45 protein-coding genes, 5 pseudogenes, 1 CRISPR repeat array and 1 riboswitch are annotated in these 57671 nt (G+C 70.7%); of the genes and pseudogenes, 28 read left to right on the forward strand and 22 right to left on the reverse strand.

What is annotated here, in order from left to right:
* The coding region (locus tag ABD879_RS32945) for a transposase (RefSeq protein ID WP_425549628.1) at nucleotides 1–279 on the reverse strand (279 nt) is incomplete at its 3' end.
* 1972 nt (nucleotides 280–2251) lie between these two features.
* Between ABD879_RS32945 and ABD879_RS10895 the strand changes: the two genes are divergently transcribed.
* The 7 genes from ABD879_RS10895 to ABD879_RS10925 all read left to right on the forward strand — a co-directional run bounded on the left by ABD879_RS10895 (nucleotide 2252) and on the right by ABD879_RS10925 (nucleotide 11672).
* Nucleotides 2252–3718 (forward strand): GMC family oxidoreductase, encoded by a 1467-nt coding sequence (locus ABD879_RS10895; RefSeq protein WP_345020097.1) that lies wholly within the window; start codon nucleotides 2252–2254, stop codon nucleotides 3716–3718.
* 24 nt (nucleotides 3719–3742) lie between these two features.
* The gene (locus ABD879_RS10900) at nucleotides 3743–5005 is read left to right on the forward strand and encodes a GNAT family N-acetyltransferase (protein ID WP_345020099.1); all 1263 of its coding nucleotides are present in this window, start codon (nucleotides 3743–3745) and stop codon (nucleotides 5003–5005) included.
* Between the two features lie 54 nt (nucleotides 5006–5059).
* The gene (locus ABD879_RS10905; RefSeq protein WP_345020101.1) at nucleotides 5060–6292 is read left to right on the forward strand and encodes a DegT/DnrJ/EryC1/StrS family aminotransferase; all 1233 of its coding nucleotides are present in this window, start codon (nucleotides 5060–5062) and stop codon (nucleotides 6290–6292) included.
* Nucleotides 6293–6359: 67 nt separating this feature from the next.
* The gene (locus ABD879_RS10910) at nucleotides 6360–7649 is read left to right on the forward strand and encodes an aspartate aminotransferase family protein (RefSeq protein ID WP_345020102.1); all 1290 of its coding nucleotides are present in this window, start codon (nucleotides 6360–6362) and stop codon (nucleotides 7647–7649) included.
* Complete coding sequence (locus tag ABD879_RS10915; RefSeq protein ID WP_345020103.1) at nucleotides 7646–8596, forward strand: inositol monophosphatase family protein; 951 nt, start codon at nucleotides 7646–7648, stop codon at nucleotides 8594–8596. The genes ABD879_RS10910 and ABD879_RS10915 overlap by 4 nt, the downstream gene beginning before the upstream one ends.
* A complete protein-coding gene (locus tag ABD879_RS10920) occupies nucleotides 8596–9624 on the forward strand; it encodes a zinc-dependent alcohol dehydrogenase (protein ID WP_345020104.1) in 1029 nt (342 codons plus the stop codon). Before ABD879_RS10915 ends, ABD879_RS10920 begins: the two co-directional genes overlap by 1 nt.
* A complete protein-coding gene (locus ABD879_RS10925; RefSeq protein WP_345020106.1) occupies nucleotides 9621–11672 on the forward strand; it encodes a beta-galactosidase in 2052 nt (683 codons plus the stop codon). Before ABD879_RS10920 ends, ABD879_RS10925 begins: the two co-directional genes overlap by 4 nt.
* 76 nt (nucleotides 11673–11748) lie before the next feature.
* Here ABD879_RS10925 and ABD879_RS10930 read toward each other — a convergent pair whose 3' ends face one another.
* The 3 genes from ABD879_RS10930 to ABD879_RS10940 all read right to left on the reverse strand — a co-directional run bounded on the left by ABD879_RS10930 (nucleotide 11749) and on the right by ABD879_RS10940 (nucleotide 14349).
* On the reverse strand, nucleotides 11749–12504 hold the full coding sequence (locus ABD879_RS10930) for a GntR family transcriptional regulator (RefSeq protein WP_345020108.1): 756 nt from the start codon (nucleotides 12502–12504) through the stop codon (nucleotides 11749–11751).
* A complete protein-coding gene (locus tag ABD879_RS10935) occupies nucleotides 12488–13645 on the reverse strand; it encodes an MFS transporter (RefSeq protein WP_345020110.1) in 1158 nt (385 codons plus the stop codon). Before ABD879_RS10935 ends, ABD879_RS10930 begins: the two co-directional genes overlap by 17 nt.
* Nucleotides 13646–13713: 68 nt before the next feature.
* Nucleotides 13714–14349 (reverse strand): HAD family hydrolase, encoded by a 636-nt coding sequence (locus tag ABD879_RS10940; protein WP_345020112.1) that lies wholly within the window; start codon nucleotides 14347–14349, stop codon nucleotides 13714–13716.
* A gap of 60 nt (nucleotides 14350–14409) precedes the next feature.
* Here ABD879_RS10940 and ABD879_RS10945 point away from each other — a divergent pair, with 60 nt between their 5' ends.
* From ABD879_RS10945 to ABD879_RS10990, 10 genes are all read left to right on the forward strand, one after another.
* Entirely contained in the window at nucleotides 14410–15177 is a 768-nt protein-coding gene (locus ABD879_RS10945) for a DeoR/GlpR family DNA-binding transcription regulator (RefSeq protein ID WP_345020114.1), read from the forward strand.
* Between the two features lie 50 nt (nucleotides 15178–15227).
* Entirely contained in the window at nucleotides 15228–15845 is a 618-nt protein-coding gene (locus tag ABD879_RS10950) for an HAD family hydrolase (protein WP_345020116.1), read from the forward strand.
* Nucleotides 15846–16646: 801 nt separating this feature from the next.
* A riboswitch (cobalamin riboswitch) is annotated at nucleotides 16647–16847 on the forward strand.
* 176 nt (nucleotides 16848–17023) lie between these two features.
* The gene (locus ABD879_RS10955; protein WP_345020118.1) at nucleotides 17024–18217 is read left to right on the forward strand and encodes an ABC transporter substrate-binding protein; all 1194 of its coding nucleotides are present in this window, start codon (nucleotides 17024–17026) and stop codon (nucleotides 18215–18217) included.
* A complete protein-coding gene (locus tag ABD879_RS10960) occupies nucleotides 18214–19296 on the forward strand; it encodes a FecCD family ABC transporter permease (RefSeq protein WP_345020120.1) in 1083 nt (360 codons plus the stop codon). The genes ABD879_RS10955 and ABD879_RS10960 overlap by 4 nt, the downstream gene beginning before the upstream one ends.
* A 15-nt stretch (nucleotides 19297–19311) precedes the next feature.
* Nucleotides 19312–21063: an ATP-binding cassette domain-containing protein gene (locus tag ABD879_RS10965; RefSeq protein ID WP_345020122.1), complete on the forward strand. Its 1752-nt coding sequence runs from the start codon at nucleotides 19312–19314 to the stop codon at nucleotides 21061–21063.
* Nucleotides 21060–21617, forward strand: coding sequence for a DUF7676 family protein (locus ABD879_RS10970; protein ID WP_345020124.1), 558 nt, complete (start codon nucleotides 21060–21062; stop codon nucleotides 21615–21617). Before ABD879_RS10965 ends, ABD879_RS10970 begins: the two co-directional genes overlap by 4 nt.
* A gap of 215 nt (nucleotides 21618–21832) precedes the next feature.
* Nucleotides 21833–23356, forward strand: a complete 1524-nt coding sequence (locus ABD879_RS10975; protein WP_345020126.1) for an ABC transporter substrate-binding protein — start codon at nucleotides 21833–21835, stop codon at nucleotides 23354–23356.
* Nucleotides 23357–24340 carry an ABC transporter permease gene (locus ABD879_RS10980; RefSeq protein ID WP_345020128.1) on the forward strand — a complete coding sequence of 328 codons (984 nt, stop codon included), beginning with the start codon at nucleotides 23357–23359 and terminating at the stop codon, nucleotides 24338–24340.
* A 28-nt stretch (nucleotides 24341–24368) separates the two neighbouring features.
* Nucleotides 24369–25256 carry an ABC transporter permease gene (locus tag ABD879_RS10985; protein ID WP_345020130.1) on the forward strand — a complete coding sequence of 296 codons (888 nt, stop codon included), beginning with the start codon at nucleotides 24369–24371 and terminating at the stop codon, nucleotides 25254–25256.
* Nucleotides 25250–26716, forward strand: a complete 1467-nt coding sequence (locus ABD879_RS10990; RefSeq protein ID WP_345020132.1) for an ABC transporter ATP-binding protein — start codon at nucleotides 25250–25252, stop codon at nucleotides 26714–26716. Before ABD879_RS10985 ends, ABD879_RS10990 begins: the two co-directional genes overlap by 7 nt.
* A 7-nt stretch (nucleotides 26717–26723) precedes the next feature.
* On the opposite strand, the gene ABD879_RS10995 is transcribed toward ABD879_RS10990, so the two are convergent.
* Nucleotides 26724–27311 carry a GNAT family N-acetyltransferase gene (locus ABD879_RS10995; RefSeq protein ID WP_345020134.1) on the reverse strand — a complete coding sequence of 196 codons (588 nt, stop codon included), beginning with the start codon at nucleotides 27309–27311 and terminating at the stop codon, nucleotides 26724–26726.
* Between the two features lie 220 nt (nucleotides 27312–27531).
* A pseudogene (locus ABD879_RS11000) lies at nucleotides 27532–28058 on the reverse strand (superoxide dismutase); the annotation flags it as partial.
* A 44-nt stretch (nucleotides 28059–28102) separates the two neighbouring features.
* On the opposite strand from ABD879_RS11000, the gene ABD879_RS11005 reads away from it, so the two are divergent.
* The gene (locus ABD879_RS11005) at nucleotides 28103–28516 is read left to right on the forward strand and encodes a transcriptional repressor (RefSeq protein WP_345020136.1); all 414 of its coding nucleotides are present in this window, start codon (nucleotides 28103–28105) and stop codon (nucleotides 28514–28516) included.
* A complete protein-coding gene (locus ABD879_RS11010) occupies nucleotides 28504–29001 on the forward strand; it encodes a TroA family protein (protein WP_345020138.1) in 498 nt (165 codons plus the stop codon). Before ABD879_RS11005 ends, ABD879_RS11010 begins: the two co-directional genes overlap by 13 nt.
* A 611-nt stretch (nucleotides 29002–29612) precedes the next feature.
* Here ABD879_RS11010 and ABD879_RS11015 read toward each other — a convergent pair.
* Together ABD879_RS11015 and ABD879_RS11020 are read right to left on the reverse strand one after the other, a co-directional pair.
* Nucleotides 29613–29868 (reverse strand): annotated as a pseudogene (locus tag ABD879_RS11015) (IS256 family transposase); the annotation flags it as partial.
* Between the two features lie 290 nt (nucleotides 29869–30158).
* Nucleotides 30159–31305, reverse strand: a pseudogene (locus tag ABD879_RS11020) (IS110 family RNA-guided transposase).
* 1055 nt (nucleotides 31306–32360) lie between these two features.
* Here ABD879_RS11020 and ABD879_RS11025 point away from each other — a divergent pair.
* Nucleotides 32361–32774, forward strand: a complete 414-nt coding sequence (locus ABD879_RS11025; protein ID WP_345020140.1) for a hypothetical protein — start codon at nucleotides 32361–32363, stop codon at nucleotides 32772–32774.
* An 849-nt stretch (nucleotides 32775–33623) separates the two neighbouring features.
* Here the strand turns inward: ABD879_RS11025 and ABD879_RS33135 are convergent.
* From ABD879_RS33135 to ABD879_RS11065, 9 genes and pseudogenes are all read right to left on the reverse strand, one after another.
* Nucleotides 33624–33887: pseudogene (locus ABD879_RS33135) on the reverse strand (thiopeptide-type bacteriocin biosynthesis protein); the annotation flags it as partial.
* A 12-nt stretch (nucleotides 33888–33899) separates the two neighbouring features.
* The gene (locus tag ABD879_RS11030; RefSeq protein ID WP_345020142.1) at nucleotides 33900–34115 is read right to left on the reverse strand and encodes a hypothetical protein; all 216 of its coding nucleotides are present in this window, start codon (nucleotides 34113–34115) and stop codon (nucleotides 33900–33902) included.
* Nucleotides 34097–34381 carry a hypothetical protein gene (locus ABD879_RS11035; RefSeq protein ID WP_345020144.1) on the reverse strand — a complete coding sequence of 95 codons (285 nt, stop codon included), beginning with the start codon at nucleotides 34379–34381 and terminating at the stop codon, nucleotides 34097–34099. Before ABD879_RS11035 ends, ABD879_RS11030 begins: the two co-directional genes overlap by 19 nt.
* A gap of 190 nt (nucleotides 34382–34571) precedes the next feature.
* Nucleotides 34572–35975: an aspartate ammonia-lyase gene (gene aspA, locus ABD879_RS11040; protein WP_345020146.1), complete on the reverse strand. Its 1404-nt coding sequence runs from the start codon at nucleotides 35973–35975 to the stop codon at nucleotides 34572–34574.
* 305 nt (nucleotides 35976–36280) lie between these two features.
* Nucleotides 36281–37279 (reverse strand): asparaginase, encoded by a 999-nt coding sequence (locus ABD879_RS11045; protein ID WP_345020148.1) that lies wholly within the window; start codon nucleotides 37277–37279, stop codon nucleotides 36281–36283.
* A complete protein-coding gene (locus ABD879_RS11050; RefSeq protein ID WP_345020150.1) occupies nucleotides 37279–38757 on the reverse strand; it encodes an amino acid permease in 1479 nt (492 codons plus the stop codon). The genes ABD879_RS11045 and ABD879_RS11050 overlap by 1 nt, the downstream gene beginning before the upstream one ends.
* Nucleotides 38754–39488, reverse strand: coding sequence for a FadR/GntR family transcriptional regulator (locus ABD879_RS11055; RefSeq protein ID WP_345020152.1), 735 nt, complete (start codon nucleotides 39486–39488; stop codon nucleotides 38754–38756). The genes ABD879_RS11050 and ABD879_RS11055 overlap by 4 nt, the downstream gene beginning before the upstream one ends.
* Before the next feature lie 902 nt (nucleotides 39489–40390).
* Nucleotides 40391–41236: an alpha/beta hydrolase gene (locus ABD879_RS11060; RefSeq protein ID WP_345020154.1), complete on the reverse strand. Its 846-nt coding sequence runs from the start codon at nucleotides 41234–41236 to the stop codon at nucleotides 40391–40393.
* Between the two features lie 76 nt (nucleotides 41237–41312).
* The gene (locus ABD879_RS11065) at nucleotides 41313–42773 is read right to left on the reverse strand and encodes an MFS transporter (RefSeq protein WP_345020156.1); all 1461 of its coding nucleotides are present in this window, start codon (nucleotides 42771–42773) and stop codon (nucleotides 41313–41315) included.
* Between the two features lie 152 nt (nucleotides 42774–42925).
* Between ABD879_RS11065 and ABD879_RS11070 the strand changes: the two genes are divergently transcribed.
* Complete coding sequence (locus ABD879_RS11070; protein ID WP_345020158.1) at nucleotides 42926–43606, forward strand: TetR/AcrR family transcriptional regulator; 681 nt, start codon at nucleotides 42926–42928, stop codon at nucleotides 43604–43606.
* Nucleotides 43607–44080: 474 nt separating this feature from the next.
* On the opposite strand, the gene ABD879_RS11075 is transcribed toward ABD879_RS11070, so the two are convergent.
* Nucleotides 44081–44302, reverse strand: coding sequence for a hypothetical protein (locus ABD879_RS11075; protein WP_345020160.1), 222 nt, complete (start codon nucleotides 44300–44302; stop codon nucleotides 44081–44083).
* Nucleotides 44303–44766: 464 nt separating this feature from the next.
* Between ABD879_RS11075 and ABD879_RS11080 the strand changes: the two genes are divergently transcribed.
* Complete coding sequence (locus tag ABD879_RS11080) at nucleotides 44767–45537, forward strand: SDR family NAD(P)-dependent oxidoreductase (RefSeq protein WP_345020162.1); 771 nt, start codon at nucleotides 44767–44769, stop codon at nucleotides 45535–45537.
* A gap of 481 nt (nucleotides 45538–46018) precedes the next feature.
* On the opposite strand, the pseudogene ABD879_RS11085 reads toward ABD879_RS11080, so the two are convergent.
* A pseudogene (locus ABD879_RS11085) lies at nucleotides 46019–46216 on the reverse strand (hypothetical protein); the annotation flags it as partial.
* Between the two features lie 200 nt (nucleotides 46217–46416).
* On the opposite strand from ABD879_RS11085, the gene ABD879_RS11090 reads away from it, so the two are divergent.
* From ABD879_RS11090 to ABD879_RS11100, 3 genes are read left to right on the forward strand one after another with little or no spacing between them, the layout of a single operon-like run.
* Nucleotides 46417–49197 (forward strand): family 78 glycoside hydrolase catalytic domain, encoded by a 2781-nt coding sequence (locus ABD879_RS11090; protein WP_345020164.1) that lies wholly within the window; start codon nucleotides 46417–46419, stop codon nucleotides 49195–49197.
* 31 nt (nucleotides 49198–49228) lie between these two features.
* Nucleotides 49229–51451, forward strand: a complete 2223-nt coding sequence (locus ABD879_RS11095) for a glycoside hydrolase family 3 C-terminal domain-containing protein (RefSeq protein ID WP_345020166.1) — start codon at nucleotides 49229–49231, stop codon at nucleotides 51449–51451.
* Nucleotides 51448–51666, forward strand: a complete 219-nt coding sequence (locus ABD879_RS11100) for a hypothetical protein (protein WP_345020168.1) — start codon at nucleotides 51448–51450, stop codon at nucleotides 51664–51666. The genes ABD879_RS11095 and ABD879_RS11100 overlap by 4 nt, the downstream gene beginning before the upstream one ends.
* 483 nt (nucleotides 51667–52149) lie before the next feature.
* Here ABD879_RS11100 and ABD879_RS11105 read toward each other — a convergent pair whose 3' ends face one another.
* The 3 genes from ABD879_RS11105 to ABD879_RS11115 all read right to left on the reverse strand — a co-directional run bounded on the left by ABD879_RS11105 (nucleotide 52150) and on the right by ABD879_RS11115 (nucleotide 53718).
* Nucleotides 52150–52602 (reverse strand): hypothetical protein, encoded by a 453-nt coding sequence (locus tag ABD879_RS11105; RefSeq protein ID WP_345020170.1) that lies wholly within the window; start codon nucleotides 52600–52602, stop codon nucleotides 52150–52152.
* A 187-nt stretch (nucleotides 52603–52789) separates the two neighbouring features.
* Nucleotides 52790–53536: a restriction endonuclease gene (locus ABD879_RS11110; RefSeq protein WP_345020172.1), complete on the reverse strand. Its 747-nt coding sequence runs from the start codon at nucleotides 53534–53536 to the stop codon at nucleotides 52790–52792.
* Nucleotides 53533–53718: a hypothetical protein gene (locus ABD879_RS11115; RefSeq protein ID WP_345020174.1), complete on the reverse strand. Its 186-nt coding sequence runs from the start codon at nucleotides 53716–53718 to the stop codon at nucleotides 53533–53535. Before ABD879_RS11115 ends, ABD879_RS11110 begins: the two co-directional genes overlap by 4 nt.
* 532 nt (nucleotides 53719–54250) lie before the next feature.
* On the opposite strand from ABD879_RS11115, the gene ABD879_RS11120 reads away from it, so the two are divergent.
* The 3 genes from ABD879_RS11120 (at nucleotide 54251) to ABD879_RS11130 (ending at nucleotide 56495) form a co-directional block, all read left to right on the forward strand.
* A complete protein-coding gene (locus ABD879_RS11120; RefSeq protein WP_345020176.1) occupies nucleotides 54251–54739 on the forward strand; it encodes a hypothetical protein in 489 nt (162 codons plus the stop codon).
* 541 nt (nucleotides 54740–55280) lie between these two features.
* On the forward strand, nucleotides 55281–55673 hold the full coding sequence (locus tag ABD879_RS11125; RefSeq protein WP_345020178.1) for a hypothetical protein: 393 nt from the start codon (nucleotides 55281–55283) through the stop codon (nucleotides 55671–55673).
* A 12-nt stretch (nucleotides 55674–55685) separates the two neighbouring features.
* A complete protein-coding gene (locus tag ABD879_RS11130; protein ID WP_345020180.1) occupies nucleotides 55686–56495 on the forward strand; it encodes a relaxase/mobilization nuclease domain-containing protein in 810 nt (269 codons plus the stop codon).
* Between the two features lie 780 nt (nucleotides 56496–57275).
* Nucleotides 57276–57547: a CRISPR direct-repeat array (repeat unit 28 nt; unit sequence GGACCATCCCCGCGTGTGCGGGGCCGAC).
* Nucleotides 57548–57671 lie beyond the last annotated feature (124 nt).

Genomic DNA, 57671 nt, shown 5'->3' on the forward strand with positions numbered 1-57671 from the left:
CCGCATCCGCCCGCGCCTGGGCGGCCTGCAGCATCCGGGTGAAGGTGCCGTCGGCTGCCCACCGGCGGAAGCGGATGTGCAGCGACCGCCAGGACCCGTAGCGTTCGGAGACCCGTAGCGTTCGGGCACGTCCCGCCAGGCCACCCCGGAACGGAACCTGAACACGATCCCGTTCAGCACCCGCCGGTCATCGGCCCGCGGACGGCCCATCCGCTGCTTGGGCAGCAGCGGCTCCAGCATGGCCCACTCGGCATCGGTCAGCTCATGACGACGAACCACGCGTCACATGATCGTCATGCACGACCCGTTACGCAGCCACTTTGACGACACTGCCTAGTGCTCGACCCCGCGCGAGGGTTGCGATACCTCCAGGGTGATGATGCGGCCGAGACCCCGGTCGACGTGACGCTGCGGCACCTGTACCACGGTTGCGATACCTCCAGGGTGATGAGGCGGCCCGAGAGTAAAGGCGCAGGTAAGCACGGTCAGCGCGTGACCGTACGTAGCAGATTCTGCAGCAGTCCGGCGGTTGTGCAAGTGCGCAGGTCAGAGCGGTGCCGGTTTGCGAGGCCATCGAGGGGCCGCCGGGCGGTGGTCTCGCTGGCTGCGGCGAGGATGTCGGCGGCGTGGCGCCGTTGTCAAGCATGGCTTGATCCGGTCGGCTCCGGGGCCGAGCAGGCGATCTCGGTCAGGTCGATGACGTCGGTCACCTCGTACTCGGGCGGGGGCGAGTGTGGTGAGGGCGGCCGGGGAAATGCCGGTGGCTGCCACTGGGACGGATTCGTCGACGAGATCGTCCGTTATCGGCCCGACGCTACGGCAGGTTCTGAGGACCGGAAGTTCGAGGTGTGACGGTCGCCGTGGATGACACCACCGCGACCCGGCCGACGAGCCGATCCGCACATCCCCGGAGGATCTGCTGCTGTTCAGTCGTCGCTTGCTGGGGTGCGTCTTGCGAGGTGAGGGTTTGGGCAGGTGGCGACCTGCCGCCCTGAAGCGCTGGATGCGTCACGCCTCCCAAGGGACCCGGTGACACCTGACGGCCGAGGCCATCCTGTCGATGCTGGTCCACGAGACCGGCTTCACCCTGCACGGCACCCAGTTCGCGGAGGCGACCCACGGTCGCCTCCTGCACGCCCGGCCGCAGAATCCATGTCTGGCGGGTCAGCCGGATCCTGAATCGAGTGCGCGGTCTTCATAGCAACGGATGAATTCCGGAAACGGGGAAAGGGGCGATCGCATCATCGTCGACATCTGGAGGTGAGAGGAGAGATATCGTCCAGAACTACCTGCAGGCCACAAGCGCCTAACGCCTATCGGGCGGGCCGAGTCATGTAAGCCTTGCTCGAATATTTTCGCTCGCCGCCGTTGAAATAGCGTGCAATCAAGCGTTCCTGTTGATAGTCCAAGCGGGCATGCAGGTGTTTTTCGTGTCGTCTCGGTGCACCACATTCACCGGCTATCAGTCCGGAACGGCTGTTGCCGGCATGGACGAAAGACCCGGCTGACCGGACGCTCCTCGCTTGGCCCGCCCGTGCCATCTGGTCGACCAGCGGTGATCTCGTCGAACGGGCCGGGCCCGAAACCGCCGACGCCTGAACGCCCCTCCCTCGTAGGACCGGCTCGAAGCGGTGCCCGCATGGTCGACTCGTCCCCGAGCCGGTGCACCGTGATCACGGGCGATGACCTGTCCAGACGATTCCTCTTCGGCGCCTGTGCGGACCGACCAGGGCGCCGACACCGCAGAGCTTCCCTCGCCGACGGCTCCGCTGCCGTCGAAGGAAACTTGATCGCAGCAAAGGTGATCACGAGTCGGATGCATGGCCGCCTGTTCCCTTCTCGTGTGAGCGCTTCTCCTTGGGCGTCGTTGACTTTGCTGCACGGAACGTGCGTGCCGGAGCCAGGAATCAGCCGGCGTTGCGGAAGCAGTGATCGCGCGGACCGCCGTCACCGTATGTCACCCGGTTTCAACGATTCGCTTCAATGGATCATGGTTACACCCCACCATCGTGTGGGTGAACGGCTGCGGACATGCCGGCGGCATGCGACGACGACAGCGCTGTCGGGGCGCGCCCGGAAGGCCGTTGACGCGCACTTCAAGGGCGTCCGGCGGTCGTGGGACATGCCCGACCGGCCAGGTACCGACTGGTCTGCCGGACAGCCGATGACTGGTCGCCTGTCAGATTCCGCCTCCTGAACCGCGGGGGAAACTCGACCGCGATGACTCCCGGAACCTGAGGAGGCGACCGGAGTGGACAGCGCGGTACGAGCTTTCGATTACGTCGTCGTGGGCGGGGGAGCGGCGGGCGCGGTACTGGCCAACCGGCTGAGTGTTCAGTCCGAAGCGCGAGTGCTCCTGATGGAGGCGGGACCGCCGTGCGACACCGACGCGCGGGTCGCCGACCCTGAGCGGTGGGCGACCCTCCAGGGCACCCCGCTCGACTGGGGTTTGCGGACCGCGCCGCAGCCGGGGCTGCGCAACCGGGAGCTCACCGTCCCCCAAGGGCGCATGCTCGGCGGCAGCACCGCGATGAACGCGATGCTGTGGCTGCGCGGTGACCGCGGCGACTTCGACGGTTGGAACGTCCCCGGCCGGTCGGCCGACGACCTGTGGCCGCTGTTCGCCCGGATCGAGACGCCCGACTCGACCGGCAGCGGTCTGACGCTGACCAGGCTTACCGGAGGGCACCCGTGGAGCCGGGCCTTGGTGCAGGCCGCGCGGGACGCGGGACACCCGGTCACATCCGACTTCAACCTGGATGGACTGCGCGGCGCGGGCTACTACACCGTCAGCCGGCGCGACGGCCGCCGCTGCAGCGCGTGGCACGGCTTCCTTGCCCCCGCCGCCGACCGCCCGAACCTGACGGTGCTGACCGGGGCCGAGGCGCAACGGCTGGTCTTGCGCGGCGACCGGGTGACCGGGGTGGAGTACAGCCGCGACGGCGCCGTCCACCGTGTCGAAGTCGAGCAGGAGGTCCTGCTGGCCGCCGGAGCCGTCGGCAGTCCGCACCTGCTGCATTCCTCCGGCGTCGGCCCGGCCGGACGGTTGCGTGAACTCGGCCTGACGCCCCGGATCGACCTGCCCGGCGTCGGGGAGAACCTGCACGACCATATCGCCGTGTCGATCACCTTCACCGCCGCGCACAAGGACCCGTCCGACTCCCGGGCCGGCCTGGGAGAGGCCGGGCTGTTCGTCGGCGACGACACCGGCGCCCGGTTCCACCTGTGGCTCGGCCCGAGCACCTCGCCCGACGGCCGCACCTTCACACTCGCCGCGGGCCTCACCCGCCCGGCGAGCCGGGGGCGGCTGCACCGCAGGCCCGACGGCGTCCCGCAGCCGGATCCCGGTTACCTGACCGCCGCCTCGGACCTCGACGACCTGGTGGAGGCCGTGTCGGTCATCGCCGACCTGGCCGACGAGCCCGCGTTGCGCGCGCTGTGGGACGGGCCGCCGCCCGAAGTGTTCAAGGCCGACGCCGCCGCCGTCGCCGAGTACGTGCGCGCCACCGCCGGCAGCCAGGCCCACCTGGTCGGCACCTGCCGCATGGGCACCGACGAGGACGCCGTGGTCACCCCGGACCTGCGGGTGCGCGGTCTGGCCAACGTCAGGGTCGCCGACGCCTCGGTGATGCCCGCCATCACCACCGGCGGCCCGCAGGCCACGGTCTACGCGATCGCCGAACACGCCGCCGGCCTCGTGCTGGGCGAGCACCGCTGAGCCGAGCGTCCGAGGAGAGTGACGATGACCCTGCTCGAAGGCCGCTCCGTGTCCGACCGGTACGAGCTGACCACCCCGGAGCCCGACGACTTCGACGAACTCGCCACCGCCATCCACCGCGCCTACGGCGGCTTTCCCGACCCCGCCGAGGTCCAGGCGATGAACAAGGAGATCTTCGAGTTCGATCGCGCGGTGGTCGTGCGCAGCGGCGGCCGGGTCTGCGGCACCGCCACGATCTACTCACTGGAGATGACCGTGCCCGGCGGCCCCCGGCCGGTTGCGGGCGTCGGCTACGTCAGCGTCATGCCCGACCACCGCCGGCGCGGGCTCATGCGCCGCATGCTGCGCCACCAGCTCGAAACCCTGCACGAGCAGGGCGCGGAGCCGGTCGCCGCGCTCCACTCCACCGAGGGGGGCATCTACGGCCGGTTCGGGTACGGCATGGCCAACCAGGTCGCCCGGCTGACGATCCCGCGCGGAGCGAACGCGTTGCAGCAGAACCGTCCCGCCGATCCCGCCCTGCGCCTGCGGGCGACCGGGCCGGGCGACATCGCCGACCTGGTGGCCCCCTGCTACGACGCCAACGTGGCGACCCGGCCGGGGATGCTGCGCCGTGACGCCACCTGGACCCGCCGCGCCCTGATGGATCCGCCGGAACAGCGCGAAGGAGCCGCACCGCTCCAGGCGCTGGTCGCCGAGGACGGCTCCGTGACACGCGGCTACGCGCTCTACACCATCCGGTCCAACTGGGAGAACGACTCACCCCGAAACGTCGTCGTCGTCAAGGAGATCTTCGCGCGCGACGCCGCCGCCTACGCCGAGCTGTGGGCGGCGCTGCTCGACCTCGACCTGACCGCGACGGTCGTCGCCGACACCAGGCCCGTCGACGACCCCGTCCTGGCGATGCTCGCGGACTTCCGCACGGCCGTTCCCACGCTCCGCGACCAGCTGCATGTCCGGCTCGTCGACGTGGGCCGTGCGCTGGCCGCCCGCACCTACACCCGCGAGATCGACCTGGTCCTGGAAGTCGAGGACTCGCTGTGCACCTGGAACCAGGGGCGCTGGCGGCTCAGCGGCGGCCCCGACGGCGCGCAGTGCCACGCCACCGACGCCCCGGCCGACCTGTCGGTGTCCGTGCGCGCGCTGGGGTCGGCCTATCTGGGAGGCGTCTCGCTGCGGCAACTGGCCGCCGCCGGCGCGGTCACCGAATGCCGGTCCGGCGCGCTCGCCGCCGCCACGACCGCGTTCCGGCACGACCCCGCCCCGTTCTGCCCCACCATCTTCTGAGCCTTCTTCCGGACGACCACCATCCGCATACGACAAAACACCGAGGGGGAGACCGTGCCCGGTCCGGGCTATGCATTCATCGACGACAGCGAACGCGACAACGTCCTGGAGGTCCTGTCCTACTGGCGCGAACACCGGCTCGACTTCGACAACCCCGGCAACGCCGGCATGGTGCGGCGGTTCGAGGACGCGGCCGCGGCGCGCTTCGGCGTGCCCCACTGCGTTCCCGTCAACAGCGGAACCTCCGCGCTGCTGGCCGCGCTGGCCGGGCTCGGCATCGGGCCGGGCGATGAGGTCATCGTGCCCGGCTACATGTTCGTGGCCTCCATCGGCGCGGTCGTCTACAGCGGTGCGACCCCCGTCCTGGCCGAGATCGACGAGTCGCTCACCCTCGACCCCGCCGACGTGCGCACCCGGATCACCCCGCGCACCAAGGCGATCATGGCGGTGCACATGCTCGGCGCGCCGTCGGACATGGCCGCCCTGCGGGCACTGGCCGACGAGCACAGCCTGGCGCTGCTGGAGGACAACGCCCAGGCGACCGGCGGCTCCTACCGGGGCGAGCTCCTCGGCACGATCGGTGCGGCCGGCGCCTTCTCCCTCAACCCGTTCAAGGTCGTCACCGGCATGGACGGCGGTTTCCTGCTGACCCGCGATCCGCGCCTGTTCCAGCGGGCGCATTCCTTCCACGACCAGGGCTGGTTCCCGTACCGGCAGGAGACCGGCGAGGGCGAGCCGGTGTTCGGGCTGAACCTGAGGATGAGCGAGCTGAACGCGGCCGTCGCCCTCGCCCAGCTCGCCAAGCTCGACACCGTTCTCGAGCGGACCCGCGCCGTGAAACGCAGCCTGCTGGAGCAGATCCCCGAACGCGCCGGCATGCGCCGCCGCCGCCTGCACGACGCCGACGGCGAATGCGGAACGCTGACGGTGTTCGTCTTCGACTCGGCCGCGGCCGCGGCCGCGGTGGCCGAGCACATCGGGTGCAAGCCGCTGATCGACTCGCCCAAGCACTACTACGGCGGGCTGCCCGCCCTGGCCGCGCTCGGCCGCGGCGAGCGCGGCCCCTTCCCCTTCCGGGTCCCGGGCGATCTCGACACCGCCCGCGACTACGGCAAGGGCGCACTGCCGCAGACCGACGACATGCTGGCCCGATCGGTCGCGCTGTCCACCGGAGTGTCCGACAGTTACCTGGGCGCGGGCAACGGGCTCGGACCGTCGGCCACTCCGCAGGACGTCGAGCGCGTCGCCGACGAGTTCAACACCGCGGTCAGCAAGGTGCTCGGTTGATCCGACGCACCGAACGCTCCCATCGCACAGCCAATCCGGTACATCCGCTCCAGGGGGGAATCGTCGCATGACCTCGCTCGTGACCGAACCCGACGTCCGGCAGGCGATCAAGAATCACATCTACCATTCCGTCTCCGACACGATGATGCTCCGCGGCGAAGGCGTGTACCTCTACGACGCCGACGGCCGCTCCTACATCGACTGCGCCGCCGCCACCTTCAACCTCAGCCTCGGCTACGGCCACCCGGCGGTGATCAAGGCCATCAAGGACCAGGCCGAGCGGCTCATCCACATCACCTCCAGCTTCCAGTCCGAGCCGATCAACGAGCTGGTGGCCAAGCTGGTCGAACTGTCGCCCAAGAACCTCACCAAGGTGCACCTGAAGGTGTCGGGCGGGTCGGAGGCCAACGAGGGCGCCATCAAGATGGCCCAGGTCGCCACCGGCAAGCGGGACGTCATCACGATGTTCCGCAGCCACCTCGGCCAGTCGATGATGATGGCGTCGCTGTCGGGCAACGCCTTCCGCAAGGAACCCTTCCCGCTCATCTACCCGGGCGGCGTGCACGTCCCCGACCCCTACTGCCACCGCTGCTTCTACAAGCAGCAGCGCGACACCTGCGGTCTGCTGTGCGTCGAGCGCATCGAGGACTTCGTGGAGTACGCCAGCTCCGGGCAGGTCGCGGCGGTCGTGGTGGAGCCCATCTCCGGCAACGGCGGCAACATCGTGCCGCCCGACGGCTACTTCCAGGCGCTGCGCCAGTTCTGCGACGACCACGACATCGTTCTGATCTTCGACGAGATCCAGACCGGCATCGGCCGCACCGGACGGCTGTTCGCCGCCGAGCACTTCGGCGTCGAACCCGATGCGATCACCGTGGCGAAGGGGCTGGGCGGCGCGGGAGCGCAGGTCGCCGGGATCCTCACCAACGACCGGCTGGCCGGGCTGGCGGGCCACCACCACTCGTTCACCTACGGGTCGAACCTGCTGGCCGCGGCCGCCGCCAACGCCACCCTCGACATCGTCAGCCGGCCGGAGTTCCTCGCCAACGTGCGCGCGACCGGCGACCACATCCTGGCGCGGCTGCGCGACCTGCGCCGTCGCTTCCCGCAGATCGGCGACATCCGCGGCGTCGGCCTGATGATCGGGTTCGAGCTGGAGACCGCCGACGGCGAGCCGGACGTCGCACTGACCAACCACCTCGCCAAGGCCGCCATGAAGCACGGGTTGATCATGCGCACCTCCCGCTACGGCTTCGGGAACGTGCTGAAGATCAGGCCGGCGCTCACCCTGACCATGGCCGAGGCCGACCTGATCTGCGACCGGCTCGAGGAGACGTTCCAGGAGGAACTCGCATGAAGGACCTGATGCTGGGGATGGCCCGCGCCGTCCGCGCCGCACTGGACGCCGGGCGCCGCGTCAACCAGGCGCGGCGCGTGCTGGGCGACTCGCCCGGCGGCGACGCCCAGTTCGACATCGACGAGGTGGCCGAGCGCGTCGTATGGGACTACCTGGAGGCCGAGGCCCCCGAGCCCGTCGCCGTCTACACCGAGGACCGCGGGCTGCGCTCCACCGGCCCCGCCGCGCGGTACGTGTTCGTCGTCGACCCCATCGACGGCACCCGCCCGGCATCGGCGGACCTGGAGATGGCCACCGTCTCCATCGCCGCCGCCCCGCTGAGCGACGACCCGGTCCTCGGCAACGTGGACCACGCCCTGCTGCTGGAGCTCAAGAGCGGGCACTGGATGTACACCGGCCCCGGGGAGAGCGGCGTCGTCGGCGAAGGGTACCCGCGCGGCCTGCCGAACCTCAGCCGCAACGAGGAACTGGCGACCATGTTCTGGTCGATCGAGTTCAACGGGCATCCGATGAGCCTGATGAACGCCGCCTACTCCCACCTGGTCGACGCCTCGGCCAACACCGGGGGAGTGTTCGTCTTCAACAGCGCCTCGTTCTCGATCTCCCGGATCATCACCGGGCAACTGGACGCCTACGTCGACATCGGCAACCGGATCCTGCACGACCACCCCGAGACCGAGACCGCCTTCCGCAAGGCGGGGCGCGGCGGCATCCTGCACCTGTTCCCCTACGACATCGCCGCCGCCGTCCTGCTGGCGGAACGCGCCGGCGTGACCGTCACCGACGCCTACGGCCGGTCGCTGGCCGACACCCGCCTGTTCGACCTGTCGCCGCAGAACCAGCGGTCGTGCATCGCCGCCGCCAACCCCGTCCTGCACAAGCGAATCCTGGAAGCCATCTCCTGGGACCTGAAGGCCACCGGACAAGACGAGGAAGGTGCTCTGTGATGCGCGCCCTGGTACTCACCGCCGACCGCCGCCTGGAACTGGCCGAACGAGACCGCCCCCAGCCCAAGGCCCCCCGCGACGTGCTCGTCCGGGTGGTGCAGACCGGCATCTGCGGAACCGACCGCAGCGTGCTGGTCGGCAAGTTCGCCGCCGAGCCCGGCGTGATCATGGGGCACGAGGCGGTCGGCGAGGTCGCCGAGATCGGCCCCGACGTCACCGACCTGGCGATCGGCGACCGCGTCATCGTCAACCCCACGCTGTACTGCGGGCGCTGCATCCGGTGCCTGCGCGGACAGACCAACTTCTGCCACCGCAAGACCGGCAACGAGATCGGCATCGACCGCGACGGCTCCTACGCCGAGTACATCCTGCTGGAGGACCGCTTCCTGCACCGCATCCCCGACGGGGTCTCCTACGACCGGGCGGTGCTGACCGAGCCGCTGGCGTGCGTGCTGAACAACCTGGACAGCGCCGGCCTCACCCCCGGCGAGCCGGTCACCGTCATCGGAGCCGGCCCCATCGGCCTGGTCTGCGCCGTGGCCGCGCGGCATCTCGGCAGCCCGGTGACGCTCATCGAACGCGACGACTTCCGCCGCGACCAGGCGCGGGAGCTGATGAAGGAGTTCTTCCCCTCCGACGTGACCGTGGTCGGCGCCGACCCGGCCGACCGCCCCGACCGCGCCCCGACCGTCGTCGACACGGTCGGCAACCAGCTCGACACGGCGCTCGACCTGGCCGACGACGTCGGGACCGTGGTGGCCATGGGCTACGACAGCCGGGCGGAGGCCACCGTGCGGCCGCTGGAGATCCTCCAGCGCCAGCTCCGCATCGTGGGCGCGGGCGACTACCGCGGCCCGCACTTCCCGCGGGCGGTCGAGATGGCGGCCCGGCTGCCGCTGGAACGGCTGGTCACCCACCGGTTCCCGCTGGAGCGGCACGAGGAGGCCTTCGCCGCGTTGGCGGCGTCCAACGGCTCGGGCTACAGCGCCCTGAAGGTCGTCCTCCAGAGCGCGGAGGACGCGCAGTGACGCCGGCGCCGAAGTCGGGCGGGCGGCTGGCCGACCTGCTGCCGCTCCCCGGCGACCGCCTGCCCATCCTCGCCGAGTACCCCTACTACCGCGCCGCGCCCGAAGCCTGGGCGGACAACCTGCGCGGCCTGCGGGAGCTGGGCGCGGACGTCATCACCGCCTACGTGCCGTGGCGGCTGCACGAACTCGGCCCCGACCCGGCCGGCGGCCTCCGGTACGACTTCCAGGGCGACACCCACCCGCAACGCGACCTGTTCGGGTTCCTCGACCGGGCCGCCGCGGCCGGGCTGCTGGTGATCCTCAAACCGGGGCCGTACGTGCACGGCGAAATCCGGCTCGGCGGCCTGCCCGACCGCGTCACCGCCTTCCCCGCCCGGCGGTCGCTGGACGGCGGGACGGTCACCGAGGAGCGCCTGCCCATGCCCTCGGCGCACGCCCCGGCGTTCGCCCGCGCCGCGGCCGAGTGGCTGACCGCGTTCCGCGAGCGGGTCCTGGAGCGGTGGGCCGCGCCGCACGGCCCGGTCGTCGCCCTCCAGGTCGGCAACGAGGGCATCTTCGGGGAGATCCACCGGCCGATGGACTCCGAGGACTTCTCCGAGGCCGCCCTGCGCGGCCATGCCGACCGGACCGGGGAGAAGCCCGCCGTGCCCGCCGATCCGGACGGCCGCATGCGGTGGGCCGTGCAGAGCGGCGCGGCGATCCGCGAAGCCCTGGCGGCATACCGGGACACGTTGAGCGGCACGCTCCCGCTGGTGCTGAACCTGCCGCTGCCGGGCCTGCCGGGGCCGCGCCGCGAACCGGAGGCATGGCTGGTCCGTGCCGCCGACGCGCTTCCCGAGGGCGTCCTCGCCGGCAACACCAGTTGGAGCGGCAACGCGCGGACGTCGGACGAGGCACTGGCCGCGCTGTGGCTGGGGATGCGGCTGCACCGGACCGACACCCTGGAGGACAACTGGGGGTTCACCTGGTCCGACGAGTCCTATACGGACCCGGCGACTCCGCTGTACAACGTGATGCTGGGACTGGCCTTCGGGTCCAGCGTCGTCAGCGTCTACACCGCCTGCACCACCTACCACTGGGCGCCCGGCATCGGCCCGGACGAGGACGGGCTCCGCGCCGAGGGCCGCAACCCCGATCACTTCGCCCCGCCGTACTGCCCGGGGGCTCCTCTGGACGAGTCCGGCAAGCTCCACCCCAACGCGTCGGCGCTGCGCCTGCTCGACGTGTTCTCCGACTGGGCGGGCGGCTTCCTGCGCCGTACCCGGCCGGAGCCCGGCGCATGGCTGGTGGCGGACCCGGTGGCCGTGGCGGAGTCGGCCTGGCCGACGGCCGCCGAGGAGGCCGGCCCGACCCCGGTCGGCGTGGCCGTCACGGCGGCGCTGCGGTGGATGCTGAACGGCGGCGCCGAGGTGGACGTGCTGCCCCAGGCGCCCGACGCCGACGGCGGGGTGCTGCTGGTCGCCGGCGGCGGGTCGATGCGCAGGCGCACGCAGCAGGCCTTGGCCGAACTCGTGTCCGCCGGGCAGCGGTGCGTCGTCGTCGGCCCGGTCCCGGAACGGGACGAACACGGCGACGTGTGCGATCTGCTCGGGCAGGCGCTTCGGGCCGCGGGGGACACCGGGCGGCACGTGCCGGTGGCCGCCGCCGACCTGGACGCTTCCGTCGCCCGCGTGCTGGAAGCGCTGGGCATGTCCCCGGACGGCGCGGAGGCGGGCGGCGGCGCTGTGCTGGTGCTCCGGCGTTGTGCCGACGACGCCGAAGTCGTCTGGCTGTTCAACCGCTCCGACAGCCCGCGGACGGTCGCCGACGTTCTGGACGGCGGAGTCACCGTGCGCCTGGCACCGCGCGGCGCGGCCGTGCTGGTGGCCGACGGGCGCGAGCTGCGGTACTTCCTCGTCCACACCGGGACGGCGGAGAGCACGGAACCGGCGTCTTTGAACACGGGGCACGGCGAGTCGGAACTGCAGTTCCACGACCATACCGTCGGCCGGCGCACGGCCACCGGCTGGGAACTCCACGCTGCGGAGGACGTCACCACCGGAATCTGAGGACGTCACCACCGGAATCTGAGAGAAACAGGTACCGTCCCCAACACCGCTCCGGTGTTGGGGACGGTACCTGTTCTCAGAGGGGCGTCGTCGGAGCCGTCAGCCTTTCCGGCGGCCGGACGAACCGTACCTGGAACCGGTCCGCGCGGGCCAGGACGGTGACCTCCGTGCCGCGCGTCCACCGGCGCGTCCCCCGCTGCCGCAACAGCAGGGCGGGGCTGCCCGGCCGCATGTCCAGCAGTCGGGCGTCAGGAGCGGAGGGCAGGACCGCGACCACGCTCTGCTCGGCGGGCTCGAACACCATCCCGAACGCCGCCACCAGGATCTGCGTCAACGACAGCCCGTCCCACATGCGGGCCGGCAGTTCCGGAACCAGCGCGACCGGGACGCAGCCTCGCTCGACCGCGACCGGCTCCCCGTCGGCGCGCAGCACCCGGGTCAGCAAATGAACCCGGGTACCGGACCCGGAGTCGGCGGTGCGGTGCTCCAAGCGGACGAAGTCCAGGTGCGGTTCCCGCCGCCGCACGCCGGTGACCAGCGCGAGCGGCCCGAGCGAGGGATGCCGCCGCCCATGGGAGGCGAACGTGCCCTTGCCGGGGCGGCGGAGCAGCCGCCCCTCACCGGCCAGCAGGTCCAGTGTCTGCCGCACGGTCATCCGGGAGACCCCGTACCGGCGACACAGCTCCTGCTCGGACGGGAGGGGGGTTCCCGGCGGGAACCCCCCTCCGTCGAGCAGCCCGATCAGAATCCTGCGCAACTGCGCGTACTTGGGCAGCGGACTGGTCGGGTCGATCGCCGCATCCGGTTCGGCGACATCAGGTATCGGTTCCATGGGAGGTCCTGGCGCTCTTCTCCGCCGGGGGCGCCGAGGCGGCCGACGACTCGGGAGCAGACAGCGCGGGCAGGCTCCTGACCGCCAGCGCCACCAGCAGCGCCCCGAAGCTCATCACCGCGAGGACGGTCGGGATCACATCGGGACCCCAACGCTCGACCGATCCTCCGACGACGCTGGGGAGCACCCCGCCGAGCATGGACAGCGCGATCACATAGGAGGTGATACCGGGGATGCCCGGCAGCTTCTCGGTCAGCCAGACCAGGCCGGTCGGGAACAGCGGACCGACCCCCAGCCCGGCCAGGAAGTATCCGACCGGGGCCGCCGGCCCCCAGTGCGCCAGGACCAGACCGGCCGTCATCACCGCGATGCTCGCCATCAGGATGCTCTGGGCGGTGAAATGGCGCGCGACAGGGCTGATGGCGAACCGCACGGCGGTCATGGCCAGCCAGAACGTGGACGTCGCCATCGCCGCCGATCCGGTCGCCCAGCCGAGGCTCACCAGGTGCGAGGTCTCCCAGCCGCCGATCCCGGACTCCACCCCGACGTGCAGCACGAAGAAGATCATGAAGAGGGCCGTCATCCTGCCCACCGCCGCCCACCGCACATCACCGGTCGGGGCCGTCCGGGGACCGCCGCTCACGCTCCCGACGCTGGCGAGCACCGCCAGCGACAGCACCGCGCAGACCACGAACGCCCACATGTAGTTCCGGCCGGGCAGCGCACCCACCAGCAGCGGCCCGAGGACCGCGCCGACGCCGAAGTTGCCGTGCAGCAGGTTGAGCACGCCCGTGCTGTCGGCCCCGTAGAACTCGATGAACAGCTCGTTGACGCCGACATCGATCCAGCCGAAACCGATCCCCGCCACGAAGGCCGCCGCCAGCGCAAGAGGCCAGACCGGGGCCGCGGCGAACCCCAGGCACCCGACGGCGATCGTGGTGAGCGCCGAGACGAGGAACAGCCGGTTGCCGACACGGCGCAGCCGCGGTGTGCACAGCACGCCCAGCAGAGCACCGACGAAGTGCACCGACAGCGCGAGCCCGACCTCCCCGGAGGACAGGCCGAAACGCTCGCGCATCGCGGGGACCGCCGGCCCGTACATCGCCTGGAGCGCGCCGATCACCACGAACGAAACGCACATGCCCCCCATGGCCACGCGGTTGAAGCTCGTGGCCGCGTGCTCCCTGACGCGCGCGGGGCCCGCCGCCCTCATCGGACCTGCCCGGACGGGCGGGCCGGCATCCCGGAGGGCAGCGCGAACGCCAGGTCCGCCCAGAGGCGGGCCGCGTCGGTGAACAGCAGCGCCGTCATGCCGACGGACGCGGCGGCGTCCACGTTCTCCTGCCGGTCGTCGATGAACAGCACGTCCTCGGGCCGGGTGTCGAGGATCTCGCACGCCCGGCGGTAGATCTGCGCGCCGGGCTTGGCCAGGTGCAGGTCGGAGCTGAACAGCCGGTGCCGGAAGAGCCTCGCCCAGCTCTGCCCGTCGATGAGCCGGGCCATCTCCACGACCGCGTTGGACAGCAGGGCCAGCCGCATGCCCCGCGCGTTGAGGGCCTCGACGATCTCGAGGGTGGCGTCGTTGATCTCGAACCACGCACCGAGGTCCAGGGCGACCAGCCGGTCGACGTCCTCCTCCCGGAACGGCCGCCCCAGCTGCCGGTACACGTCGCGCCAGTATCCGGCGGCGTCCACCGCGCCCAGGTCGTAGGCGGCGCGGTTCTTCCAGTAGGCGGGCCAGAACACGCCGGGTTCGACGCCTGCGGCCTCGGCCAGCCGGACCCCGGCCTGGTCGGGCGGGGCGTGGCTGATCACACCCGCGTAGTCGAAGACGATCCAGTCCACGTCGCCCCTCCACGGTCCCTCGCGAGCAGAACCTTGACTTTCAAACATCTATCACGTGAGATGCAACATGTGGAAGGTTCGAATCGGCACCGAGAGATCATCGAAAGGTTGCGAACGGCCGAGCGGGTCACCGTCGCCGAGCTGGCCGCGCAGACCGGCTGCTCGGAGATGACCATCCGCCGCGACCTCGACCAGCTCGCCGAACAGGGCGTGCTGCGCCGGGTCCGGGGCGGCGCGGTGAGCCTGCTGCTGCGCGGCGAGGCCCCGCCGTTCGCGGTCCGCGAACACGAGGCCGCCGACAGCAAGCGGCGCATCGCCGCCAAGGTCGACGAGCTGATCGCCGACGGGGAGTCGGTGATCCTCGACAGCGGCACCACGGTCCTGCAGGTCGCCCGCGCTCTGGCGCGCCGGCGGATCACCGCGATCCCGCTCGACCTGCACTCGGTGAACGCGCTGAGCGCCGCGCCCGATGTGCGGCTGCTGGTCCCCGGCGGCCAGATGCTGCCGGGCACGCTCTCGCTGGTCGGACACTTCACCGAGACCTCGCTGCGCGCGCTGCGCGTCGACACCGCCGTACTCGCGGTGTGCGGGCTGTCGGCCCGGCACGGGCTGACGGCCCACGACCTGGCAGAGGTCCCGATCAAACAGGCGGCGCTCGCCGCCGCACAGCGCAAGATCGCCGTGTGCGACGGTTCCAAGTTCACCCGGACCGGGCTCGGACATGTCTGCCCGGTCACCGATCTGGACGCGATCGTCACCGACTCCAGCGCGCCGCCCGGCGAACTGGAGAAGATCGAGGCCGCGGGGGTCGCGGTCATCCTGGTGTGATCTCCGGCCTGCGCCCGACGTTTCGAACGCGAGAGGAAGTGACGGCAGCCATGCCCGCGCCCGGCCCCGTGACCTCGGTCATCTTCGACATCGGCGGCGTGATCATCGACTGGGATCCGCTGCACCTGTACCGCAAGCTGATTCCCGACGACGCGGAACGGGAGCGCTTCCTCACCGAGGTCTGCTCCGACTCGTGGAACGCCGAGCAGGACCGCGGCCGTTCGTTCGCCGAGGCCGTCGAGGTGGCCGCCGCCCGCCACCCGGACCAGCGCGAGCTGATCGAGGCGTACTGGCGGCGGTGGCCGGAGATGCTGGGCGGACCCATCCCGGGCGTGCCTGAACTCGTCGCCGAGATCCACGGCGCGGGCACGCCGATGTTCGCCATCACCAACTGGTCGGCCGAGACCTACCCGATCGCCGTGCGCGAGTACCCGGTGCTGGAGCTGTTCCGGGACGTCGTGGTGTCCGGGGAGGTGAAGGTGTGCAAGCCCGACCCGGAGATCTTCCGGCTCGCCCTGCAGCGGTTCGGTGTGGCGCCGCACGAGACACTGTTCGTCGACGACAACCCGGTCAACGTGGCGGCGGCCGAGGCCCTCGGCATGGGAGCCCTCCTCTTCACCGACGCCACATCACTCCGCGACCGACTGAAGCCGCTCGGACTCCTGTAATCGGAAGGCAAACCAAGCCCCGCCGACTGCTCGCGATCCGCACGTCGGCATTCCCCGCCTCCAGAGGTCATTGCCGGGGCGGGATGGACGGCAACCGTCCCAGGGAATCTGTGCGCAATAACTAACGTACCCACACAAACACCTGGATCCGGTCCCCGAAGCGAGGGGCCGGCCAGCCCGTCCCCGCGCAGGCCGCGCATCGAGCAGGTCGCCGCGCACGCCGTTCGTCACCTGGCGTTCCTGCGGTGCACCGACACCGTCGCCCGTCAGGTGATCGATTCGGTCCCCGGGCTGCCCGGTGTTCTGGGCTCATGGTCGCCGGCCCCGGCCGGGCAACTGCCCGATGCCGGCGGGGGCGATCAGGTGGTCTTCGCGTCCCGCTGAGAACGCCCGCCCTCGCCGCCGTCCGGTGGGCGATGGAGTAGGCCGGGTGCGGCCGACGTCGCTGCTTCGGCGTCAAGCGTGGCAGCGGGCGTTGGTCCATCCGGAAGGTGATCTGCCGTCGGGCGCAGTGATCGCGCAGGAGTTCGGACGTGGCGAGCGATGGGGCCGTCCGGCCGAACAGGCCGGGCTCGCCGGGCACCTCGATGCACTTGATCAGCGTGCTGGTGGCACGCCGGGACCGGTGGTCGATCATTGGTGGGACCGGGTCGGCGTTGTCGCCGACATCATGCCGCTCAGCTCATCGCGTGAGCAGACGCCGTCGGCCACCCTGGCGGCACAGACGAGGCGTGGCCCGCCGCTCGTCTGCGTGACGCCTGCTCTTCGTGCAGGACGGTCGAAGCGGGACCTTGGTGCAAGTAGGTGGCAGGTGTCGCATGTGCCATCATTGTGCGCTGTAGGCGACGGCGGAACGAGGAAGCCGGTGCGAATCCGGCGCGGTCCCGCCACTGTGATCGGCGAGCGGATCCCGAACGACGCCACTGCCCGCTCCGGCGGGTGGGAAGGCCGGGACGAGCGTTGACCCGAGAGCCAGGAGACTCACGTCGTCGCTTCCTCGAAGGAACCCGGGGCGGATCTCCCCGGAGAGAGGACGGTGGACCGGGCATGCCCGAATTCCCTGCCCGCGCGCGGCGGTTCCGCGGCCGCGCGGCGGCCCCTCCCTGCGATCCGCCCCTTCCGCGCCGCGGACGCCGTCGCGGAACGGCGGTCGCGGCCCGTCGCAGGGAGAGACAGCGATGCTTCGTGCCTCGCATCGGTTCGGCGGTCTTGTCCTGGCCGCCCTGTTCGCGCTCACGGCATGCGGAGGCGGTGGCGGTTCGCCGTCCACGGCCGCGGATCGCGGCTGTGTCAAGGACTTCGACGCGTCCAAGGACTACTTCCCGGTCAAGCAGACCGTCCGGCACGCCGCCAACTTCACCCTGACCTACGCCAAGAACTACCAGGTCGTCACCGTCGAACAGCCCGCACCCGGGGCCAGGCCGGAGAAGTACGTGCTGGTGCGGTGCGGCACCCCGGCGCCCAAGGCGGAAGGCGATCTGGCCGGGGCGATCACGGTGGAGACACCGATCGACACGCTGTACTCGGCGTCCACCACGCACCTGCCGTTCGTCACCGAACTGGGCGTGCTGGACGTCCTGACCGGGGTGGCGCAGAGCGCGCCGATCAGCTCCCCGCAGGTGCTGGAGCGGGTGCGAAGCGGCGCGGTCGCCGAGTACGCGCGCGCCGGTCAGATCGACGTGGAGAAGGTGATCGGCGCGCGTCCGGACGTGCTGATGACCGGGGGCATCGAGGACAGGGACTACCCCGCCCTGCGCAAGGCCGGGGTGAAGGTGGTGGCCAACGCCGAGTGGCTGGAGTCCACCCCGCTCGGCCGCGCCGAGTGGATCAGGCTCATGGCCGCCCTGACCGGTACCGAGGCCAAGGCGAACGAGGTCTTCGGCAGGGTCGAGCAGGCTTACACGGCTCTGGCGGCCAAGGTCGAGGCCGCGCCCACGGTGACCGTCCTGCCCGGTCAGATGTTGCACGGCGAATGGGCGGTACCCAATGGCGGCAGCTATGTCGCCGGGCTCATCAAGGACGCGGGCGGCACCTACCCCTGGGCCTCCACCAAGGGAACCGGCAGCACGACGCTGGATCTGGAAGCGGTGCTGGCCAAGGGCAGGGACGCCAAGGTGTGGCTGGCCAACGTCACCGAGTGGAAGACCCTGGCCGACGTGCGCGAGGACGACCCCCGTTACGCCGAGTTCACCGCCTTCAAGACCGGGGCGGTGTGGTCGAGCAACAAGGCGCTCGGGCCCGGCGGAGGCAACGACTTCTATGAACGCGGGGTGGCCCGTCCGGACCTGATTCTGGCCGACCTGGTGGCCATCCTGCACCCCGATCTGGCCCCGGGCCACACTTTCACCTTCTACCGGCGGCTGGCCTCATGACGTCCCTGGCCGTGTCCGCGGTCCCGGCGATGGTCGCACGCCACCGCCGAGGACTGGTCCTTGCGGCTTCGGCGGTGGCGGCGGGGACGGCGCTGGTGCTGGCCGTGGCGATCGGCTCCACCACCATCCCCCTCACCCAGGCCGTGCCCGCCCTGCTGAAGACTCCGGGCGCCGACCCGGGCGCCGAGACCGTCATCTGGACGGTGCGGCTGCCGCGGGCGCTGACCGCGACCCTCGCCGGGGCCGCCCTGGCCGTGGCGGGCGTGCAGATGCAGACGCTGTTCCGCAACCCGCTGGCCGAGCCCTACATACTCGGGGTCAGCTCGGGCGCGAGCCTGGGAGTGGCGCTGGTGGTCGCCGGGACCGGCGGTGCGGCCGGCGCGTTCACCGCGGGCGTCGCCGGGCTCGGCCGGATCGGCGTGGTCGCGGCCGCGTCGGCGGGGGCGGCCGCGGTGCTGGTCATGGTGCTGCTGCTGTCGCGGCGGGTCCGGTCGGTGGTCACGCTCTTGGTCATCGGGGTGATGGTCGGCGCGGCCGCGACGTCGCTCATCTCCCTGCTGCTGGCCTGCACCGACCCGCGCCGCGCCCAGCAGTTCATCTCCTGGGGGCTGGGCGGCTTCACCGGGGTGTCCTGGGCGGACCTGGCGCTGTTCGCGCCGGTGTGCGGCGGTGCGCTGGCCGCCGCGCTCGCCGGGATCAAACCCCTCAACGCGCTGCTGCTGGGGGAGAACTACGCCCGCACCATGGGGGTGAAGGTGCGGCGCGTCCGCACGGGCACGCTGCTGTCGGCGTCGGTGCTGGCCGGTGCGGTCACCGCCTACTGCGGTCCCATCGCCTTCCTCGGCCTGGCCGTACCGCACCTCGCCCGGCTGCTGCTGGGCACCTCTGACCACCGGGTGCTCATGCCCGGGGCCTTGCTGCTGGGCGCGGCGGCGGCGCTGCTGTGCTGCGTGGCCACCCAGCTGCCCGGCGGCGGCGCCGTGCTGCCCCTCAACGCGGTGACCACGCTGGTCGGCACCCCCGTGGTGATCGCCGTCCTGCTGCGCAGCCGCGCGGCCCGGCTCGGCCCGGCGGTGTGAGAGGACGGGTGGGAGATGACACTGGAACTGCGTGCCCTGACCGCCGGTTATCCCGGCCGCCGTGGACGGCCGCCCCGCCGGGTCCTCACCGGCCTCGACGTCGCCGCGTCCCCCGGAGAGCTGACCGTGCTGGCCGGGCCGAACGGCACCGGCAAGTCCACCCTGCTGCGCACCCTGGCCGGGCTCCAGCCCGCGCTGGACGGCCGGGTCCTGCTCGATGGCGCCGACCTGACCGCCATCGGGCCGGCCGACCTGGCCCGGCGGCTGGCGGTCGTGCTCACCGAACGCGACCTGCCGCCGCTGCTGACCGCCCGCGAGCTGGCCGGCCTGGGCCGCCACCCGCACACCGGGCTGACCGGCCGGCTGACCGCCGCCGACCGCGCCGTCGTCGACTGGGCGCTGGCGGCGGTGAACGCGTCCCACCTGGCCGACCGGCAGGTGACGGAGCTGTCGGACGGCGAGCGGCAACGCGTGCTGACCGCCCGCGCGCTGGCGCAGGAACCGTCGGCGATCCTGCTGGACGAACCCACCGCGTTCCTGGACGTCCCGTCCCGGGTGGCGCTGATGGGGCTGCTGCGCGAACTGTCACGCAGCCGGTCCCTGATCGTCCTGGTGTCCACCCACGACCTTGAGCTGGCCCTGCGGATCGCCGACCGGATCTGGCTCCTCACCGGCACCGGCGGCCTGCGCTGCGGCACGCCCGAGCAACTGGCCCTGGACGGCTCCATCGCCTCGGTCTTCGACGGCGGCGGCCTGGCCTTCGACGCCGCCGCGGGGGTGTTCGTCCTGCCCGCGGGCACCGCCGGAACCGTTCGCGTCGACGCCGGCCCCGGGCACACCCCCGTCGTGGAACGCGGCCTGACCCGCCAGGGCTGGCGCGTCACCGGTTCGACCGCCGATCTGGCGGTGACCCGCGACGACGGCGGCTACACCGCGGCCTTCGACGGAACCCGCCACCGCTTCCCTGATGCGGCCGCCCTGACCGACTGGGCACGGCGGACCGCCGGTACCGTCCCCACGCTGCGCCCCGCCGAGGACTCCCAGGTCACCGCCGCCCTGACCGACGTCGCCTCCCTCAGCGCCTACTTCGCGATCGAGGTCGCGCCTCCCGACGACGACTGGCGGCCCCTCACCGACCTGTTCACCGATCCCGACATCCTCACCGGCCGGATCACCGACGTCGCGGACCGCCTCGGCACCGCCGAACGGCGGGTCGCCGCATCGATCCTCTTCCAGGGCATGGCCGCCCGCCTGTGGTCACCCGCGCTGGGGGCCGCGAGCGTCCACGGCCTGCTTCCCGACCTCGCCCCCGACCGCCTGCACTGGAGGCCCGCCGACACCGGCCCGCTACCGCTGCGCGACCCGTCCCCGTCCGGCTGGACCACCGACGATCCCGACCGCGCCCGGACCTACCTGTACGAGACCGTGGTGGACGGCCTGCTGCGCCCGTTGGCCGACGCCGTCCGCCGCACCACCACGATCGCCCCCGGTCTGCTCTGGGGGAACGCCGCCTCCGCACTCGCCGGAACCGTCCGCACGATCACCCGCGAACGCCCCGGCCGCACCGCCCCCGCGGTCGCGCTCGGCCGCGCCCTGCTGGACCTCGGCGTCCTGAAGGGCACCGGCGACCTGCGCGGACAGGCTCCGGACAGCCCCTTCTTCGTCCGCCGCAGCTGCTGCCTGTACTACCGCATCCCCGGCGGCGGCAAGTGCGGAGACTGCGCCCTGCTCGACTCCGACGCCCGCCTCACGAACGGAGCCCCATGACCGCATCGCCCTCATACACGGTCGTCGAGGAACCCGGCACCGGAACCCTGCACCTGTGGCCGCTGCCCACGGACGAGCAGACCCTCCTCTCGCTGATCACCGACATCTTCGAGAAGTACTGGGCGCACATCCACTTCGGCGTCCTGGTGCAGGGCGCCGCCTGGGAGGTCGCCGCCCCCAACGCGCCCAAGAAGATCGCCATGTACGACGGGTACGTCACCGTCGACTTCGGCCGCTGGCACTTCCACCTGTGCATCGGTGAACACACCGCCGGCGGTCCCGAACTCGGCCGCATCCGCCGCTGCGCCCGCGCCGAGCTCTACCGGATCGTCCACGACGGCAGCCCCACGTCCTGGGGCGTGCGCATGTTCAACGGGCGCGGCGAGCAGCTCATCACCGTCATGCTGCCCAACCCCTTCCTCACCGACACCCAGCAGATCCTCTCCCCGCCCGACTTCGACCGCCTCGCGGCATGGGACGACCTGCGCGCCACCTACCTCGGCCTGCCCCCGGATCCTTTCGACCGAACCGGCAAAGGCTTCCGCCACACCTGACGAGCACACCACCAGCGGTGCTTCCCATGGCCTCCCAGCAGCCGGGTGGGCCCGGCTGCACCGAACTGCGGACCCGTGAGCTGGACGGGCACCGGCCCGGGTGGCCACCGGGTGGCCCAACCTCCATCCAATTGCAACTGAGTCGCTACTGCGTGGAGTTTGCAATAATGCGGGCCATGGTGAAACGTCCGATTCTGGCCTTGATGGCCCTTGTCATGGCGGCTACGGCCGCCTCGGGGTGCGGGCAGGGTGGCGAGTCCTCCTCGGGTGGGGACGGGTCGCTCACCTACGCGATCGGAGACGAGCCCGAAACCTTCAATCCGGGGCTGCAGGACGAGCACACCGACCCGGTCACCGAGCTGGTGTTCCGCGGCCTGACCCGGCACGACAAGGACAACAAGGTCGTCCCGGCGCTGGCGCGGTCGTGGCAGGTCGCCCCGGACGGCAAGAGCTACACGTTCTCACTGCGTCCCGGTGTCACCTGGCACGACGGGAAGCCGTTCACCGCCGAGGACGTCAAGTTCACCATCGAGACCGTCCGCGACGCGGGCGCGGATTCGCCGCTGTCGCGCAACTTCACGATGGTCGGGCAGATCGAGACACCCGACCCGACGACCGTGCGGCTCCGCCTGAAGGAGCCGTTCGCGCCGATGCTGGACGCGCTGTCGATGGGCATGCTCCCCAAGCACCTGCTCCAGGGGAAGAAGCTCACCGACCCCGAGTTCGGGCAGCGCCCCGTCGGCACGGGCCCGTTCGCGCTCAAGACCTACAAGCACGGCCAATACGCCGAGCTGACCGCCTTCGACGGCTACTACGAGGGCGAACCGGGGCTGAAGAAGATCGTCATCAAGTACGTTCCGGACGACTCGGCGCGGCTGATCCAGTTGCGCAACGGCGAGGTCGACGCCGCCCACCTGGCACCCCAGCAGGCCGGCAAGGCCACGGACCACCGGCTGGAGGTGTACCCGACCGCCGACTACCGGGCGATCATGTTCAACATGACCGACCCGGTGTTCGCCGACCGCAGGGTCCGCCAGGCGATGAACTACGCGGTCGACCGCGACGCCATCACCAAGAGCGTGGTGATGGGCTATGGGACGCCGGCGAAGGGGCCGCTGGACATGAGCCCGTACGCCGCCGCGCCCGGGTTCGCCTTCGATCCGGGGAAGGTCGCGTCCCTGATGACGGAGGCCGGATATGCCAAGAACGGGCAGGGCCTGTGGGCCAAGGACGGCAAGACGGTCGCCTTCGAGCTGACGACGTTCGCCGAGGACTCCCTGCGAGTGGCGATCCTGAACGTGTCGGCCACGCAGCTCAGGCAGCAGGGGTTCGACGTCGATCCGCGTCCGCGCCCGCGCGACTGGGTGCGCAAGCACTGGGGCGACCTGCAGGGGTTCGTGGTCGGCTGGGGCACGCCCTACGACCCCGACTCCGCGGTGTACGGGCCGTTCTCCTCGTCCCAGGCGCTGGACAAGGGCGGCTCCAACTACGGCTCATACAGCAACCCTGCCGCCGACAAGGCTCTTGAAGAGGGCCGCTCCGCACTCGACCCGGCCAAGCGCAAGGCCGCCTACACCGCGTTCCAGCAGGCGCTGCAGGACGACCCGCCGTTTTTGTGGATCGCCTACCTCCAGACCATCAACGCCGTGCCCGAGAACCTGTCCGGCCCTGCCCGGCGCACGCTCGGCCACCACGGCTACGGGTTCTTCTGGAACGCCGAGACCTGGCGCCGCACCTAGATGGCGCTGCGACTGATCACCCGGGCGGCGACGGCGCTGCTGGTCGTCGTCGCCCTGTCGATGGTGTGCTTCGGGCTGCTGGACGCCGCCCCCGGCGACCCGGCCGCGTCGATCCTGGAGGCACGGTCGGGCGGGCGCCCGGCGTCCCCGGCGGCCGTCGCGGAGTTGCGCGCCGAGATGGGGCTGGACGATCCGCTGCCCGTCCGGTACTGGCGGTGGGCGTCGGACGCCGTGCGGGGCGACCTGGGCACCTCGTACATGTCGGGGCGGCCGGTCGGCGAGACACTGCGCGACACGGTGCCGTGGACGTTGCTGCTCACCGCCGCCGCGGTCCTGCTGAGCTTCACCGCGGCGCTGGCGGTCGGGCTCGTCGCGGCGCTCACGCGGCGTGCGTGGCTGCGCCGCGGCATCGACCTGGCACTGTTCGTACTGGGCGGCATGCCCGGTTTCGTGGGGGCGCTGTTGCTGCTGTACGTGTTCGCCGCGGCGACGCACCTGATGCCGTCCGGGGGAGTGAGCCGTCCCGGTGAGCCGGTCACCGCGTACGGGCTGCTCGCCCATCTGGTGCTGCCGGCGTGCGCGCTGGCGTTCGGCCACCACTTCGGCGTCTACGTGCGGCTGGTGGAGGACGGTGTGGGGCGGCTCAGGGACGCGCCGCACGTGCAGAACGCCCGCGTCCGCGGCCTGCCCCGACGCGTCGTGGTCGCGCGGCACCTGATGCGTCCCGGACTCGTCCCGTTCACCGCGCGGCTCGGCGTCGGCGTCGGGACGCTGGTCGCCGGCGTGTACGCCACCGAGGTGATCTTCTCCTGGCCCGGGATGGGGCGTGCGGCCATCACCGCGGCCCGCGCCCAGGACTACCCGCTGCTCGTCGCGATCGTGCTGGTCACCGGCCTGGTCGTGATCGCCGCCAACCTGATCGCCGAGCTCATCGTCGCGGCCCTGGACCCGCGCGTCCGGACGGGACGGGCCGATGCCGCCTGAAGCCATGCCGTCGGAACCTGCGTCGTCTGTGTCGTCTGAATCCATCTCGTCGCAATCCTTCGAGGCCCCCGGCCGCGTCCGCGGCCTGCTGGCCGTCCGGTTGCGGCCCCGGCGCCCGGCTCTGCTCGCCGCCGTCGCCGTGCTCGCGGTGATGGTGCTGGCGGCCGTCCTGGCGCCGCTGCTGACCCCGCTGGATCCGGTCGCCACCGACACGTCGGCGACCTCGCTGCCGCCCGGTTCGCCGGGCCACCCGCTCGGCACCGATCTGCTCGGCCGCGACCTGTGGACCCGGATGCTCTACGGCGCCCGCACCTCGCTGCTGGTCGGGCTGACCGCCGCCGCCATCACCGTCGGACTCGGCATGCTGATCGGCGGGCTGGCCGCCGTCGCGCCCCGCCGGCTGGACGGTGTCATCGCCCGCATCGCCGACATCATGCTCGCCCTGCCGCTGCTGGTCGTCGTGCTCGCCTTCGCCGCCGTCGCCGGGCCGTCCCTCGGGCTGGTGATCGCCGGAATCGCGGTGACGAGCTGGATGCCGGTCGCCCTCATCGTCCGGGCCGAGCTGCGCAGCCGCCGCGAGCGCCTGTACATCCGCGCCGCCTACGCGCTCGGGCTGTCGCGATGGCAGGTGATGTGGCGGCACCTGCTGCCGGGCGCGCTGCCGCCGGTCGCGTCCATCGCCGCGTTCGAGGTCGGGCACGCCATCTTGACCGAGTCCACGCTCAGCTTCCTCGGCCTGGGCGTCCCGCCGAACCGGCCGAGCTGGGGGAACCTGCTCACCGAGGCCCAGTCGCACCTGCTCACCGGCGAGTGGTACACCGTCGCGATTCCGGCCGCCGCCGTGGTCGTCACGATCATCGCGGTCAACGTCGTCGCCGGTGCGCTGTCCGGCCCGTCCGAAGACAGGGCATGGTGACGACCTCTCGACCCGCGGGACTCACCGTCACCGGGCTGACCGTCGACGTCCCCGGACGCCGCGTCGTGCACGGCATCGACCTCGCCGTTCCCCCCGGACGGGTCCTGGCGCTGGTCGGGCCGAGCGGCAGCGGCAAGACCCTCACCGCCCGCGCCATCGCCGGCCTGGGCCCGCACGGAGGCACCGTCCTGGTCAACGGACGCCCGCCCGTGCGCGGACGCGACGTCGGATACGCCTTCCAGGACGCCCTGGCGTCCCTGAACCCGACGACCACCGTCCGGCGCCACCTCACCGAAACCGTCAAGGTCCACCGCAGAGGCGACCCGCATACCGCGTTGGCGCGCTTCGACCTGGACCCCGCTCTCGCCGCCGCACACCCCTTCGAGCTGTCCGGCGGCCAGGCGCAACGTGTGGCGCTCGCCCTGGCGACCGTGCACGAGCCCGCCGTCCTGATCGCCGACGAGGTCACCGCGGCCCTGGATCCGGTCACGCAGGCGACCGTCCTGGACCTGGTCCGCGCCCAGGCCGACGACCGCGCCGTCCTGCTGATCACCCATGACCTGAGGGCCGCCGCCCGCTGGGCCGACGACATCGCCGTCATGCACCAGGGCCGCATCGTCGAACACGGCCCCGCCCGCCGGGTTCTGGGCAACCCGAGGAGCGACCTGGCCCGCGAACTGGTCGCCGCCGCCCTCGCACCCGAGCCGGCCACGCCACCCGCCGGGGAGGGAGGGGAGAAGGTGAGCGTCCGGAACCTGCGCCGCGTCCTGCGTTCCCGCCGCCGCACCACCCTCGCGTTGGACGGCGTCGACCTCGACATCGGCGCCGGGGAGGCGGTGGCGATCGTCGGACGCAGCGGATCGGGCAAGACCACCCTCCTCGGCGCCCTCGCCGCCCTCGACCGCCCCGACCGGGGAGCCGTCCTGCGCGACGGCGACGACGTGTGGGCGCTGCGCGGCCGCCGCCGGCGCGCCGTCCGACGCCGAACCGCGCTGATCTTCCAGGACCCGCTGGCCTCCTTCGACCCCCGCCACACCGTCCGGCAGGTCATCGCCGAAGCGGGACCCTACGACGACGGCCTGCTGCGCTACGTCGGCCTCGACCCGGCCATGGCATCCCGGAACCCGGCCACCCTGTCCGGCGGGGAACGCCAGCGCGTCGCGGTCGCCCGCGCGCTCGCGCAGAACCCCACCGTCCTGCTGGCCGACGAGCCCACCAGCGGCCTGGACGTCCTCACCCGCGAACGCATCCTCCGGCTGCTGGCCGACCTGCGCCGGGACCACGGCCACACCATCGTCGTGGTCACCCACGACCTGCACGTCGCCCGCCGCGTCGCCGACCGCGTGGTCGTCCTGGACGGCGGCCGCGTCGCCGAGGACCTGCCCGCGGCCGACCTGGACGATGCGCGGCATCCCGCCACCCGGCGGCTCCTGGAGGCCTCCACGCTCGACCTGGCGTAGGGAGGGGTCACAGCGGGTCGAGCTGCGCCCGCGCATCCCGCGCCGGAGCCGACGGTCTCGTGCGGTGGAGAACGTAGACCGACATCGGCAGCTGCGGGTAGAAGTCGGCGGGCAGGGCGACGTGTCGACGCCAGCCCAGCCGCTCGTACAGGCGCGCGGCCGGCGCACCCGGATGGGTGATCAGCCAGGCGGTGTCCCAGCCTGCGACGGCCCGGGTGAGCAACGTCCGTCCCAGCCCGCGACGCTGGTGTGCCGGGTGGACGAACAGTTCGGCCACCTCGAAGGCATCGCGCGTCAGCATCACGGCGCCCTCCACGCCCGCGGCCCGGGCGAGCATCGCATAGACACGGTTCCCGGACAGGTCGCCAGGGGTGGGCCACCCGTAGCAGATACCGGCCAGGCGGCCGCTGTCCCATGCGACCCACGCCGTGAACCTTTCACGGCGTGTCGAGGCCGCCAGCTTCTCCGGATAGGCCGCGATCTGTGCGGGGGTCTCCGACCAGGGCGGACGCGCGTAGCAGTCCCGGTACAGCCTGGCGATCTCGGTGCTGATCGCCAGCGTGGCCTCTCCGTCCAGCCGCTGCACGTCGTCCACCCGCTCCTGTATCGCAAGTAATTTGCTGTTGCGACGATGATGCAATAAGACGGGCGGACTGGCCAGAGGGGTGGGCGGGGTGCAGGGCCGGGACATGTCCGCCTCGGGAGTCGGTGGAAGATGCGGAGCGGCGCCCGCCGGACCCGGGAAGGTGTTCTGAGCATGATCCGGGGTCCGGTGGGCGCCGCAGTCCGCGGGGCCTGAACGCTCGTCGGCCGTTCTTGGCGGCGATGAAGCGGGCGGCGACGTCGTTCCAGTTCACCAGGTCCCACAGCTTCTCGACGTAGTCCGGGCGCACGTTCTTGTACTGCAGGTAGTAGGTGTGCTCCCAGGCGTCGTGGTCGTAGACCTGCTGGACGATCAGCCGCTTGCCGAGCGGCTCCCAGGCCGGCACGCCTCATCCCGAGCCCAGGACGGTCGTGGTCGCCTGGGTGAGCTGCTTCTTGAACGCCTCGAACGAGCCGAAGTGCTCGTCGATCGCCGAGCCGAGCTCGCCGTTGGGGGACAGGTTGCCCCAGAAGATCGTGTGCAGGGACGTACCCGGATGAAGGCGAGCGTCTTCCCCAGACCGACCAGCCCGCCGAGCTGGTTCTTGTCGCGGGCCTCCGCCAGCTTCTCCAGCGTGTCCTTGACGTAGGCGGCGTGGTGTCCAGAGTGGTGCAGCTCCAGGATCTCACCGGTGATGGCGGGCTCCAGGGCGGCGTAGTCGTACGGAAGATCCGGAAGTTTGTAGGCCATGGAAGCCATCAACAATGCAGCCATGCTGCCTCCGGATCATTCCCGCCCGGACCATGCGCGGCGCCGTCCCTGGGCGCTGTCCCGGATGCGCGCGCCCGGCCACCGCAACATCCGCCCCCGAGCCCTCGTCGCGGACGTCCCTGGCGCGGGCCGACGGCCACCTCACCGCCGACGCGATCCACGAACACGCCACCGCGGCCGACAACCTGAACCTGTCCGCCGTCTACCGGACGCTGGCGCTCTTCGAACGCCTGCACATCCACCACACGCGCACCCGCGACGGACGCGTCACCGACCATCCCCACGCCCACACCGTCTGCGACACCTGCGCCCGCGTCACCGCCCTCCGCGACGGCGACCTCGACGACCTTGCGCCATTGGTGCGGCGCCACCTCACGGACTTCGCACCCACCGGACTCGTCATCAAAGAACACTGCCGGACGTCCTCGACAATGTGCTGCAGGTAGGCGAAATCCTGGGCGTCTCCGAGACCGCAGCCGCGCGGGTGCGGGAACTGGAAGAGCGGCTCGCCCGAGTCCGCGGCGCGGTCGCGAACGCTCCGCGCCCGCGAGTCGCGGCGATCGAATGGCTTGATCCCCTGTGGCCCGCCGGGCACTGGGTGCCCGAGCAGATCGCGACGGCGGGCGGGGAACCGCTGCTGGCCGCCCCCGGCGAGCACACCGGCCCCATGACGGACGCGGCCCTTGCCGACGCCCACCCCGACGTGATCCTCCTGATGCCCTGCGGATTCAGCCCCGACCGGACCAGGGCCGAGACGAGGCCGGAGGACTGGGAGGGCCGCGCCGATCAGGTCTGGGTGGTGGACGGCCCCTCCTACTTCAACCGCCCCGGTCCCAGAGTGATCCGCGGCGCCGAGGTACTCGCACACGTCCTGCACGGCGTGACCGTGGGCGAACCCGTCCGCGACCACGAGGCACACCGCCTCACCTGACCATCCAAGGCCATGTGCGGTGGAGCATGACGTTGGCGCGGTTGACCACCGAGTCCGGAACAGACCACAGTCCGATGACCGGCCAAGGCTGACCATCGGACTGCACATTCCGAGCCCGTACCCAATCCGATGCTGGGTGCGGACCCAGGGGCCTTTCAGCAGTAGGCAGACGCCCAAAGACTTAAGCCCCACGCAGCGGCCGTCATCACAGGCACGCGGAGGCGCCGACTCGCCGCAATCATCCGCGCCTGTCTGAGGCGGCGGCGCATCCCGCACACCATCCACGGAAGGGCCGATCAGCCGACCGCCCGGGTCCGGCGCGGGCACCGCCGCTGCGGCTTCGACCACGACCGCCACCGGCGCCGCAACATGAGCGAACACTGCTTCAACCAGCTCAAACGCTTCCGCGGTATCGCCACCCGCTACGACAAGCCCGCCACGCACTACCGCGCTGCCATCACCATCGCCGGCCTCATGCTCCGGCTCATCCACGATCCACAAAGCACGCCCTCGGTGGCTTGCGGAGCTCGCTAAACAGCCGCAGCAGACTGTGGGCGGGAGCCTGCAACTCGAAGTGTGTAAAGATGATCTTGTCGTGGGGCCGGTTGTCTTCACTGGATGCGGCCTGGGTAGGCGGCGGCGAGCTTGTTGAGCGCCTCGGCCCAGCCGTAGGTCTTGGTGCCCTCGATGAGCCGTCCGGGGTGGCCAGTGCGGGCTCCGTCCTGGTGGGTGCGGGCGGTGCGTTGGCGGGCGCGTTTGTCCTCGATGTTGACGATGGCAGGCCACAGCAGCTTGACCACCGCGTCGTCGGTGGGGAAGTTCGCTGGCCTTGGCGAGTTTCCGGAGCTGGTAGTTGAGGGATTCGATCTCACGATGCCGTTCACCGGAGCACCCCCGCTCGCGCGGGGAAAACTCAGGGCATGGTGCGCTGCAGCGCACCACCCCCGGAGCACCCCCGCTCGCGCGGGGAGAACGATAACGGTCGCCGAACGGGCATCGGGGATGCGGTCCTCCCCGCGCGAGCGGGGGTGATCCTCGACATGTTCTGGCCCAAGGAACAGCTCTAAGGTCCTCCCCTCGCGAGCGGGGGTGATCCGACGGGGCGCTGAGACCCCATCGATGGGGCATCGTCCTCCCTGTGTCAACCGAAGGTGTCCCTATGGGGTCCGGCAAGCGGCTTTATGGGCTGTGGGCTGATAGGTGGTGCCGTCGCGGAGCATGGCGTACAGGACGTCGCAACGGCGGCGGGCCAGGCAGATCAGGGCGGCGTTGTGGCGCTTGTCCTGATCGCGTTTGCGCTGGTAGTAGGTGGGGCGGACAGCGACGTGAACGCGGCTGTGAAAATGGCGCGTTTGAGGTGCTTGTTGCCGCCCTTGGGTGGTCGTTCGCCGCGGATGGAGGTGCCGGAAATCTGGCTGACCGGGGTCAGTCCGGCGTCAGCGGCCATGCCCGGAGGGCGGGAAGGACGAGCCGTCGCCGACCTCTAGCAGGACGCGGGCGGCGGTCCTAACCCCGAACCGGGGCATCGAGGTCAGGACCTGGGCGAGAGGGTGCGCATTGAGCAGCCTCTCGGCCTCGGTTGCCATCTGTTTGCGCTGGCCCAGGACGGTGCGCAGCGAGTCGGTTAGGCGCGACAGGACAGCTGCGGTGCTGCTCGGGACGGTGACGGTTTGGGCGTCCCCCGCGCCGCCATGATGTCGTCCACCAGCTATTCGCCCATGCGTAGGGCGAGTTTGCGGGCCAGGGGGAGCAGTCGTCGTCGGCCCGCCTGACGCAGAACTTTCGGTCCGCCGAACCGCGGCAGCAGCTCCAGCACGGCCGGATGGTCGGCCTTGGGACCCCAGCACCCGTTCCAGGGCCGGGTGGATCTGGGTGAGCAGGCCGCGGATGCGGTTGCGGACGCAGGGGACTTCGGCGGCCGGGTCGTCGTCGAAGCTGACCAGAACCTTCAGTTCGGCCAGCGCTTCGTCGCCGGTGTCGACTCTGCGCAGGGGTGCGGAAGGGCACGGGCGGCGCCAGCGATGACAAGTGGGTCGCAGGTGGTCGGTTTTGGCCTGGCCGGGGTGCAGGTCGGCCAGCCGGCGCATGGTCAGGCCGGCCGGATAAGCCACCTGACAGCCGGACGCGCGAGCGACCTCAGTACCGGGCCATGCTGGGCGAGCCGTTCGAACAGGGCCCGCAGCCGGGCCTCGTCGTTGGGCAGCGGCTTGTCGTGCAGCCGCCTGCCCGCAGCGTCCAGCGCGCAGGCATGATGCTCGCCCTTGCCGACGTCCACCCCGAGGAACCCGCGTATTGGCTGCTCATCGAGGTCCTGTTGAGCCGTGCGGACTTGGTCGCGGTCGGGCGACGACTGTCGGCAGCCACGTTACGAACAGACCTGCCCCGAGGGGTGGCCAGTTTCTATCAGCAGTTCATCGACGCCACCAGACCGGGTGACAGCACCTCCCGGATCATCAACGACAGGGGCAATCAGTCATGCCCGGCCCGGCGACCAAGATCCCCGCTTGCCGGGGACACGAAAGGTAACGGGGAGAGAACGAAGAGGTATTCGGCGGCAGCGCGAGTGACACCAGACCACCCCCGCCTGCGCGGGGAGAACTCGGACAACTACTATTGGCCGACCGGCGGGTTCGGACCACCCCCGCCTGCGCGGGGGGAACGGGTTGATTCGCACCGAGCGAGGCATCGGCTCCGGACCACCCTGCCTGCGCGGGGAGAACTGCCAGCGGGAGGCGCCGACGTCGTCGCTCAGCGGACCACCCCCGCCTGCGCGGGGAGAACACTTGCTGAGCTGGGGCTACATCGTGGCGTTACTGTTTTGTGACCTTAGATGGTGTGCTGGCGGCTGGTATGGCATGGGGGCAGTTTAGGTGTGGCAGGGCTTGTGTGCTGCAAGCTCCGGAAGGCTATGGGCGCGAGCGACGAAGGCGTACTTGACACCGACCGCAACGAAGACCAGACCAGCTGGGGCGTGGTGATCTGCGCTTACCCACCATTGCATGAAAATGTGGCTGTCCCGACGAGATGGTGACGCATCTGGCAGGGGGTGGACGGGCCTTCATGGTGAGGGGGTGTCTGCAGCTTAGGGGGTTGTGTGTTGACGGTCTGGGTGAGGGCGTCGTCGGCTACTTGGAGGGGCTCGGAGAGGGGGGCCGAGTTTTCGAGGATGCTGGTCGGAGGAGTGTTTGTGCTGAGGGCGGCGCGTTGAACCAGGCTGGTGAGGGCTTGGACGCGATCGGCTGTGAGTGCGGTGAGGTGAGGGCTTTGCGGGCGGTGAAGGTGCCCCCGATCTGAAGCGTTCGGTCGGCGAGATGGTTCCAGTCGGTGATGTTCGGTGCGGTACCCAGATCGGTTGCGGCGTGGGCGAGGCGCACCTGGAACAGGATGCCCGGCCCGCTATCCATGTCGTTCTGGCTCGGCCTTGGAACATCGTCGGTTTCCGTGAGGGGAACGGATGCCAGCTGGGTGAAGTGGCGGTGGTTGGTGCGTTCGGCGTGGGCGTCGAGGAAGGCGTGGATGACGGGGCCGTTCCGGTCTGCGGGGTCGGTGTATTCGAGGAGATTGTGCGCGTCGTCGTGCTGTGCTGCCGGGGCGAGGGCGAGGATACGGGTCTGGCGGGCTTCGCGGAGCCGATGTGGAGCAGGATCGTGGAAGGCGGCGTGCGCGGCGGCCTTGGCGCAGTCGCCGGTCGCAGCCAGCGCGCGGTTGCCGTCCTGGGCGAGGACGTGCTGGTACCAACTGCGGACCTGGGGTGGCGTCCTCAGCGGTGGTGAGGTTGGCGAGGGTGACGTTGGTGTCGTCCAAGGAGGACGCTGCCGCCGGGTCGAGGGCGTGAGCGATGGCGCTGAGGACTTGGTGCAAGCGGTCGGGGCGGCGAGCGCGGCCGTACGGCCGGGCCAGGTTGGCCAAGGGCTGGAGGGCGGCGATCGCGGTGCGGCCGTTCAGCGGCCAGCCGCGGCGCAGGAGTCGGAACTGTTGCCAGGACAAGTCGGCGGCCAATCCCGGTAGGCCGCAGGCAGCGGCGATCATGGCGGCGAGGTTCCTGGCGCGCGCGGGCGTGGCGATTCGTTTGTCGGGGTTCGACGGCGGCCGCGGCGGCGTCGGCATGCCGCGGATGCTCGAACCCGGTCGGGGAGTGGTAGGCAGATCAGGTGCGAGCGGGGCACGAGCGGGAGGCGGTGTAGTACCTGGGAAAACCGTGTCGGTAGCCCGATGTGTTGCTCGGGGGCTTGGGCCGAAAATCGCTTGTCGGCTGTGAGGTGGCTTTTCGTCGTGGGGTGGGGCCGAGGATGGCGGTGCGGGCGGCGTGTGCGAGGAGGCTCTGCTGGCGCGCCTGCAAGCCTGCGCGGTTCCAGTGGAAGATCGCGCGACAGGCGAGGATCTCCCGCACTCCGCGTTCGAGAAGGCCGTCGTGGGCGAGGTTTGCCAGAGGCTCGCCGCAGGCGTGGAAGGCATCCGCCCATGGCGTGGCGGCGAGGGGCCGACGGGGCCGAAGGCGGTACCGGTGTCGGTGCGCAGCAGCGTGGTCACCGTACCGTGAGGCCGGTGAGTCGGGCGGGCGGGACATTGACAGGCAGGGGCCGGTCGTGGCTTTCGCCCAGACATCGCTGATCTCATAGGGTTCAGGCCAAGCCGCGCATCAACGCTCCGCACAGCAGCATCGACACCTCGAGCCGTCCCAAGGGCAGGCCGGGGGGAGAGGCGGAGAATCGCGCGGCTGTCTGCGGCAACAGCCTGTGAGCTGCGGCCATGGCGTCGATTCCGCCGAACACGGCGGTCTCGGGTTCGTACCGGTCGGCCTGCCAGCGTTCCGGTACGCCTCGGGACACCATTTCGTCGAGGGGCCGCGTGAGCCGACGTGGCGGTGGGACGCCGTGTTGGGAGGTGAGGCGGAGCCGTCAGACGGGGTAGCTGCGGATAAAACACCATGCGCCGCTGGTGCCGGTGACGTCTTCCAGCACGAGGCGGACGGCAACGGCGTGCTCGGCGTTCTCCCAGTCGGCGAAATACAGGTTGACTTGCCGCCAATCCGGGCCCTGCTCTCGGACAGATGGGATGCGGTCCTGGGGGTGTGCGGTGCTGGTGGCCGGGTCGGTCAGGTCAGCAGCAGGCATATGTCCCATCCCGAGGCGGGCGGAGGATCGCTGAGGTTCAGGCGGGCGGTGTGCAGGGCAAGGAGGATTCCGGTGTGGTCGCAGTGCATTACCGGGCGCCCCACGCCGGCGCCATGGGGCGTGCTGGAAAGAACTGCCGGCTTCGGCGCCACGTAGGCGAACGCGCCCCGATAGGTGAGCATTCGAATCATCACGCACAGGCTGATGCCCGCGCCGATGAGTGCGACCTCCGGGAATAGGACGCTGTTGCGGTCGGTCAGTTCCAACGACGCACCGTCGCATCGACCCGGCAGCCGCCGGACAGCGAGAGCACCAGATGCTCGGCGGTTCCAGGATGATCTCGTGTCATGTCCACGGCCCCCGCCATGATGAGAGGCCGACCGCGCGGTCGAGAGGGGCTTCGCCCGTCTCGGACCTTCGCCGTCGGCCTCTGCATCGGACGCCGTCGTGACCGCGTCAGCGGCCGCCGGTGCTGGATTCGCCGGCCAGCTGAGCGGGGTCGAGGAGGCGGGCGAGCTGGTCGGGCGGGAGGAGGTTCTTCTCCAGGACGAGTTCGGCGACGCCGCGACCGGTGCGCAGGGCCTCCTTGGCGATGGCGGAGGCGGCGGAGTAGCCGATGTGCGGGTTCAGGGCGGTGACCAGGCCGATGGAGTGTTCGACGGTCTGGCGGAGGCGGTCGGGGTCGGTGGTGATGCCCGCGACGCACCGGTCGGCCAGGACGCGGCAGGCGGCGCCCAGATGCGTGACGCTCTTCATGAGGGAGTGCACGATGATCGGTTCGAAGGCGTTGAGCTGGAGTTGCCCCGCCTCGGCCGCCATCGTGACGGTCATGTCGTTGCCGATGACCTCGAACGCCACCTGGTTGACGACTTCGGGGATCACCGGGTTGATCTTGCCGGGCATGATGCTGGAACCGGCCTGCACGGGCGGCAGGCCGATCTCCGCCAGGCCGGCGCGCGGGCCGGACGACAGCAGCCGCAGGTCGTTGCTGATCTTGGAAAGCTTGACCGCGACGCGCTTGAGGACGCCGTGCAGGTGGACGAAGACACCGCAGTCCTGAGTGGCCTCCACGAGGTTCTCCGCGGTGACGAGAGGAAGGCCGGTGATGTCCGCCAGGTGCCTGCGTGCGGTCTCTGCGTATCCGGGTGGGGCGTTGAGTCCGGTGCCGATGGCGGTGGCGCCCAGGTTGATCTCGTGGACGAGGCGAACGGCCTCGGCGAGACGGTCGGAGTCCTCGGCGAGCATCACCGCATACGTGCTGAACTCCTGTCCGAGGGTCATGGGGACCGCGTCCTGGAGCTGCGTCCGCCCCATCTTCAGGACGCCGCGGAATTCCACGGACTTGGCCAGGAAGCGCGATCGGAGGGTGTGCATCGCGGTGCGCAGATCGTCGACCGCCTTGATGGTCGCCACCTTGATCGCGGTCGGGTAGACGTCGTTGGTCGACTGGCTGAGGTTGACGTGCTCATTGGGGTGGAGCACGTGGTATTCGCCCTTGGCGTGGCCGAGGAGTTCCAGGGCCCGGTTGGCGATCACCTCGTTGGCGTTCATGTTGGTCGAGGTCCCAGCGCCGCCTTGGACGACGTCCACCACGAACTGGTCGTGCAGCCGTCCGTCGCGGATCTCCTGGCAGGCCCGCCGGATCGCCTCCGATTTCGGCCGGTCGAGGAGCCCGAGCTCCTCGTTGGCCGTGGCGGCGGCCTCTTTCACGGCGGCGAGCGCGGTGACCAGGTCCGGGTAGGTGGAGACGGGGATGCCGGTGATCGGGAAGTTCTGCAATGCACGCCATGTGTGCACTCCCCAATACACGTCGGCGGGCACTTCGACGGGACCCAGCAGGTCTTCTTCGACGCGAGTCACCGGCACTTCCTTTCGACTGGCGAGGCCATGAGGTTCACGCGGGATACGGGGCATCAGAGGTATTCGATCTGCGCGGCCGGTGCGGTGCGGCCTGGGGCGTGTTCGGTGGATCCGCAGCGGCGCGGTGATCCCGGCCTGGTGGTGTGCGGCTTGGTGTGGCGGGTGGCGCTGCCGCGTCGTCACCTGAGCCGGTCGGTGACATCGCGGCGTCGCTGGAGTGGTCGCCGCCGGTGCGGGCGGGCCGCCGCCCCGGCCCGCCCGCACCGGCGGCGGACGACCCGGCCGCCGCGATCTGCCGACAGCAACTACGCGGCCGTCGCGGCCTCCGCGGCTCGGCGGGCGAGGTCGCCGGCGATCTCGAAGCGACCCACCACTGCATCGCCGCCCCGTACCGCGGTCTCCAAGAACGGCGCGAGCGCCGCCGGGTCCACTCCGCAGATCGTGAGGGCGGCGGCGGTGACCGGAAGACGGGCCCGCTCCGACCCATCGGCGATCTTGACACCGACGGCGCGTCCGTCCGGGAGGGCGGCCACCATGACCGCCTCGAAACCGTCCTTGGCCAGCAGGCCCGGCACCGCGGCCGTCAGCCGCACCACGTCGCGGCCCCGGCCGGCGAGCATCCGCGGGTGTGCGCGCAGCGCCGCCGCCAGGGTGGCGAGGTGTCCGTCGCGCGCGGCGGCGATCCGCGCGTACGCCCTGGTCAACCCGTGCAGGGAGACGGCGAACAGCGGCGCCCCGCAGCCGTCGGCCGATGTCCGGGCGATCCGGTCGCCGGTGAGGTCCTCGACGGTGTCGGCGATCACCTTCTGCAGGGGATGCCCCGGGTCGAGGTAGTCGGCGGTGGGCCAGCCGTTCAGCCGGGCGGTCAGCAGCATCGCGGCGTGCTTGCCGGAGCAGTTCTGCGCGAGCCGCGACGGCGGCCGCCCCTGCGCCCGCCACTGCGCGCGCAGGTCGGGGTCGAGGGGAAGGTCGCTGGTGTTGCGCAGGTCGGACTCGCCGAGCCCGGCCTCGGCCAGGATCCGCCGCACGCCGCGCCGATGGTGTTCCTCCCCCGAATGGCTGGCCGCGGCCAGCGCGAGCAGCTCGCCGTCCAGCGGCAGCCCGCTGCGCAGCATGCCCGCGGCCTGCAGCGGCTTCATCGCCGACCGCGGGAAGAACGGCGTCTCGACGTCACCCGCCGCGTACAGCAGGCGTCCGTCGGGTCCGAGCACCGCCACCGAGCCGTGGTGGACGCTCTCGACGAGGTCCCCGCGGACGACGTGCAGCAGGGGGACGTGGCGGGGCGGTCCGATCAGGTCGGCCATCACTCCTCGTTCCTTGTTCCGGGGGCGCCGGTCGCGCTTTCGGCGTTCGCACTGCGGATCGTGTGGACCCGGCGGCGCACCGCGAACCATCCGGCGACCAGCGCCAGCACGATCAGCGGCGTCACTTCGATCGTGATGCGTCCGGGGCCGTCGTCGAACCACATCAGCACCAGCACCGAGGCCAGGAAGAGCAGCGTGACGACCTCGCTGTACGGGGACAGCGGCAGCCGGTATCCGGGACGGGACAGCTCGCCCGCGCGGGCCTTCCGCCAGAACAGCAGGTGGCAGATCATGATCATGCCCCAGGTGCTGAGGATGCCGATGGCGGCCAGGTTCAGCACGATCTCGAACGCGTCCTCGGGCACGACGAAGTTGAGGCCGACACCGAGAACACAGACGGACGCGGTGAGGAGGATGCCGCCGTAGGGGACGTGCGAGCGGTTCATCGCCGCGGTGAACCGGGGCGCCGAGCCGGACATCGCCATGGAGCGCAGGATGCGGCCGGTGGAGTACAGGCCGGAGTTGAGGCTGGACAGCGCGGCCGTCAGCACGATCAGGTTCATCACCCCGCCCATGCCGTCGATGCCGAGCTTGGACAGCACGGTGACGAAGGGACTCTCCGAGGCCGAGTACGCGTCGGACGGCAGCAGCAGCGCCAGCAGCACGACCGAACCGACGTAGAACAGGCCGACCCGCCACATGATGGAGTTGATGGCCCTGGGCATGACCTTCTCGGGGTCGGCGGTCTCACCGGCGGCGACACCGACCAGCTCGATCGAGGCGTAGGCGAACACGACGCCCTGGACGACCAGCAGCGCGGGCAGGACACCGTGCGGGAAGACGCCCCCGTTGTCGAAGATCAGACCGGGGCCGGGCTGGTGCCCGTCCACGGTGTGCCGCGTCGCGAGCAGGAACGTCCCGATGAGCAGGAAGTCGACGATGGCGCCGACCTTGATGAAGGCGAACCAGAACTCCAGCTCGCCGAACAGCTTCACGGAGATCAGGTTGATCGTCAGGACCACCGCGAGCGCGATGAGCGCGATCACCCACTGCGGGACGTCGCTGAACATGCCCCAGTAGTGGGTGTAGGTGGCGACCGCGGTGATGTCGGCGATTCCGGTGGTCGCCCAGTTCAGGAAGTACATCCACCCGGCGACGAAGGCGCCCTTCTCGCCCATGAACTCCCGGGCGTACGAGACGAACGCGCCTGAGGACGGGCGGTGCAGGACCAGTTCGCCGAGCGCCCGCACCACCAGGAAGGCGAACAGGCCGCACGCCGCGTACGCCAGGGCCAACGCCGGCCCCGCGTTCGCGAGCCGTCCGCCCGCGCCCAGAAACAGCCCGGTGCCGATGGCGCCGCCGATGGCGATCATGTTGACGTGCCGGGACTTCAGCGCCTTGCGGTAACCGGCGTCACCCGCATCGACGTGCGGCTTCGCGGTGCGGAGCAGTGGGCTGTGGAGGCTTCTGTCGGTCATGCCTCGGGGCCGCCTTCCGATCGGGGTGCGTCGGCGGGGGTGCGCACGATGCTGTTCAAGGTCGCCTCGACGCGGCTCAGGTGCAGGTCCATCGCCTCGACCGCCTGCTCCGCCGAGCCCTCGATGATCGCCTCGACGATGAGCCGGTGTTCGGCGTTGGCGCGTTCCCGGCGGCCGCCGAGGTCGTTGAGGAACTTGGACTGGTGGGCCAGCGCGTCGCGGATCTCCTCGATGACCCGCCGGAACACCGGATTGCCGGACGCCTGGGCGATTGTGATGTGGAAGAGGGTGTCCATCGCCACCCAGGCGACCGGGTCGGTCTCCCGTTCCATCCGCTCGATCAGGTGGCCGAGTTCGTCCAGGTCCCCCGCGGTGCGCCGGGTGGCCGCATAGCGGGCCACCGGAATCTCCACGTGGCGGCGCACCTCCAGCAGGTCCCTGGCGGAGTACTCGCCGAAGACGGGGTTGTCGGCGGGGCCGTTGGACTGGACGAACGTCCCCTTGCCGGTCCGCGAGACGGTGAATCCCAGCGCCTGCAGCGTGCGCAGCGCCTCGCGGATGACCGATCGGCTGACCTCGAAGCGGGCGGCGAGCTCGGCCTCCGACGGCAGCTTGTCGCCGACCGCGTACTCGCCGCGCTCGATGGCGCCGCGCAGATGCGTGAGCACGGCCTCGACCGCGGTGACCCGCTTGAGGGGCTGTCCGCCTGCCTGGCTGTCTGACAGGTTCATGGTGGAGCATCCTGTGGTAGGCCTCACAATCCTGTCAACCCCTGATCTCCTCGTCCTGTCCACCGGCGATGATCAGCGCAGACGCTCGGGGCGTCGATCACGGCGGCCATGGGGTGCGGCTGCGGCCCTCCTGGACGCGGACCAGACGGTGCAGCAGGCCGGTGAGTCGGGCGAACAAGCATTCGTGCGCCAGGGCGTATCCGGTGGATCGTGGTGGGTCCGTAGCAATGCGGCGGCCAGAGTGCCCCGGCGCGGTGGTGACAGGCCGGGCCTGGCGTGACGTGGCGATGCCGCACGTCACTTCGGGGCGGTCGGTGCGGTGTTCGACCACTTTGCGGTGTCGGCCGGGGCGGCCACATCGGAGACGGGCGCGCGGCCGCCGAGATCCACCAGACACAACCTAGAGGCGGAAGCAGCCGTACACCGTCTGGCGGGTAGTCGTGTGGCGGGTAGCGGCGGGGGGATGCCGGTGTGGTCTGCGCAGATGATCGCGTCGACGATGGTGCGCAGATCGCGCCTGGCTGGCGTCCGATGTCCAGCCGGTCGGGCCCGCACATGGCGGGCCAGGGTCGGTTCGATCAGCTCCCAGCGGGCATCTGACCGGTCGCTGGGATGGCGAGGCGTTCGTGGGATGTTCGGCCATGAGTGTGGCGTAACACCGCGGACGCGCTCGGCCGGAGTCGCGGCGGTCGGGTGACAGGGCCCGGCTGCCACTGTCACCGGCTCGCAGACCGACACGGTCCGGCATCTGATTACAAGACAGAAGAACGCCTCCACAATGGGCTACAGAAACTTTTCTCTTGTCTCAGTGGACACAGTCAAGGTGTTGTGTCTTCGCCCGGTTGAACTAACGTCGCCGCCGAATCGGCGCCTATCATCCCATTCGGGAACCAAACGCCCGCTCAGTCGCTCCCAAGCCATTCGACAATCCTCGCGATGCTGGCGTCGAAACCCGTTCGTCCAGGTCGGTTCAAGTCCCCGTGGGACGTACCCGGCTCGTAGCCGACCTGCACCCGGCGGCCGTGGGCCCGCAATTCCTCGGCGAAGCGCTCTCCCGAAGCGCGCAGGGTGTCGCGTTCGGAGTTGACGATGAGTGTGGGAGGAAAGCCGGAGAGATCGGCGCCTCCGGGAAATGCCTCGGGAAGCCGTTCGGGCCGGTCGCGGCCGACGTAGTTGCAGGCCACCCAGCGCACCGAGGCCTGGGTGAAGGTGCCCAGCCGCCGTAGCCCTCGCAGGCGACGGCCAAGCCTGGGCCCCAGTGGGGGCAATTCGGCGTGCAGGAGCGGGTAGGCGAGCACGAGGCTCGCCGGGGCCGGCGAGGCGGCGCGGATGAGCCTCAGCGTCAGCGGTGCTGCCGGCGTTCCGCCCGCACTCGCCCCGCCCACATGGCAGCGGTTCGGTTCGGCCCCCAGGTCTGCGACGTTCTGTCGCGCCCAACGCCATGCCCGCTCGCAGTCGTCGAGCGGCTGCGGGAACCGGACCGCGTCCGGGGCGCGCTGGGCGCGGCGGTCTCCGAACCTGGGGGCCAGCCGGTAGCCGACAGCAACGCAGACGACTCCGGCCTCCGACAGTGCCCGGCAGACGGCGTCGCTTTCCGGCATGTCCAGCGAACCGCCGACGAAGGCGCCGCCATGGATCCACCACAGAAGAGCTCCCGCACACGGGCAGGCTGCTTCCGCCGGATAGACCCGGATCGGCAGCGGAGGGTGCGGACCGTCGAGCGTGATGTCCCGTATCGGCAGGGGCATGGGGCTTCCCTGTGATGACGGATCTTCGGTGATCGGCGGCCGGTTCCCGCCGCGGCGGGAACCGGCCGCCGTCGGATCAGAGGGACGCCTGGCCGACCTCGGCGCTGTCGAGCCGCTTGAGCCTGGGGATCAGCGCGACCGACAGCATCCCCGCGGCGGCGAAGCCCGCGGCCAGCCAGAAGGCGTTGGTGTAGGCGGCGTCCCGGTAGAACTGAGTGCCCTTGAGCACCGTTCCGTCCTGCGCCAGCACCACGAAGATCATCTGGGTGACGACGGTGACCAGCGTGCCCTGCACCATGCCCTGCAGGCCGTTGGCCCGGGCCTGCTCGGTCGGTGACACCACCTCGATGATCATGACGGGGACAAGGGCGACGATCATGCCGACACCGAGCGCGACCACGATACCGACGCCCATCAGCTGCGGCACGGTGTGGTGGAACTGGGCGGAGAGGGCGTAGCCGACGGTCGCGAGGAGGGCTCCGGCCGCCAGCAGCACCCGGCTCTCGAACCGGCGGGCGAGTGCGCCGGTCACCACGGACGCAAGGACGATGAGGACGCTGGCCGGGGCGCCGATCCAGGCGAGCTTGGTGGCGGTGTAACCAAGGCCGTCGGAGATGGTGGGGATCTTCGGCATGAGGCCGAGCAGCTGGTTGATCGTGCCGGCGGAGTAGACGGTTCCGGCGAGGAGGGACGTCGCCAGGAAGACCGACCAGACCGGACGGCGGGCCAGCATCGAGATCTCGTACTGGGGGTGGGCGATCCTGCTTTCGACGACCACGAACAGGACCACCGCGAGGATCCCGCCGACGATGAAGGCGAGGGTCTTTGCGTCGGTCCAGCCCCACTGCGCGCCTCTGCCGACTCCGTAGACAGCGGCGGTGACACCGCCGCCGAGCAGCAGCCCCCCGATCCAGTCGACCGGTGTCCGCTCACCGCGCACGGGGCTCTCCGGGACGAAGGCAAGCAGCAGTACAAGACTCACGGCGGAGGCCGCCGCGAGAAACCACATCACGCCGCGCCATCCGGCGCCATCGAGGAGCCAGCCGGACAGGAACGGCCCACCGAGCGCCACGATGCCGATGCCGCCGCCGATGAGACCGCTGGCCGGTCCGACCAGGCGCGGTGGGAACACGTCGCGGGCCATGGCGTACACCAGCATCGCCATCGGGGCGTAGAAACCGGCGATGCCCCGGCCGAGCAGCAGCACCGCGAAGCTCGGCGCGAGCGCCGCGATCAGGTCGCCGACCAGGCCGAGGACGGTCAGGGCGACCATGACGCGCTTCTTGCCGTACAGGTCGGCGGCCTTCATCACGAACGGGGTGATGAACGTGCCGACCAGGCTCGAGAGCAGGGTGAACCAGGCGATCTGGGTGGTGTGGAAGTGGATCGCGATCTGCGCCTGCGCGTTGCCGGCGAGCAGGCCGATCGCCGACAGGAGCTGGGCGGGCCAGACGAGCGACACGAGCACGAGAGCCGTGCGGGCGCCGAAGCCCGCGCGGTCGGCCTCTGGCGACGGGGCGGAGGCGGTCGACGTCATGGGGTGGGACCTCCAGGCGTGCGAGGTGATGTGAGCCGGAACACTAGCGCCTAAAACCGATGAAAGCTAGGTTTTGGGGTGTCCCGATCCCCGTGACCTCGCCCGTCGCCGCCGGGAGCATCGGCGCAGACGTCTGCAGTAACTTTCTTCGGGTGACCACCAAGCGCAAACCTCGCGGCCCCTACCGCAAGGGCATCCAGCGCCGTGCGCAGATCATCGACGCGGTCCTGGAGCTCTTCGCCCAGCAGGGCGACCGAGGCTTCTCCCTCCAGGAGATCGCCGACAGGGTCGGCCTCTCGCTGCCCGGCCTCCTGCACTACTTCGGGTCGCGCGAGGAGCTCCTCCTCGCCGTCCTGGAACGCCGGGACACCCTGGAGACCGAGGACCTGACCGCCGGCGACGGCGCCGAGGTCCAGAGCCCGGGCGAGGCCGTGGTGCGCACCGTCCGCCACAACATGACCCAACCCGGCCTGGTGAAGCTCTTCGTCGCCCTGTCGGCCGCGGCCACCGAACCCCAACACCACGCCCACGCGTTCTTCGCCGAGCGCTACCGCAACCTCGCCGAGACGATCAAGACGGGGCTGGAGTCCGGTCAGGGGAGCGGCGCCACCCGCACCGACGTGGACGCCGAACACATGGCCCGCCTCCTGCTCGCGATTTCCGACGGCCTCCAGATCCAGTGGCTCATGGACCCCACCGTCGACATGGCCGCCATCGTCGAAACCTTCAACCGCCTCTGCCGGCCGCTCGGCCCCCAAGAAGACTCCGCATCGCCCTCGGCGTCCTCCGGTTCCAAGGTGACGCCGGAAGAGAAGGCGGATACGGACATGTGACCGTCCCGGCCGTCGAAGGGCTCGGACAGTCGGTCGCAGCCGTGGCTCGGCCTTCCCGGAATCCGGTCCGGACAGTGTTGCGCGGTCACCGCATCGGGACGGCCTGCCGCGACGGATACCGAGGCCGTGCCGAGGGGCGCCGATGACGGTGAACGCCTAGGAGCCTCAGGGGTATGGAGCCCGGCTGACGGCAGGGAGCCGCCGAGCAGCGGGCCGCGGATCGCGCCGATGCGTCCGATCCCGGCCAGGGCGGCGAGGCCGGAGGCGCAGCTGACGGCGGCGTAGACCAGCACTTGCACGCTGAACACCAAGCAGCCCGCAGCGTGACGGTGGTCGCCTTGGCGCCTCCGGACGTGCGGGAGGCCAGGAACGAAGTGGACTCGGGCTGGTGCCGCGCCATGAGCAGCACCAGCACCAGCACCAGCGCGGGCAGGGTGCCGATCACTAACATTGCGCGCCGCCCCAGCGGCGGGGTCACCGCCATTCCCAGCAGGGCGGTGAGGACAGCGCCGACGTGATCGTCGTGGCGGTGCTGCTGTGACCCCGCCGGGCGTGCTCGCCGACCAGCGTGATCGAGGTGGGCAGGCAGCCGCCCGGCCGAGACCGGACGCTTGATCGCCGCTGGCGTCGACGTCGCAGGGCGCCGCCGGCGTCGGCCTCGGCCCGGGCGCGGTCGATGTCCGCGACTACCAACATCCAGATTGCGGACGGACCCTTCCTCTATGCCCGCGCCCCCGCCGGTCGCCAAGGCCGTTCCGCGCGCGGAGCGATCCGATGCTTCCCCCATCGGGGCCTCCCGCGGGTGAGGGCGCGACTCTGAGAACTCGGTCGGCCGCATGTCACCGGGGCACTGTGGCGCACCGGACGTGCGGTGTCGGGCCGGTGCTCAACTGGCCGGACGATCAGGACCCGTGGCGCGGTCGGCCGCGTCACTGGCGCCGTGACCTCCGAAGCCAGCTGGGACGATCAGCTCTGGCCACGAAAGCCGATTAATACTAGGTTTTTGATGTCGTGCCGCCGCCCCACGCGGCGCGTGCGGGTCTCAACCCGGCGTTGGAAGGCGTTTCCGGTGCGGAGGGCGGGCTCAGGGCGGCTCCTGAGTTCGCCTGACGAAGCCGGCCGTTGATCACCTTCGCCTCGATCCCCAGGAGGAGCAGGACATGATGCGACTGACCGACCGGCGCGTGCTGGTCACCGGAGCGGCGTCGGGTATCGGCCGGGCCACCGTTCTGCGGTTGCTGACGGAAGGCGCCCGTGTGGTCGCGGCCGACATCGCCGAGGACGGGCTGAAAGAGACGCTCGCGCTGGCCGGAGAGGCCGGTGTCGCCGACCGGCTCACCGTCAACAGCGTCGACATCGCCGACGAAGGCTCGGTCGGCGGCCTCGTCAGCGCCGCGGTCACCGAACTCGGCGGCCTGGACGCGCTGGTGAACGCGGCGGCCATCCTGCGTGGGGCGCACACCCACGACTGCCCACTGGAGCTGTGGAACCGCGTCATCTCGGTCAACCTCACCGGTACCTTCCTCATGACCCGGGCCGCGCTGCCCGCCTTGCTGCGGACGGGCCGGGGTGTGGTGGTGAACTTCAGCTCCACGGCGGCCTTCTTCGCGCATCCGTTCATGGCCGCCTACTCGGCCAGCAAGGGCGGGATCGCCTCGTTCACGCACAGCCTCGCCCTGGAGTACTCCAAGCAGGGCCTGCGTGCGGTGAACATCGTTCCGGGCGGCATCAGCAGCGGCATCACCGACAACATCGTCCGGTTGGTGCCGGAGGACGTCGACTGGAACCTCTTCACCAAGCTCACCGCCGCGATCGGAGACGGCCTGCCCGGCCCTGAGAACGTCGCAGGTGTCGTGGCGATGGTCATCTCCGACGACGGCGCGTTCATCACCGGCACAGAGATCCGTATCGACGGGGGCGCCCACCAGTGAGCCGGGCGTCGGTGCATCCCCGACCAGGAACGGCTGTGACGCCCAGCTCCAGGGCCCGGCCCAGTCCACGCCCAGCGCGGCCATCAGGGACGGCACGCCCGCCGCGTACATGATCGAACACCGCGGTCGCACTGCTCGACACCGGGCCCGCTGTTGCCTCGTCACCGCCGCTCTGGCCGTGATGCCTCCACCGGACCTCGGCTCCTGACACGGTGACGGCCGTGACAACGGCCGTCACCGTGTGCCTGTCATGCCGGGTTCGCTGAACTTGCCGTGCTCGGGCGGCAACTCACCGCGCCTCCTGGCCCGGGGGCCGGATCGTCTCGGGAGCCATCTGCAAGTGGGCAGCGATGTCGTCCATCGTCCACCAGTCCTTGTGTGAATCTCCGGGCAGTGCTCTGCTGGCCCCGGCCCTGACGGGACTACAAAGATCAGGCCGGTAGGACGAGCCCACGGGACGGTATGGCACGCGCGGCGGCCGTCAGCCCGAACCCGATGCGTGCTGATCGATCTGCCACTTGCGGGTCTGGACGGGGTGGCGCTCACGCTCGGCGAGGCCCCATACCGACTGCCTGCCGCTGCCGAGCGTGGCGCGGTGCTCCAGCACTGCCAGGAGTAGTTCGTCGCGGGAGCCGAAGTAGTGCAGGACTCCGGCCTGGGACAGGCCCACGCGGTCGGCGACCTCTTGGAGGAAGGCCGCGCTGGGCGTAGACCTCCAGGGCCGTGGCGAGGATCCGCTCCCGCCGTTCGATCCCCTTGCGGTAAGGGCCGCGGGGTTTGCGCTGGGGCGTCACCCGCCACCCCTACTCAACCGGAGAGGGACGTGATATGAAAACCTAGTAGTACTTGGTTTTAGGGTTGTTCCCGAGAGGATGTCCCGTGATCTCCCACCCCAACGACGAGACGGAAGCGGCGCGCCGTACGGCCGCGATCAGCCGTCTGACATTCGAGTACCTGCGCGAGCCGCTCGGGATCGGCGTGGCCCGCCCCCGGCTGTCATGGATCATCGAGGCTCGGACCCCCAACTGGACCCAGACCGCGTACGAGATCGAGGCGCGCGGCGAGACCGTACGCGTGGAGTCCTCGGACTCGGTCCTGGTCGAGTGGCCGTTCGCGCCGCTGGAATCACGCGAGCGTGTCACCGTCGGAGTCCGGGCGGCCGGGCCTGCGGGGGAGTGGACCGACTGGTTCCACACGGACGTGGAGGCCGCCCTGCTCCGGGAGACCGACTGGAGCGCGGCATTCATCAGCGCCGGTGAGGGATCGCTGCTGCGCCGCGAGTTCGAGGTACGGCCCGGTCTGCGGTCGGCGCGCCTGTACGTGACCGCCCTCGGCGTCTACGAGGCCGAACTCAACGGCTCCGTCGTCGGCGACCATGTGCTGGCCCCGGGCTGGACCGCGTACCGGCACCGTCTGCGCTACCAGACCCACGATGTGACGGACCTCGTCGTCCAGGGGCGCAACTGCCTGGGCGCGACGCTCGGCGACGGCTGGTACCGCGGCAGGCTCGGCTTCGAGGGAAGACGGGCCCTGTACGGCGACCGGACGGCCCTCCTCGCCCAGCTGGAACTCGCCTATGAGGACGGCACCGTCGAACGCGTCGTCACCGACGACACCTGGAAGGCGGCGTCGGGACCTCTGGTCTCCAGCGACCTGTACGACGGTGAGCACCACGATGCGCGCCTTGAGCCGTCGGGCTGGTCCAGGCCCGGGTTCGATGACTCCGGATGGGACAAGGCACTGGTCGTCGAGCACGACCATGCCGCGTTGTTCGCCGCCATCAGTCCGCCCGTCCGGCGGACCGAGATCGTCGAACCGGTGAGCACGACGACGCCGCCGTCCGGCACAACGATCCTCGACTTCGGACAGAACCTCGTCGGCCGCCTGCGCATCACCGCGCGAGGCGACGCCGGAGACAAGGTCGTGCTGCGGCACGCCGAAGTCCTCCAGGACGGAGAACTGTGCACCGCCCCGCTGCGGACGGCCAAGGCCACCGACACCTACGTACTGCGCGGCGGCGGGGAGGAGACCTGGGAGCCGCGGTTCACCTTCCACGGGTTCCGCTACGCCGAGGTCACGGGCCCGGTCGAACGGGCGGTCGCCGTCGTCTGCCACTCCGACCTGGAACGCACCGGCTGGTTCTCCTGCTCCGACCCTCTGGTGGAGCGGCTGCACGAGAACGTCGTGTGGAGCATGCGCGGCAACTTCGTGGACGTGCCGACCGACTGTCCGCAGCGCGACGAGCGCCTCGGCTGGACGGGCGACGCGCAGGTGTTCGCACCCACCGCGACGTTCCTCTACGACAGCGCCGGATTCCTCGCCTCCTGGCTGGCGGACCTGGCCGCCGAGCAGACACGCGAAGGCGTCGTGCCGTTCATCGTCCCGAACGTCGCAAGCGCCACCACCGCCGCCGCCGGCTGGGGCGACGCGGCCGTGATCGTCCCGTGGACCCTCTACGAGCGGTACGGCGACCTCGGCCTGCTCGACGCGCAGTTCCCCAGCATGCGCGCCTGGGTCGACCACGTGCACTCCCTCACCGGCGAGGATCTGCTGTGGAACAGCGGCTACCAGTTCGGCGACTGGCTCGACCCCACCGCGCCCCCGGACCGACCCGAACTCGGCAAGACCTTCGCCGAGATCGTGGCCACCGCCTACTTCGCCCGCTCCGCCGAGCTCGTCGGGCGGGCCGCCGCGGCCCTGGGCCGGCAGGAGGACGCCGACCACTACACGGACCTCGCCGCGCGGATCCGCGCCGCCTTCCGCGCCGAGTACGTCACCCCGGCCGGACGACTCCTGTCGGACTCCCAGACCGCCTACGCGCTCGCGCTCCGCTTCGGCCTGATCTCCGACGAGGACGCGCGGCGCCGTGCGGGACGGCGGCTGGTCGACCTGGTCCGCGGCGCCGGATACAAGATCGCCACCGGGTTCATCGGCACACCGCTGCTGTGCGATGCGCTCACCGACGCCGGCGCCCTGGAACCCGCCTACCGCCTTCTGCTCCAGCGCGAGTGCCCGTCCTGGCTGTACCAGGTGACGCAGGGAGCGACCACGATCTGGGAACGCTGGGACAGCCTCCGGCCCGACGGGACGGTCAACCCCAGCGGCATGACCTCCTTCAACCACTACGCCTTCGGAGCCATCGCCGACTGGCTCCACCGGGTCGTGGCGGGCCTGGCCCCGGCGGCCCCCGGCTACCGGCGCATCCGCATCGCCCCCCGCCCCGGCGGCGGTCTGACCAGCGCGAGCGCGCGCCTGCGCACCCCCTACGGGGAGGCCGCCTGCTCCTGGACCCTGGAGAACGGGGCGCTGACCGTCGAGGCGACCGTGCCCGCCAACACCTTCGCCGACCTGCACCTGCCCGGCCACCCGGTGGAAACGGTCGGCTCGGGGGTGCACCGGCGCACCGTTCCGTTCGTCCCCGAACGCGCCGCCCGGGGCCCGCTGACGCTCGACAGCACGTTCGGCGAGGTGGCCGACACGCCCGGAGCGATGCAGGCCGTCGTCGACGCGATCGCCGCCCGGCTGCCCGAGCTGGCCGAGTTCATCGAACTCGGCACCTCCGCCGTCCCCACCTCGACGACCGTCCGCGAAGGACTGGCGCTCCTGCCCGACAACGAAGCCGTGCTCGCCGACATCGAAGCCGCCTTCGCCCGCCTGTAGGCAGTGGCCAGCACCGAGAGGAAGACGACACATGGACCAGCTCGACCGGCTCACCCTGGAGGAGAAGGCGTCCCTTCTCTCCGGGCGGGACTTCAGCGGCACCAAGGCGATCGACCGCGTCGGCATCACTTCGATCAAACTCTGCGACGGTCCGCACGGCGTCCGCCTGCAAACCGAGGGCGGTGACCACCTCGGCATCGGCGACAGCGTCCCGGCCACCTGCTTCCCGCCCGCCGTCGCCGTCGGCTCCAGCTGGAATCCGCAGGTCGCCGCGCGGCTCGGCGCAGCCCTGGGACGCGAGGCCCGGGCGCTCGGCGTCTCGATCAGCCTGGGACCGGCGATGAACATCAAGCGCTCGCCCCTGTGCGGCCGCAACTTCGAGTACTACTCCGAAGACCCGCATCTGACCGGAATCCTCGCCGCCGCCCACGTGCGGGCCCTCCAGGCCGAGGGCGTCGGCGCGTCGGCGAAGCACTTCGCGGCCAACAACCAGGAGACCGACCGGATGCACGTCAGCGCCGAGGTCGACGAGCGCACCCTGCGCGAGATCTACCTGGCGGCCTTCGAACGGGTCGTCAAGGAGGCGCAGCCGGCCACCGTGATGGCCGCCTACAACAAGATCAACGGCGTCTACGCCACCGAGCACCGGTGGCTGCTCGACGACGTCCTCCGCACCGAATGGGGCTTCGACGGCCTCGTCGTCTCCGACTGGGGCGCCGTCTCCGACCGCGTCGCCGCGCTGCAGGCGGGGACGGACCTGCAGATGCCCGGCACCGGCGGCGTCGACGACGCCGAGATCGTCCAAGCGGTGCGCGACGGCCGGCTGGACGAGGCCCTCGTCGACGCGAGCGCCCGCCGCGTCCTGAGGCTGGTGGACCGGTACGCCCCGGGAGAGGCCGACTTCGACGCCGACGCCCACCACGCGCTCGCCCGGGAACTGGCCGCCGAGTGCGCGGTACTGCTCAAGAACGACCGCGCCACCCTGCCGGTCGGCGCCGACGTGCGCCGCATCGCCGTCATCGGAGAGTTCGCCGCGACCTCCCGCTACCAGGGCGGCGGCAGCTCCCACGTCCACCCGACCCGCGTCGACAGCGCCCTTGAGGCGATCCAGGCCCTCGCCAAGGACCGCGACCGGACCGTCACCTACGCCCCGAGCCTCGGCGAAGGCGCGGTGGAGGCGGCCCGCGACGCCGACCTGGCGATCGTCTTCGCCGGGCTGACCGAGGACGAGGAGTCCGAAGGGTTCGACCGCCGGCACATCGACCTGCCCGCCGAGCAGATCGAGGTGATCCGCGCGGTCGCCGCAGCGGCACCCCGCACCGCGGTGGTCCTGTCGCACGGCGGCGTGGTCACCCTGGAGGACTGGCACGACGACGTCGAGGCCATCCTCGATTGCTGGCTGCTCGGCCAGGCGGGCGGCGGCGCCATCGCCGACCTGCTGTTCGGCGTCGCCAATCCCTCCGGGCGCCTGGCCGAGACCATCCCGCTGCGCCTGGAGGACCACCCCGTCTTCGTCAACTTCCCCGGCGAGGCCGGGAAGGTCCTCTACGGGGAACGCGTCATGGTCGGCTACCGCTACTACGAGACGGTCGGCGCTCCCGTCCGCTACCCCTTCGGGCATGGGCTGAGCTACACGACGTTCGAGACGAGCGACCTGGACGTCACCGTCACCGGCGACGACACCGCGGTCGTCGCGGTGACCGTCACCAACACCGGCCGGCGCGCGGGAAAGCACGTCGTGCAGGTCTACATCGCCACCAAGGCAGGCCCCGTCCGCCGTCCGGCCAGGGAACTGCGCGCCTTCACCAAGGTCGCGCTCGACCCGGGGGAGTCCGTCCGGGTCGAGCTGCCCCTCGATCGGCGCGCGTTCGCCTACTACGACGTCGAGGACTCCCGGTGGGCGGTCGCGCCCGGCGAGTACACCGTGCAGATCGGCGAGAGCGCCGCTCGGATCGTCGCCGAACGCACGATCACCCTGGCAGGGGAGAGCGTCGCCAGGCCGCTTTCGCGCACCTCCAGCGTCAAGGACTGGTTCGGGCACCCGACCGTCGGGCCGCTGCTCATGCAGGAGCTCACGGCGAACCTGACCGACGAGCAGAAGGAGCAGGCCGAGGACTACGCCCACATGCTGCGGATGGTCGAGTCGATGCCGATGAAGCAGTTCCTGGGTTTCGCGGGTCTCGGGCTTTCCGACGGCACTGTGGACCGCCTCATAGAGCTGAGCGAACGCACTTCCTCGGGGGCGACCGGGTGATCGCGCCCACCACCGACCCGGCGGTCGCCCTGACGGCCGCCGGGATGAGCATCTTCGGGATCGCCTCGGCCCTGCCCCGGTCCGCCGCCCCCGCCGCCGCACCGCTCATCCTGGCGCTCGGCGGCGGCGCGAACCATCCGCTGCTGTTCACCTTCGCCGCGGTGACCGCCGTCGTGGCGGGCCTCACCGTACGACCAGTCAAGGGAGTCCGCTGACATGAGTGCGGACACGGTGCTGTTCGCACACATCTGACTCTGCACGGGACCTGCACGCCGGTCCCCAAGCGGGCGCATCGGATCCCCGTAGGGCAGCTCAGGCCGATTCCCGTCCCGGTACAGGTCGCTTTCGCCGCCCGCTGAACATTACGGAGAACGACGCCGTGTACGGGGCGCTCGCGTCCTCCGATATCACCGCGTCGGCATCGGCAACCGCCTGGCCCCGGTGTCCGCCGAGGCCAGGCGGTTGCCGATGCGATGCGCTCCCGCAGCCCCTGGACGACTGCGAGCGAGCCTGCAACCGGGTGGCCGACAACGCCTCGGAGGCGGGAAGCGGACGCAGACCGGGTATCCGCCGGAGGGATGAGCATGCACGGCCGGAGCACCCGTCATGACACGGGCGCTCCGCCGTCCAGACTGCTCCTACGGAAGTCCTCTGTGCCTCACAGAGGCGTCCGTGGCGGAAGGACGCACCCCGATCGCTCAGATCGGGAGCCGAACGCGCCGCGAGGACGCGTTCGAGTTCGTGAGAACAGGCTGATGGCCGTGCACCTCCCCCCTGCCGTGGTCGCGACGTCCACCACACTCGCTGGGGTACGCAGGCTGATGGCTTACGGGCTCGCCCTTTGCGAGTTCGCGGGCGATCGCCTCGACGCATTCGGCGACGTTCTCGGCGCGCGTGATCGTCGCCCCGTCGGCGAGCCTGCAGAATCGCCACCCGCCGCTGCGGTAGTCGCATGCCACATCGACGGTGCGGCGCGGAGCGTCACACCGGGCGACGTTCACCCAGGACACGCCCTGACGCGAGACCAGGCGACCCGCCAAGTCCCGTCGGGCCTGGACCGCCATGTGCAGTGCGACCAGATACTCGCGTCGGCGGTTGCGCGGAGCGGGGCGGTCGATGGTCTTCGCGTGCCGTCCCCTGTCGCGGATCATGTCATCACCTCGCCTGCAAGGGCGACCACAGCGGAACACCAAAAGCCACTGGATACGGCCCTGGGGCGCGGCAGTGACGCCGAGGCTGACTCTCGTGAAGAGTTGCGAGCCAGGTTATGGCCGTGACAAACAGGATGGTGCTGCAGCGCCTGTGCTGGGGTGATGGCCCGGGGGAATCGGTGCCAGGTCATTCGAGACGGTGCAGCAGCCGGTAGCGGCGGCCGCGCCACATGCTGCCCAGCGAGAGCATGTCAGGCAGGCTGGCGCCTTGGTCGGCCCACAGCTCCAGACGCTCTCGGTCGATCAGTGCCATGTGGAACTGTGCTGCCCGCCGGCGGGCTTCGCGTGTGAAGCCGCCATTGGTGACCACGACCGCGACGTCCGCGTGGTGAGCGGGTCCAGCGGTGCCGTTCACCTCATGGATCACCCGGGACTCGACGGATCGGCCAGTGGTGGTGTGCTTGCACTGGACCACGACGATCTGTCGAGTCGGCGGGTGAGTACCGATGACGTCGGCGGCCAGGTCTCCGGCCCCGCCGACCCGGCGCGCGTCCACGCCGTCGCGTCTCATCAGGTCGCGCACCGCGTCCTCGAACTGGCTGGGCGTCATGGCGTCCAGCTCCTCCAGGCTGTAGCGCAGCTCGGCCAGTCGTCGAGCGGTCGCACGGGCCCGCAGTATCCGCACCCGCCAACGCGCCCAGATCGCCCCCGTCAGGCCCACGGTGAGCGAGGGCAGCGCCCACCAGGTGCGCAGCAGCCACTCCACCAGCATGACCAGCGCCTGAGCGATCGTCAGTACTGCGATCAGCGCGATGAGCCCGGCCCCCAGCCAGTCATCGGCGCTCTTGGGGCGCCGGATCCGTCGCAGCCTGCGCAGCGCTGCGGCGGCCAAGCGGCGGCCCGGTGACGGTCGCCCGGTTGCTCGGTAGGTCATGGCGTGCGCGTGGGGGTCGTCGTCGAGGCGTGGGACGAGGGCTTGCGTTCGGTCTGTCCGTCGCCGCCGCCCGCGCCGGACGGCAGGTACAGCAGGAGCTCCACCTCGCCCGCGGTGCCGCCCTTGGCGCCGCGCCGGCTCGGGATGTTCACCCAGTGCCCGCGGCGGTGGTGGTGAGTCATCGGCTATTCCTCCTCACTGGGCATGGAGTGCACGGCCCGCCCGCGCGCCGTCTCCGTGCCCGTGAGGCGCACTGAACCATCCGCCGCCGACAAAATCCGTCCGAACATGCATGATCAACAATAAGTGGCTACATGAGGACAGGAAACGATGGCCTCCACGTCATTCCTGTCTTTCCTGAACGGCATCTCTTGCCCGATGCGATCCTGGGTGTCGTCGTGCTGCCGGGGCTCAAGGCTTGGACCAGGCGACCGATGGACATCCGGGGCGACATGGAACGCGGCGCCGTCAGGCCGAAGCTCATGCCTCTGGCCCCAGCAGCATCCCCATGCGCAGTCGCATGAGGATGCGGAGTCGAGTTTCGGCAGGTCAATACCGCGCCACGCCGTCAGACGAGATGACGATCCGTGCAGTCGTCATGGAGTATGGAGCGAAGACAGCGTCAGAGATTTCGAAACTACGCCGAACGCTGTCAAGTGTCGCCTACAGGAAGGAATGCTGCATGGCCGGAGCCGACTCGACACTGGAGATCACATGGACGCTCGCGAACACCGTACGGACAAGGACATCGAGCGGTTCGCCGCAGAGCTGAACGAACGTGTCCGCACACTCAACAGCCTCACCGAGAGAGCACCCGGGCTGACGCAGCCGGGGACCGCATACACCGTCCTGGGAAACCTTGCCCAGACCGCCTTCCGCCTCAGCCAGACAGCCGAGAACCTCGACGCCTTCCTGCACAGGGAGCTCGACGCCGGCCACCTCGGGCATGACCGCGGCGACGACCCGGAGCCCAGTGTGCTGAAGGCGCATGATGCGCTGGCGCAGGCGACCGAGCAGAGCATGGACCTGGGTGAGGCGTTCCGCCGGGCCCAGGGAGCGCTCGTCGCCATCCAAGCCCCGCGAGGGCGACACAGCCCCGTCACTACACACCGCCACAAGACCGTCGGCATCACAGGCCGAGGGCGCCGAGGACGCCGCCGAGCCCGAGTCGGCGGTCAAGGACTTTCCGAAATCGATCGGTGACGTCATCTCCGATCCCGTAGGGAAGCCGTCCCCACCGGGGCCACGTCCCAACGTTGGACCGCCGAAGCCTCGTCGCGAGGTCTGACCCCGTCCATGTCTGAAGCCCTGTCCGGTGGACCATTGTGGATTCGCACCAGTGCGGTGGCCATGGGTGCTATCGGCCTGCTGGTGGGCGAGCCTGGCATGACTGGTGGCGGTAACGCGCCGTCAGCCCGAGCCGGTTGGTGCGGCATTCGACCGTGGTGCGGTGTCGGCGGGCGGCCGCCTCGAAGGCGACAGGCTCGTCCGGCCCGTTGATCAGCAGGTACCGGCGGACGACCCAGTGCAGTCCGCCCAAGCTCAAGATCAAATACAGCGGAACGTCAAGATCCACCGGATAGGGCCTCATCGGAGCCTTCCGGCATGGCCGTATCTCGTCAGAAGCTCCGCTGGCGCGGGACAAGTAATGGAAACGTGGTCGGGCCGGGCGCGGTCCGGCCGGGTTTGGATCGGTCACGATCCTGGAGGAGGTGGAGGAGCCGCGTACGAGGAAGGGCGCGCGGTGGGGCATGTGCAGCGCCTGAACCGGCGGGCGCACAGGACACCGCGTCGAGGACGGTCGGTGAGGATTTCCCTCTCCGACGACGAGTACCAGGTCGTGGCGACAGCGGCTGCCGGAGAGCGGCTGGCGACCGGGGCGTTCGCGGCTCAGGCGGTCCTGTCGGTGGCCACAGGGCGTTTTCGTCCGGAATACGCGTTGCTTCGGGAGACGCTGGCGTCGGTGATGCAGGCCGCCGGGCAGGTCCGGCGCATCGGGGTGGCCCTCGACCAGGCCGCCGCATCGCTCAACGCAGGAGAGCCCTCGGCACGGTTGCGACGGTACGCCGAAGCCGCGGCACAAGCCGTCCGCAAGCTCGACGACCTGGCCGACGACATATGTCAACGCCTTCCGTGAGCCGGGGCCGGAGTGATCGGAAAGATTCTGCGGGGCGAGCGGGTACCGGGATTGATCCGGTACTTGTACGGCCCCGGACGTAGCAACGAGCACCGCGATCCCCACCTCGTCGCCGGCTTCCGCAGCCCACCGGAGCTGGAACCGGACATCGGCGAGGACGGCGGCAGGGACTTCCGGCGCCTGGACGGCCTGCTCACCCAGCCGCTTGCTCTGCTCGGCGAGCGCAACTACCGCAAGCCCGTCTGGCACCTGTCACTTCGGGCCGCTCCAGAGGACCCTGTCCTCGCCGACGACCAGTGGGCGCAGATAGCAGAGGAGGTCATGGCCCGGACCGGGCTGGCCCCTGCCGGAGATTCGGACGCGGTCCGCTGGATAGCGGTCCGCCATGCCGACGAACACATCCACATCGTGGCCACGCTCGCCCGCCAGGACGGTGGCCGTCCTGAGGTCTGGAACGACGGATACCGGGTGCGCGATGCCTGCCGAGCCGTCGAAAAGCGATTCGGGCTACGGTCCACCGCGCCCGCGGATCGTACGGCGGCCCGGCGTCCCAAGCGCGGAGAAACCGAGAAGGCCGTCCGCAAGGGGTGGAGCGAACCGTCCCGCGTGGTTCTGCGGCGCGCGGTGCAGGTCGCCGCGGCAGGCGCGCGCACGGAGGAGGAGTTCTTCGACCGCCTCCGTACCGCGGGCATCCTGGTACGTCAGCGCGTCGACCGGCAGCATCCCGAGCAGGTCACCGGCTACGCCGTCGCTCTTGACCAGGATCGGACCCCGCCGGACAGCCGGTCTGGTACGGCGGCGGCAAGCTCGCCGCCGACCTGACCTTGCCCAAGCTCCGGCACCGCTGGGCGACCGGTCGCCCGCGGCCTGGACCGGTGTCGGCGGACTACCGTCCGGTATCCGGACGGCACCTGTCCCAGCCGACCGCTCGCGCCGTGTTGCGGACGATCGTCCGCGAAGCCGCCGAACGCGCCCGGACACCGGAAGAGTTCTTCGACGCGCTGCAGGCCGCGGGGGTCCGGGTGCGGCCACGCTTCGGCGAACGCAACCCTGGACAGGTGACCGGTTACGCGGTGACTTTCCCCGAACACCGCTCGGCCGACGGAGAAGAGCTCTGGTACGGCGGGGGACGCCTGGCCGACGACCTGACATGGTCCAGGCTTCGAGAACGCTGGCGCGGCGATTCGAGCAGACCGGTCAGCGGTGGAGCGGCGGCGGAGTTCACCGCGGAGGAGGTGCGTGCCCTCTATGAGGACGCAGCCCGCGCCGCCGCCTATGCCACGGCACAGCTGCGCCGCTACAGCGTCATCAACCCCTACGCCGCGCGGGACGCCTGCTGGGCCGCTGCTGATGCACTCAATGTCGTGGCAGCCGTGACAGGCAATCGCGACCTGCGACGAGCCGCCGACGCCTACGACCGGGCAGCCCGCCCGCCGTATGGACGCATCCCCGCCCCGACGGCGGCGGGCGATGGCCTACGCACTGCCGCGCGCTTGTTGGCGATGGCCGGCCGTCGAGAAAGCCGCGCTGGTGGGGTGACCTCCTTGGTGGTCAAAGCGCGGGGCCGACCTGGAGCCGCCGACGCGGATGCCGCCGTAGGTGGGACCATCCCCGCGTGCGCGGGGCCGACAGCGTGTGCTCGCGCGGGTACACCACGTACGTGGGACCATCCCCGCGTGTGCGGGGCCGACGTGCTGTCGACCTCGCCGTCATCGTCGGTCCGGGGACCATCCCCGCGTGTGCGGGGCCGACGTCGGCGAACTTGCCGGCGGGGGCGATGCCGGCGGACCATCCCCGCGTGTGCGGGGCCGACGTCGGGGAGATGACGGTTAATGGCCCTGGTCAGGGACCATCCCCGCGTGTGCGGGGCCGACACTTGATGACCTGGGAGTCTATGCCAACGAGGCCCAGTTTTCATTTAGTTGGATTTGCAAACCCTCGGCCCGTCTGTCCGGGGACGGCCACGACGTGCTGTCTGGGGCGTGGACTCCACACCGG

The sequence above is a fragment of the Actinomadura keratinilytica genome, assembly GCF_039539665.1.
Taxonomy (GTDB): domain Bacteria; phylum Actinomycetota; class Actinomycetes; order Streptosporangiales; family Streptosporangiaceae; genus Spirillospora; species Spirillospora keratinilytica.

Excerpts from the sequence above, each read along its gene's own strand:
- ABD879_RS10900 (WP_345020099.1), top strand. The coding sequence starts at position 3,743 with ATGACCCTGCTCGAAGGCCGCTCCGTGTCCGACCGGTACGAGCTGACC.
- ABD879_RS10910 (WP_345020102.1), top strand. The coding sequence starts at position 6,360 with ATGACCTCGCTCGTGACCGAACCCGACGTCCGGCAGGCGATCAAGAAT.
- ABD879_RS10915 (WP_345020103.1), top strand. The coding sequence starts at position 7,646 with ATGAAGGACCTGATGCTGGGGATGGCCCGCGCCGTCCGCGCCGCACTG.
- ABD879_RS10920 (WP_345020104.1), top strand. The coding sequence starts at position 8,596 with ATGCGCGCCCTGGTACTCACCGCCGACCGCCGCCTGGAACTGGCCGAA.
- ABD879_RS10930 (WP_345020108.1), bottom strand. The coding sequence starts at position 12,504 with ATGGAACCGATACCTGATGTCGCCGAACCGGATGCGGCGATCGACCCG.
- ABD879_RS10935 (WP_345020110.1), bottom strand. The coding sequence starts at position 13,645 with ATGTGCGTTTCGTTCGTGGTGATCGGCGCGCTCCAGGCGATGTACGGG.
- ABD879_RS10945 (WP_345020114.1), top strand. The coding sequence starts at position 14,410 with ATGCAACATGTGGAAGGTTCGAATCGGCACCGAGAGATCATCGAAAGG.
- ABD879_RS10950 (WP_345020116.1), top strand. The coding sequence starts at position 15,228 with ATGCCCGCGCCCGGCCCCGTGACCTCGGTCATCTTCGACATCGGCGGC.
- ABD879_RS10955 (WP_345020118.1), top strand. The coding sequence starts at position 17,024 with ATGCTTCGTGCCTCGCATCGGTTCGGCGGTCTTGTCCTGGCCGCCCTG.
- ABD879_RS10960 (WP_345020120.1), top strand. The coding sequence starts at position 18,214 with ATGACGTCCCTGGCCGTGTCCGCGGTCCCGGCGATGGTCGCACGCCAC.
- ABD879_RS10965 (WP_345020122.1), top strand. The coding sequence starts at position 19,312 with ATGACACTGGAACTGCGTGCCCTGACCGCCGGTTATCCCGGCCGCCGT.
- ABD879_RS10970 (WP_345020124.1), top strand. The coding sequence starts at position 21,060 with ATGACCGCATCGCCCTCATACACGGTCGTCGAGGAACCCGGCACCGGA.
- ABD879_RS10975 (WP_345020126.1), top strand. The coding sequence starts at position 21,833 with ATGGCGGCTACGGCCGCCTCGGGGTGCGGGCAGGGTGGCGAGTCCTCC.
- ABD879_RS10980 (WP_345020128.1), top strand. The coding sequence starts at position 23,357 with ATGGCGCTGCGACTGATCACCCGGGCGGCGACGGCGCTGCTGGTCGTC.
- ABD879_RS10990 (WP_345020132.1), top strand. The coding sequence starts at position 25,250 with ATGGTGACGACCTCTCGACCCGCGGGACTCACCGTCACCGGGCTGACC.
- ABD879_RS11005 (WP_345020136.1), top strand. The coding sequence starts at position 28,103 with ATGCGCGGCGCCGTCCCTGGGCGCTGTCCCGGATGCGCGCGCCCGGCC.
- ABD879_RS11030 (WP_345020142.1), bottom strand. The coding sequence starts at position 34,115 with ATGCCTGCTGCTGACCTGACCGACCCGGCCACCAGCACCGCACACCCC.
- ABD879_RS11045 (WP_345020148.1), bottom strand. The coding sequence starts at position 37,279 with ATGGCCGACCTGATCGGACCGCCCCGCCACGTCCCCCTGCTGCACGTC.
- ABD879_RS11050 (WP_345020150.1), bottom strand. The coding sequence starts at position 38,757 with ATGACCGACAGAAGCCTCCACAGCCCACTGCTCCGCACCGCGAAGCCG.
- ABD879_RS11055 (WP_345020152.1), bottom strand. The coding sequence starts at position 39,488 with ATGAACCTGTCAGACAGCCAGGCAGGCGGACAGCCCCTCAAGCGGGTC.
- ABD879_RS11060 (WP_345020154.1), bottom strand. The coding sequence starts at position 41,236 with ATGCCCCTGCCGATACGGGACATCACGCTCGACGGTCCGCACCCTCCG.
- ABD879_RS11065 (WP_345020156.1), bottom strand. The coding sequence starts at position 42,773 with ATGACGTCGACCGCCTCCGCCCCGTCGCCAGAGGCCGACCGCGCGGGC.
- ABD879_RS11075 (WP_345020160.1), bottom strand. The coding sequence starts at position 44,302 with ATGTTGGTAGTCGCGGACATCGACCGCGCCCGGGCCGAGGCCGACGCC.
- ABD879_RS11080 (WP_345020162.1), top strand. The coding sequence starts at position 44,767 with ATGATGCGACTGACCGACCGGCGCGTGCTGGTCACCGGAGCGGCGTCG.
- ABD879_RS11095 (WP_345020166.1), top strand. The coding sequence starts at position 49,229 with ATGGACCAGCTCGACCGGCTCACCCTGGAGGAGAAGGCGTCCCTTCTC.
- ABD879_RS11105 (WP_345020170.1), bottom strand. The coding sequence starts at position 52,602 with ATGATCCGCGACAGGGGACGGCACGCGAAGACCATCGACCGCCCCGCT.
- ABD879_RS11110 (WP_345020172.1), bottom strand. The coding sequence starts at position 53,536 with ATGACCTACCGAGCAACCGGGCGACCGTCACCGGGCCGCCGCTTGGCC.
- ABD879_RS11115 (WP_345020174.1), bottom strand. The coding sequence starts at position 53,718 with ATGACTCACCACCACCGCCGCGGGCACTGGGTGAACATCCCGAGCCGG.
- ABD879_RS11120 (WP_345020176.1), top strand. The coding sequence starts at position 54,251 with ATGGACGCTCGCGAACACCGTACGGACAAGGACATCGAGCGGTTCGCC.